This is a genomic window from Methanobrevibacter sp. UBA412, from assembly GCA_002495685.1.
In the GTDB taxonomy this organism is placed as follows: Archaea; Methanobacteriota; Methanobacteria; order Methanobacteriales; family Methanobacteriaceae; genus Methanobrevibacter_A; species Methanobrevibacter_A acididurans.
Map to the genome: position 1 here is coordinate 88,610 of DAGJ01000024.1, position 57,671 is coordinate 146,280.

Below are 57,671 nucleotides of genomic sequence, written 5' to 3' on the forward strand. Positions count from 1 at the left end.
TCTTCTTTTAGACGTGGTTCTAAGGATAAAGAACCTGAAACTAATGAAGATTCTAGAAAAGGGAAGGGTGGATTTTTTTCATTTATTAAAGAAAAAACTTTATCTGAAAATGATGTTGAAGATATTCTCTTCGAACTAGAAATGTCATTACTAGAAGGGGATGTTGCAATGGATGTTGCCAGTACTGTAGTTGATTCTGTAAAAGATGATTTAGTTGGTCAAAAAATTAAAAGAAGCAGTGATATAGAAGAATATACTTATGATGCTCTTAAAAATGCTGTATCAAAAATAATTGATATTAAAGGAAAATCTTTTACAGAAATGATTGAAATGAAGAAGAAAGAAGGTGAACCTTTAGTTGTTATGTTTGTAGGTATAAATGGGACTGGTAAAACAACCACTATAGGAAAATTATCTAGTTATTACCTTAAAAAAGGATATACTCCAGTAATTGCTGCTTCAGATACATTTCGTGCAGGGGCAATAGAACAAGTTACTTATCATGCAAATAATGTAGGAGTTAAAATTATTAAACATGAAAAAGGTTCAGATCCTGCAGCAGTAGCATTTGATGCAGTTGCTCATGCAAAAGCACATAATAAAGAATTAGTGCTAATTGACACTGCAGGTAGAATGCAAACAAACACCAATCTTATGGATGAAATGAAAAAAATTAAAAGAGTTGCAAAACCTGATTTAGTTATATTTGTAGGTGATGCATTAACAGGTAATGATGCTACAGAACAAGCAACTAAATTTAATGATGCAATAGATATTGATGGTGTAATATTAACTAAAGCTGATGCGGATGCTAAAGGTGGGGCTTCACTATCCATTGGATATGTTATTAAGAAACCTATCATGTTTTTAGGTATGGGTCAAGGTTATGATGATATTATTGAATATGATGCAGATTGGATGTTAAATCAATTATTTGCGGAATCATAAAAATTAAATTTAATAAGGGGTTTAAATGAATAAAAAATATTTTTTTGCAACATTAATAATTATCTTAATAATAGTTTCAGGGGTTGCGTTTGTTTTTTCTTATTTGCCAAGTAATGTAATTTTAGGAGAAAATTCTTTACAACCTGGGGGTGATGTTTCTATTACTGTAACTGGAGATGTCCTATTTGGTCGTAAAATGCCAAGTGTTTTAAGTTCAGGTGAAAGTCCTTATCGTTTTGTTTCATCAGTAATTAACTCCTCTAATATTTTATTAGTTAATTTTGAAAATCCCGCCACTAACTCTGGATCAGCTGTTAAGGGTGATGTTCCTTTAAAATGTAGTCCTGAATATGTTCCACTTGTTAAAGGTTCAAATAACACGGTCTGTGCTTTAGCTAATAATCATGCTTTTGATTATGGGATTGCTGGAATGAATGATACTATCAATACTCTAAATCAAGCAAATATTACTCATATAGGTGCAGGAAACAATTTAGCAAATGCTTCAGCTCCTGCAACTATTCATACAAATGGGAGAACAATAACCATTCTTAATTATATGGATTCTGATAATTTTAAGGAATACAGTCAAGAGGTTATGCCAAAAGCTACAAATAATTCTTCAGGTTACTCAGCATATAATGAAACATTAGCTGCCCAAGAAATAAAATCAGCTAAAGAAAATGGTTCAGATTATGTAATTATTTTTATGCACTACGGAAATGAGTATAGCAGAACACCAAATGAAGAACAAGTAAATATTTCTCATCAATGTATTGATAATGGTGCAGATATTGTTTTAGGATCACATACACATGTAACTCAAGGAGTAGAAATTTATAAAGATAAACCTATATTTTATAATTTAGGTAACTTTATATTTGATCAAAGTAACTCAAATACTCATAGAGCATATTTTGTTAATATCCAATTAGTAAATAATACTGCAGAAGTTACAATGTATCCAATAGATATTATTAATTATCTTCCTCACTTTATGAGTCCATCTGATGGTCAAACATTACTTAAAGAGTTACAACCTCAATGTAACGATATAAATATTACTTCTAACGGTACTGGTGTACTGGTTTATAATTTAACTAATGAAAATAATTAAAAATTTTTCATTTTTATTTTATAATTTTATTTTTTCTATTTTTTTAAAATTAATATATTTTATTCTTTTTTCTTAATAATAATTTTAATTTTTAATTAATTTAAATTATTAAATATAGTTTTCTAAAACTAAATATTAGATAAAAATGTATAAATTTTTAAACCTTTTAAATCATATAATTATAATAATTAATTAAAATTTTCATGATATTTTTCATAACTTCCTTGAAATCTATCATGTAATATACATGAATTATTTTAATAATTGAAATTTTTATTAACTATATAATTTAATTTAAAATATATGTGATTATTTATGATGGGAGAAGAAGAACTTATAAAATTATTTCCGGAATTTTCAGATTCAATACAACCTTCAGGTATAGACCTTGCTCTTGATGAAATATTAATTCAAAAATCAGAAGGTTCATTAATTGATAATGAAAAAAATATACCTAAAATACAATCATTAAAAGGTCCAATTTACACACTGAAACCTCACACTGCTTATTTAGCCACAATTGATAAAAAAATTAAAATACCTAAAGGATATTCAATGTTATATTTACCAAGATCTACCTTATTAAGATCATTTGTATCTGTACAGACTGCAGTAGGTGATCCTGGATTTTATGGAACATTAACATTCTTAATAGTTAATCACGGAGATTTTGAATATAAACTAAAAAAGGGAGATAGAATAGCACAAGCTGTAATATTTCCAGTAAAAGGGTCTGGAGAATATAATGGTTTTTACCAAGAAAAATAATTAATTTTGGAGATAAAGATAATGAACACTGCTGAAGCCTTAGTTAAAATTTTAGAAAATAATAATGTAAAATACATATTTGGTCATCCTGGTGAACAAATTATTTCAATGTATGCAGCATTAAAAGATTCTTTAATAGAACATATTTTAACTCGACATGAACAAGGTGCAGCACATGCTGCAGATGGATACGCTAGATCTTCAGGAAAATTTGGAGTTTGTATGTCAACAGCAGGTCCTGGAGCTATGAATTTAGTGATGGGTGTTACTACTGCATTTAAAGATTCTGTCCCTATGTTAGTAATTACAGGTGACAATATTTATTCTAATCAAGGTAAAGATAACTTTCAATCAATGAAAATAAACGAAATCTTTAAAAATATAACTATTAGAAGTTTTTATCCTTCTAATGGAAAAAATGCAATAATTAATTTAAAAGAAGCATTAAACATTCTTAAAAATGAACCTAGAGGACCTGTTCACATTAATTTAGCAAAAAATGTATTAATGGATGAAAATATTGGAAATATTATCGATAGGGAAGTTAATTTAGTACAAAATTATAGATACTCTGCAATGTCTCAAATTGTTGATAAATTAAAAGAGAGTAAAAAACCTTTAATACTTGCAGGAAATGGGATATTCTGGGGAAATGCTACTAATGAATTAAAAGATTTTGTAAATAAAAATAATATACCAATTGTCACTACTTATCATTCAAAAGGAATTATTAGTGAATTTGAAAAATTAAACTTAGGGATAGTTGGAATTAGAGGCACACATTTAGCAAATTATGCATTTGAAAATTCTGATTTGATACTTGTTTTAGGGGCTAAATTATCAGACAGAACTTTAGCTAGAGTTAAAGACTTTAAAGAATTCAAATCTAAAATCATTGATATTAATATTAATAAAACTAAACTTAAAGGTGATATATGTTTATATGGGGATGTTAAAAAAGTTCTCAATGATTTATTAATTGATGATTTTCAAAAAGATTCTAAATGGTTAAGAAAAATTTATAGTAATCAAGTAAAAACTATTGTTGAAGGTACTGAAGATGATTCAACACCTTTAAGAACACCATATGCAATTTATAAAATATTAACTAATCGAAAAGATAGTATTATAGTAAGTGATGCAGGAACACACACAACCTGGACTCTTTTATTAACAAAAGCTTCTAATCCTGGTAAATTTATATTTTCAGGAGGATTTGGCCCAATGGGCTATAGTGTGCCAGCTTCAATTGGAGTTGCTTTAGCTAACCCTTCAGAAAAAGTTTTAGCAATTAACGGTGACGGTGACTTCCAAATGAATATTCAAGAATTAGCCACAATAAAAGAAAATAATTTAAATATAGGAATTTTTATTATGAATAATTCACAATTAGGAATTATTCGGCAATGGGAAGAACTTTATGGAATGGATTCTTACCAAATAAATTTAAAAAATCCAAATTTCACTCAAATAGCTAAAGGTTATGGGATAAATACTTTAAAAGTCCATACAAAAGAAGAATTAAATAATGCTATTAGTAAAGTTATGGATTCTAATGAACCTTTTGTAGTGGAGATCATAGTTCGTGAAGAAAATATTCCTCTTCCAGTGTATGATTAATCAGTTTTTTAATATATCTTTTACAAATTTTTGAATTATTTCATTATAATATTTTTCATATTCTTTTTTAAAAAATTGTAGATAAAATTCTTTTTCTAAACTTTTAGAATTTTTATAAATTAATATTACAGCTATTATTTGTAAATTTCCAGTATTTATTTTATTATTAAAACTTGTAAAATCAATTTCAAAATAAGGATAAATTTCAATATGATTATTTGTTCTTTTTTTACCAAAAAATCGTTCATTTTGATGTTGGATTAAATCATCAAAATTCATGTTTTTGCTCCGTCATTTTCTTTTTTGATTTGATAAATTTTCTTGATAATTTCTCTAATATTTTTATCACTTATTAATTTTAATAAACCTAAAAATGGTTTAAACAATCTAATTTTGAATGAAATTTTACCATTACTTTTTATTATTTCTTCTCCGAATAGTGCTTCTGTGGTAATAGAAACTTTTTTTGATAAATTTGGTAAAATATTTAGCATTGATAAAAAACCTACTATTTTTACAGTGTCTACATAGTCATATAAACCTAAACTAGTATGTGTTTCAAATTTATTTAACTTAATGGATTGTCTAATAATTTTTAAAAAATTTATTAAAATTTTTTTAGAATTTTTAATTAATGGAATTAAAGGTTTTATTTCATTAATTTTATCTTTTAAAGGAGTTTTTGTTTTATTTTTTTCTGGTTCTTCTGATGTAGATAATTCATTTTGGGTTTGTTTATTATTAAATCTTTTATTAAAAATTTTTAATTTAAGAATTTTTATACTTATTATAGCATTAATTTCTGTGTTTTTAACTTTATAATTTATCTGGATATGTAAATTAATAAATAGTAAGGAAAAAATTATTATTAAGATTATGGCTAATATGATTAGAATTATTGTTAGTATTATCAAAATATCAGCCTTTAACTATTTTTATATAAAATTTAAGAATTATTCTAATTCTGATTATCTAAATTAACTTTAATAGATTCTTTTTTTTCTTCATTAAGATTTTTTTCATCTGTGTTTGCATCTTTGATATCAACTACTTTAGTTTTATCTTTATTAGTTAAATCTTTGATTACATCACTTATAACTAATCCTAAATCTGTTATAGCTTTATTAATTGATGTACCTTTACTTAAATCAAGAACTCTTATTCCTTCGATCCCTTCTACGCCTTTAGTAATAACTACCATAGAAACAGGTTCAACTCCTGCAATAGCACCTGAGGCATTCCCTCCGGCTTCTTGCCCAAATTTTTCTCCAGCGCCTACACTGAATCCCATTTTCATAATAGGAATTAATAATTTATCTTCTGTTTCAATATATTTTCCTATAAGATTTTGGGAATCTAAAAGCTTTTTTAATTCTTCTGCGGTTGTTTTAATATTATTTTCATCTGTCATTTTTAATCAACTACTTTTTTTAAAAAATTTACATGTTATTGAATTTTTTAGTATATATTTATTTATTCTATTATTATAATTAAATATTTTACTTTTTTTTAAAAAAATCAATTTAATTACAGTAAAAATTTGAATTAATATAAAAAGAGTTATTAATATTTTTATTTAGTTGTTAATATGATAAAAAAATAGATTTATTAAATTAAAAAAATTTAAAATAGAATAAAATTTATAAAAATTTTATTCTGAGTAAAATTCAGCTATTGCTGAAGCACCTGCACCAGTATCTACATCTAAACCTAAATCTTTTAAGGTCATACCTAATGCAGTGTAAGTTATAGCTAATTCTTTATAAGAAATAGTACCTAAATGTCCAATTCTGAATACATGGTTTTTAAGATGATCTTGACCACCAGCAATTTCAACACGATATTTATCTCTTATGGTGTTTCTTAAATCACTATCTGTAATTCCTTCTGGCATTTTAAGTGCAGTAACAGTATTACTAGCAATTTTTTCACTTTTTGGGAATAATTCAAGTCCTAAAGCTTTTGCAGCTTTTCTTGATGCGGCTGCTGCTTTTATATGTCTTTCTATAGAATTATCTAAACCTTCTTCTTCAATCATTTTTAAAGCTTCTAATAAACCATAAATTGAATTAACACCAGGAGTATATGGGGTTTGTGGAGGTACACTGTTTCCTTTAGCTTTATATTTTGGCATATTTAAATAATAAGTATGTGAATCCACATTTTCAGTTGCTTTCCATGCTTCATCATTTAAAGTGATTGCTGCTAAGCCAGGAGGTGCAGCTAAACATTTTTGGGAACCAGTAAAACAAACATCAATTCCATATTTATCAACATCTACATAATCTCCTCCGAGTGAAGAGACAGTATCTACGATTAATAATGCATCATAGTTTTTCATTACTTTTCCAATTTCTTTAAGTGGATTATGCACACCAGTAGATGTTTCGTTGTGAATAACAGTTACAGCTTTTGTATCTTCATTAGCATCTAATGTTTCTGTAAGAATTTTAGGATCTAATACATCTCCCCATTCAACGGGAATTTCCACGGAATTAATACCATGAATTGTAGTAATATCTTTTAAACGATCTCCAAATTTTCCACCTGTGGCATTTATAATTTTTTCTTTAGGGTTAACTGTATTAGCTATAGCAGCTTCCATAGCAGATGTTCCAGAGCCAGTAAGTAAATATGATTGATTTTCTGTTTTAAACATTTGGGACATCATTTCAGTAGTTTCTGTGTATATTTCACCAAATTTAGCTCCTCTATGGTTAACAACAGTTTGAGACATAGCTCTTAATACTCTAGGAGCTACGTTTGTTGGACCTGGAAGCATCATTAATATATCATCCATTTTTCAAGTTCCTCCATTATTATAAGGATAATTTTTAGCTTGTTATCTTAATTTTTTGGAATATTAAATTAAATGTTATAAATAAAAAAATTCAAGCTTATATTACTTTCTTTTTTTTATCTTTTAAAAAGATTTTGTATTAAATAATTTTTTTGGAACTTTTAATTAGGGATTGTTCAGTTAATATATTTTAGGTATAAATAAATAATAGTTTAAAGAAAAATTTATTCAATTAAATCTATTTGTGGTGATTCATTATGGTGAATATCTTAATAAGTAATGATGATGGGGTTAATGCTCCGGGCATTTTAGCAGCTAAAAAATCACTTGAAGATTTAGGGAATATTACAGTTGTAGCTCCTGATGATGAACATAGTGGTTTAGGTAGAAGTTTAACAGTTATGAAACCTTTAAAAATTAATAAAACCACTTTAAATGATGGTAGTGTTGCATTTGGTGTTTCTGGAACTCCTTCGGATTCGGTAAGTTTAGGTATTCATGAAATCATGGAAATAAAACCAGATATTGTAATTGCGGGAATTAATTTGGGTCGTAATATTTGTAAAAGTGAAATTACTAAATCTGGAACTATTGGGGCTTCATTAGAAGCAGTTAATTCGGGTATTCCATCTTTAGCAGTTTCTTTATCTATAGATCATAGGGATGTTAAATTTGAAGATAATCAATTAAAATTTATAAAAGAGCCGGATTTTAGTTTTGCTTCTAAAATTTTACATAAAGTAGTAAAAAAAATCTTAATTAAGGGATTACCTAAAAATGTAGATTTATTAAATCTTAATATTCCTTCATATCCTTCTTCAGATAAAATAATGATTACTTCTTTAGCTGATAAAATGTTTGACACTGAAATTATTAATAAACGTAATGAAAATAATGAGGATTATTATTTGTTATCTCCTAAAATGGTTAAAAATTATGATAAAGGAACAGATGGTTATGCTTTATTAAATAAAAAATGTGTAAGTTTATCACCATTAAGATTTGACATGACTGGCAGTATTAACAGTTTAAAAAAATGGTGAAAAATATTTAAGGAGGATAATGATATGGATATAAATGAATGGGAAATTTGGTATAATAATATTTTAAATGATTTTGGTTTTTCAAGAGAAGGAGATGAAAAAACAGCTGATGTTTTAAATGATATATTAGATAAAAAAGGTTGTTTTGATATTGATGATTTGTACGATTATGTAACTAAAAAAACTTTAAGTAAAAATTTCATTGTTTTTGGTGCAGGCCCCTCTTTAAAATCTAATATTTCCCAAATTAAAAAAGATTATAATTTAAATGATTATATTTTAATCTCTGCTGATGGTGCAACAACTGCTCTTTTAGAAGAAGATATAATACCTGATATAATAGTAACGGATTTAGATGGGAAAATATCTGATTTATTAATTGCTAATGCTCAAGGTGCAATATTTGCGGTGCATGCCCATGGGGATAATGAAGATAAAATTATAACTTATACAAATACTTTAAAAAATGTTTTTGGAACAACTCAATCAATCCCTGAGAGAAATTTATATAATTTTGGGGGTTTTACTGATGGAGACAGAGCAATTTTTTTAGCAGTTGAGTTAGGTGCGAAAAAAATTTTATTAGCCGGTATGGACTTTGGAAACATTGTTACAAAATATTCAAGACCTAATATTAAAGATGATTTAGAAGTAGCAGATGAAGTTAAACAAAAAAAATTGAAATATGCAGAAAAATTAACTGAATGGATAGAAAAAAATGAGGATGTTGAATTAATTAATTTAATTTCCCCTTAATTGTGGGATAAATTATTTATATATTATGACAAAATAAATTAATAATATGGCAATTCAAGATATTTTAATGTTTGATGAAACTTTATTTAAAAATATTAGTGCATTCAATCCAGAGTATATGCCTGAAAATTATAATTTTAGGGATAATCAGATGGAAGCAATGGCTTATGCTTTAAGACCTGCTTTGAAAGGTGGGATGCCAAGTAATGCAGTAATTTTAGGGCCATGTGCTACGGGTAAAACAACCGCTGTAAAAAAAGTTTTCGACTTAATTGAAAATACATCAGATAAAATTAAATGTTGTTATATTAATTGTCAACTTAATACTACTCGTTTTGGTATTTTTTCTCAAATTCATGAAAAATTATTTGGACATAAACCTCCAGAAACAGGAGTGCCCTTTGCTACAATATATCAAAAGGTAATGAAAAATTTAACAGATAATGATACATCTTTAATCGTCGCTTTTGATGATGCTAATTTTATTTTTCAGAATAAAAATGCAAATAAAGTATTTTATGATATATTAAGAGCTTATGAAGAGTTTCCAACAGTTCATACTGGGATTTTTGTAATTTTATCTGAGCTTGAATTTAGATTTGCCTTAGATAAAAATGTTAAAACAGTTTTCATCCCACAAGATATAACATTTGAACCTTATTCTCATTCTCAAATACTCAGTATATTATCTGATCGAGTTAAAATGGGTTTTTATCCTAATGTTATTTCAGATGATTTGGTAAGGCAAATATCTGATTATACTTTTGAAACTGGTGATTTGAGAGAAGGTATAGATATTCTTAGAGTTTGTGGAAATATTGCTGAGTCTGAAGCATCTAAAAAAATAACACAAAAACATTTAGACAAAGCATTATCCAAGCATGTATCCTACAATTTACTTGAAACTTTAAAATCTTTAAATGATAAAGAATTTGCTTTGTTAAAATTAATTGTAAAAGAAGATGAATCTATTAATAAAGATGAAATTTTAACTGTGACTAAAGTTTCAGAAAAATTTAAAGAGCAAACTAAATCAAGTTATGCTAGTTTTAACAGAATTTTAGAAAAATTAGAATTTTTAAGATTAGTAGACACAAAATTAACTGGAAAAGGAATTAGAGGAAATTCAAGACAAATTTTTCTTCGTTTTGATCCTGATGATTTAAATTGTACAGACATAAATTTTTCTTAAAATTATTTTTATTTTATATATTATTTATTTTAAATTCCAAATATAACGTTTGGATTTGGAGTAGCGGAAACTGCCATTACACAGAATAATAATAAGGTTATTATTAACAATATAGATATGCATGAATTTAAATTATATCCATTGAAGAAAAAATAGTCATGAAAATTGCTTTGTTTTCTTAAATCTTTTCTATAATATTTTGTATTTTTGTTTGTCATTTTTAATCACTCCATATTATAAATGATATAAAATTAGATATATAAAAAAGAGTAAGAGCATTTGAAAACTAATATATTGTTAATTTTATTTTTTAATTTAAAAGTGGAAAATAAGGATTTGATAATTTGAAACCTTCTAAAGATTTACAAAAACAATATGAATTTTTTGATGTTACTGCAGATGTTGGTTTTTGGGCATTTGGTAGGACAATTAATGAAGCATACCAAAATGCATCACTAGCAATGTTTGAAGTAATGACCGACACTAAAAAAGTCAATCAAATAATTAATAAAAAAATTACAATTCAATCTGAAGATAAAGTTTCTCTATTATATGATTACTTAGAGGAATTATTATTTTTAGAAGAAACTGAATTTCTATTTTTTTCTAAATTTGATCTTATGATAAAAAAAAGTTTTAAAGATGATGAAATTAGTTATGAATTGAATGGGACAATATGGGGGGAACATATTGATTGGGATAAACATGAAAGACGTTCTGAAGTTAAAGCGGTTACATTCCATCTAATGGATGTAATCGAAGATGATTTATTTAAAGTAAGAGTAATCTTAGATTTATAATTTTTTTCTAATTATTTTTATTTAAAAAAAATATTTGGGATTTACTAGAAAATATTAAATATCATATTTTTAATAAATAATTAATGTTATTTATTTAAGAGGAAAACTATGAGTTTAACTGATTTTTTAAATTCACTTTTTTATAATGTGGATGAAAATGGGAATAAAAAGTTTAACAAAATGAAAACTGCAGTAGTTATAATACTTATTATCTGTTTATTATCTATTGTGATAACATTGTTAAATCCTTATGAAAATTTACCAATAAAACCTTTTGAAGGTTCTGTTAATGGAACTGGATTATTTAATGTTACAGGTAATGCTACTCCTAATTCTACAGTAATTTTATCATCACCTGAACTTAATATTAGTGGTATAGAAGTTCATACTAATAGTAATGGTACATTTTTTTATACATTAAAAGTACCGGATAATGCTAGAAATTTCACGATTGATGCATGTTATAAAGATGATCCTTCTGTTTCAAATTCAACTAATCAAACAAAATTTCAGAATAGAACATTGATGAATGTTACTTATAAAAATGGGAAGTATGTGGGCTACTAAAATTGTATTTATTTTTTATTAGCTTGCATTCTTAATTTTTACATTATAAAAATATAATATTTGAGTATTTATAATTAAGAAAGTAATGGGGATATTTATTCAGATTTTACTCTCCAATTTGTTTTAGATAATTATTATATTTTATTTTTAAGGATTTTTCATGTTTAAAACTATTATTTAAATTTTTTAGTGTAAAAATTTAACTTTTTTTAATTCTTTTTTTTAAATTAATTTTTTTCATGACTTATAAAACCTCAAATTTATATGTTTTAAAATAGATAAAATTTCATATTATATATTAATTTTATAAATTTTTTGAAAATTAATTTCTTTTAATTTATTTATTCAAAAATTCGCTAATTATGTGGTACAATGAGTATTAAGGAAAATATTAACAAAATTGATGAAAATATTTGGGAAATCCCAAGTAGTTATAAAAAACAAATGAAAGTTCCAGCAAGATTATACTTAAATGAAGAAGGTATTGAAAATCTTGAAGAAGGAGCTATAGAACAAGTAACAAATGTAGCATGTTTACCTGGAATTCAAAAGTTTTCATTAGGCCTTCCAGACATTCATTTTGGATATGGCTTCCCTATAGGTGGTGTTGGGGCTTTCAATATGAATAATGGTGTTGTTAGTCCTGGGGGTGTAGGTTTTGATATAAATTGTGGTGTTAGAATGATAAGATCTAACTTGTCAGAGGATGATTTAAAACCATATATTACAGAACTTACAGAAAAGCTATTTAAAAATATCCCTTCAGGTGTAGGAAGTAAAGGTAAAATTAAATTATTACCTAAAGAAATTGATGAAGTTTTAAATAAAGGTGCTGAATGGGCAGTAAATAATGGTTATGGTTGGAAAGAAGATTTAAAATTCTTAGAAGAGAATGGTCGAATAAAAAATGCAGATTCTGAGGTAGTTAGTGATAAAGCTAAAAAAAGAGGTATACCTCAATTAGGATCTCTTGGTTCAGGAAACCACTTTTTAGAAGTTCAAAAGGTTGATGAAATTTATAATGAAAAAGCTGCTAAAATTTTTAAATTAAAAAAAGGAACAATAACAATCATGGTTCATAGTGGGTCTAGAGGATGTGGACATCAAGTATGTTCTGATTATTTAAGAAAAATGGATAAAGCTTACAAAAAATATAAGTTAAATATTCCTGATAGACAACTTGCATGTGCTCCTTTAGATTCCGAAGAAGCTCAAGATTATTTAAAAGCAATGTATGCAGCGGCTAATTATGCATGGGCAAATCGTCAAATGATAGTTCATTGGGTTAGAGAAACATTTGAGGATGTTTTAGGTAAATCTGCAAAAGATATGGGCATGACAACTGTCTATGATGTTGCACATAATATAGCTAAAGAAGAAACACATATAGTTAATAAAAATGGTATGAAATTAAATTTATTAGTTCATAGAAAAGGAGCTACCCGTGCTTTTGGTCCAGGTAGAAGTGAAGTCCCTGAAGATTATCGTGAAATTGGTCAACCAGTTTTAATACCTGGAACCATGGGTACTTCTTCTTATGTTCTTCATGGAACCGAAATTGCAATGGAAAATACTTTTGGTTCTACTGCACATGGTGCTGGAAGAATCTTATCTAGATCTAAAGCTAAAAAAGAATTCTCTGCAGATGAAATTAAAGAAAATTTATTAAGTAAAGGTATTCAAGTTAAAGCTAATTCTGATCCAGTTTTAGCTGAAGAAGCTCCTGGGGCTTATAAAAATGTTGATCAAGTTGTGAAAACTTCTGATAAATTAGGAATTGCTAAATTAGTTGCTAAAGTAACTCCATTAATAGTTACTAAAGGTTAATTTTCTATTAAGGTGTAATTTATGATAGGTATTATTGGTGGAACTGGTGTATACAATATAGCGGAAAAAGCAGATAATGAAGAGAAAATTAAAGTTAAAACAAATTATAATGTAAATCCTGAAGTTTCTCTTCTAGAAATAGAGGGTAAAGAAGTTGCTTTTTTACCAAGACACTCATCAGGACATGCATATTCTCCACATATGATAAATTTTAAAGCTAATATTTCTGCTTTAAAAAGTTTAGGGGTTAATCAAATAATTGCTACTAATTCTGTAGGTAGTATTAATTTAGATATGGGTCCCGGTTCATTTGTTGTTGTGGATGATTTTCTTGATTTTACAGTTTTAAGAGATAGAACTTTTTATGATAAAAAAGTTGTTCATTTAGATTTTACTGAACCTTATTGTAACCGCTTAAGAAATAAAATTATTTCTAATGGGGATGTCATTTCTCATGGGACTTATGTATGTACTGAAGGTCCTAGATTTGAAACTCCTGCAGAAATTAACATGTTTCAAAAACTTGGTGGGGATGTTGTGGGTATGACAGGTCTCCCCGAAGCAGTTTTAGCTAAAGAAAAAGAGATATGTTATAGTTCTATATGTGTTGTTTCTAATTATGGTTCTGGTATTTCACCTAATAAATTAACTATGGATGAAGTATTAGAAATCATGGAAGAAAAGAATAATGATTTGATTAATTTAATTTATAAAACAATCAAAGATTTAAATGAAGATTTTGATTGTGATTGTTTACATGTTTTAAATGGTGCTGAATTTTAAGTTTTATAAAAAAATTATTTAGGAGATTTTGTTATGACAAAAGTTATTTTATTATGTGGAAGTCCAAGAGAAAATAGTAATACTATGCAAGTTTTAGAGGAATGTGCTAAATCTATAGAATCTAAAGGTGTTGAAACTGAGATAGTTAACTTAAGAGGATTGAATATTCAATCTTGTGTAGGTTGTAATGCATGTAAAACTAAAGGGAATTGTGTCATCAATGATGGCTTAGATGAAATTATCGAAAAAATAAGAAAAGCGGATGGTTTTATTCCAGCTGCACCTGTTTACTTTGGTACTGCACGTGGAGATATTATGGCAGCTTTACAAAGAATTGGTAAAGTTTCTAGAGGTAATGATAAATTTTTATCTTGGATGGTTGGGGGGCCAATTGCAATTGCTAGAAGAGGCGGTACCTCTATCACATTACAAGAAATGTCCATGTTTTTCAATATTAATGAAATGATTATAATTGGTAGTAATTATTGGAATATGGTTTTTGCAGGAGCTGAAGGTACTGCTCTTCAAGATACTGAAGGTATTGAAACAATTAAATTATTTGGAGAAAATGTTGCTAACTTATTAAATAAAATTAAAAATTAAACTTTTAATTTTTTTTAGGTGGTTTGTTTGAGAGTAGCTGTTGCATCATCTAATGGTAAAGATGTTGATTTACATTTTGGTAAAGCTAAAACTTTATTTGTGTATGATTTAATTGATGAGAATAATATTAAGTTTATTGAAAAGAGGAATGTAGATATTTTTGATGAGGTTAAACACCAATCTACTAAAGTTATTGATGCTGTTTCTGATTGTGAAACAGTTATCGTGGTTAAATATGGACCTACAACTAAATTAAAAGCTAAAAAAGCTAATTTAAAAATTATTGAAGATGAAGGACCTATTAAAGAAGTTTTAGAACGTTATATTGATCATGTTAAATTCATGAAAGGACATTTATAATTTTTTTTATTCTATTGAAAACCTTTAAATAAGATAAATTATTAATGTAATAATAACCTTTATGGGCGGGTTTTAATTTTTTAAAACTTTTTTACAGAATAATTTTTAAATAGAATGGATTGACTCCATATTTGTTAGATTGTGGATTATAGGGTTTAATTAGCTTTTAATTGTATTTTACAGCTTATTTTATATTTAATTTTATAATGCTTAATATTAGAGTACTCTATGAAAATTTACTAAAAATCTAATAAACTATATAAAAGATATTTTTGATTATGCTTTAATGCATATGATCTAAATTTTAAATTATTATTTATCATAAAATAACTAGTATAAACTATGTTTTATCAATATAAAGAAAATTTTTATGATAATATTATTAATTAATTACAAAAAATACGGAAAATAAAATAAATAGAGGTTTGATTTAAATGGCAAAAGCAAAAAGACGACACGTACGTGATACTTGGAAAGAAAAAGATTGGTATACTATAAAAACTCCTGTAGCTTTTGGAGATAAGGAAATTGGAGAAACCCCTTCAAGAGATCCTGATTTTCTTGTAGGAAGAACAGTAGAAGTTACTATGAGAGAATTAACTGGTGATTTTTCTAAACAATATATTAAATTACAATTTGAAATTGATAATGTAGCTGGTGATGTTGCAAATACAAAATTCACTGGACATAAAACAACTACTGATTATGTTAGAAGTATGATTAGAAGAGGTACTAGTAGAATAGATACTCCTGTTATAATTGAAACAAAAGATGGACATAAAATGAAGCTTCATGTTTTAGCTGTTACTACTAGAAGAGCAAAATCTTCTCAACAAAAATTCATGAGAGAAACAATTACTGAATTAGTTAATAACATTGCTGTAGAAAAGAACTTTGAAGATGTTATTGAAACTTCTGTTAATGGTAGATTAGCAAGTGAAATTTATCATACTGCTAAAAAAATCTATCCTCTTAAAAGAGTAGAAGTTATTAAAAGTAAAGTATTAGATTAATTACTTTTCAGATTAAAGAATTTATTTATAAAATAAATTCTCTATTTTTCACTTTTTTTTAAAATCGTTTTTTATATTTTAAGTTTTTATTATTTTTTATTCTAAATTTCAATATTTATCCCTTAAATATAAATTAATAGTTATCTTTTTATGATTAAACTTATATAATATAAATAAATTATATTTAGTGGTTATTATGGAAGAAGCTTTAATGATTAATTGGGGTTATGTGATAATACTCTTCTTATTAGGATTTTTTGTGTATTGGAGAAAATCTTTAGATTTATTAGGTTCTCTTACAATGATAATAATGGGTATTGTAATCATATTTTCAGCTGGTGTAAGTTGGTTAATTTTAATTGTAATTTTTTTAATCATGAGTTTATTGGCCACAAAATTTGCAAAACCTTATAAAAATAGTATTGGGGAATATGAAGGTAGAAGAACGGCTAAAAATGTTATTTCGAATGGTTTGGTTGCTTTCCTTATGGCCGCGTTTGGTGGTTATTATTTGCCCTTTGTAGGTGGTTTTTTAGGTTCTATAGCAACAGCTACTGCAGATACTCTTGCAAGTGAAATTGGAGTTTTACAAAATCCAGTACTTATAACAACTTTTAAGAAAGTTAGTCCTGGTACTGATGGAGCTATATCCTTTTTAGGAACTGCAGTTGGAATTGTTGGTGCAGGTATAATAGGTTTTGCAGCTTTTATTTTAGGTATAATGCCTGATCCTTGGATGTCTATAAAAATAGCAATTATTTCAGGTACTGTGGGCTGCTTTATGGATAGCTTTCTTGGGGCAGTATTTGAAAGAAGAGATTATTTAAATAATGAGCATGTTAATTTATTGGCTACTATAACTGGAGCTATAGTGGGTATAATATGTGTATTATAAAAAATAGAAAAAAAAGAAATTTTTTTTATTAAAAAATTTTTTTAGAATTTATTCTTCAACTATAATGAAAGCTTCTTTACCTGCTGCACATTCCGGACAAGCCCAATCATCAGGTAAATCTTCTAATAAAGTTCCTGCTGGTATATTATATGCAGGATCGCCTTTTTCAGAGTCAAATTTATATTCACAGTGCATACATTCGTATATTACCATAAAATCACCTTTTTTTTTATTTTAATTTAAGTAATTCAAATTTTGTAATAACTTATATTTATTAATTTCTAAAATGTTTTTTACTTATCAAATTAATTTTATATTTTACAAAAATTTTTTATCAATATATAAAATTATATAAATCATTTTAAACTAAAACCTAATCATATATATTAATTTAGAAATTAAATTTAGAATTTTATTATATCTCATTAATGAAATTTAAATTTTCTTTAATTTTATTTTAAAAAGGTGATGAAAAAATGAAAGGAATTATATTAGTTATGGATGGAATGGGAGATCGTCCTTTAAAAGAATTAGATAATCAAACACCTCTTCAAGCAGCTAACACTCCAAATATGGATAAAATGGCAGAACGTGGTATTACTGGTATAATGGATTCTATAAGACCTGGAATAATACCTGGAAGTGATACAGCTCATTTATCTATTTTAGGTTATGATCCATATGAAGTTTATACTGGACGTGGACCATTTGAAGCATCTGGTGTTGGATTAGATGTTATTCCTGGAGATATAGCATTTAGATGTAATTTCTCAACAGCTGATGAAAATGGAATTATAACGGATAGACGTGCTGGAAGAATTAGAGAAGGTACTAAAGATATTGTAGATGTTTTAAATACTATGGTTATAAAAGGTTATGAAGATATTCAGATAATTTTTAAAGAATCTACTGGCCATAGAGCAGTTCTTGTATTGCGTGGGGAAGGTTTATCTGATAAGGTAACAGATGCAGACCCTAAAGTTGAAGGTAAAAAACCTAAAATAGTTGAAAGTACTGATGGTAGTGAAGAAGCTAAAAGAACTGCAGATTTACTAAATAAAATTGTTGAAAAATCCTATGAAATGGTAAAAAATCATCCGGTTAATATTGGACGTATGGAGGAAAATAAACCCCCTGCTAATATAATAATACCTCGTGGTGCAGGAGCTGTACCTAAAGTAGAACATATTAATGAAAAATATGAAGTTAATTCTGCATGTATAGCTGAAACTGGTTTAATTATGGGAATTGGACGATTTGCAGGTATGGATATTATTGAAATGGATGATGTTACTGGTGGTGTAGATACTAATTTGGATAATATTATTGATACAATAATTAATCAAGTAAATAATACAGATCACAATTTCTTTTTAATTAATATTGATGGTGCTGATGAAGCAGGTCATGATGGTAATGCAATTCAGAAAAAAGAATTCATTGAAAAAGTTGATAAAATTGTTATGAGTAAATTATTAAACCTTAAAAATGTTGTATTATTTTTAACAGCTGACCATTCAACTCCAATTTCTGTTATGAATCATTCTGGAGATCCTGTTCCTGTTATAATTAATAGTCCTGAAGTAAGGGTTGATGATGTTAAAGAATATAATGAATTTGCTGTTGCAAAAGGTGGATTGTGTAGAATTAGAGGATCTGATGTAATGAATATTGTTATGGATTTAATGAATAATTCTCATAAATTTGGTGCTTGATTAAATGAAAATTTTAATGGTTGTGTTTTTTAATGAGTAATGAGAATAAGAAACTTTTTGGAACTTCTGGGATTAGAGGTAAAATAGGTACAGAAATTAATGCAAATTTAGCTTTAAATGTTGGAAAATCTTTAGCTTCATATTTAAAAAATGAAGGGACTGTTGTTATTGGTTATGATACTCGAACAACCAATAAAATGTTGGAACAAGCTATTGTATCTGGTTTGATGGAAGGTGGAATAAACATAATTAAATTAGGTATGGTTCCAACACCATTAGTAGGTTATGCTACACTTAAATTAGGTGCTAATGCAGGAATAATGATTACAGCATCACATAACCCTCCTCAATATAATGGTATTAAATTATGGAATCCTAATGGTATGGCTTATACTCCTATTCAAGAAGCTGAAATAGAACAATTATACAATTCTAAAGCTTATGGAAATGTAAGTTGGGAATATATAGGTTCAGTAACTCATAATACTGAGATTAAAAAACAATATATGAATGATTTATTAAACACAGTTAATATTAAAAAAGGTTTAAAAGTTGTAATCGATGCAGCTTCTGGTGCAGGATCAGAATTATCTCCTATAATATTCAGAAAAGCTGGTTGTGATGTGATAACTCTTAACTCTCAAGTAGATGGATTTTTCCCTGGACGTAATCCTGAACCTAATAAAACTAATCTTCAAAATCTTATGAAAGTGGTTGTTGCTACAGGTGCAGATCTTGGAATAGCTCATGATGGGGATGCTGATAGAATGATGGCTGTTGATGAAAATGGGAATATATCAGAATTTGATAAGTTATTAGCCCTTATTTCAAAAAATTTTGGAGGGACAGTAGTTACAACAGTTGATGCAGGATTATGTATGGATGAAGTAATGGAAAAAGTTGGGGGAAAAGTAATTAGAACAAAAGTTGGTGATGTTGCAGTTGCTGAGTCCATTATTAAAAATGATGCTACATTTGGAGGGGAACCCTCTGGAACATGGGTGCACCCTGATTTTTGTATGTGCCCTGATGGTTTATTGTCTGGTCTTAGAATTGCAGAAATAGTATCAAAAGAAGGGCCTTTAAGTAAATTATTAAATGAAATATCTTCTTATTTCAGTATTAGAGAAAAAGTGGTTTGTTCTAAAGAGGATAAATTAAAGGTGTTCGAAAATATGGAAGAACAATTAAAAGAAGAATTTGATGATATTAAATATGTTAATTCTATTGATGGGATTCGTTTAACATTTGATGATGGAAGTTGGGTACTATTAAGACCTTCTGGTACTGAAGATTATATTAGAATTACTTTAGAAGCTAAAACTGAAGAAAAAGCAGAATTAATAAGACAAAAATGTGTATTTTTAATTGAAAAAAATCTTTCATGAATAATTCAATTTCACATAATTAAGAATTTTAGTTAATTTAAAATAATTCAATCAACAAATTAAATTAATAATTAAACTTAAAAATTTTATAATTTGCTAAGGAGGAAAAAAGCAAATGAAAGCAATAATATTAAGTGCCGGTGAAGGAACACGTATGCGACCGTTAACATTAACAAAACCTAAAACAATGTTACCTGTTGCAGGTAAACCTATTATGCAATATAACATTGAAATTTTAAGAGATAATGGTATTAAAGACATACTTTTAATTGTTGGGTATAAAGAAGATATTGTTAAAAATTATTTTAAGGATGGTAAAGAGTTTGGTGTTAATATTTCTTATAAAACACAAACTAATTTAGCAGGCACTGCTAATGCTATTGGTTATGGTGAAGATTTTATTAATGATAGTGTTATTGTTTTAAACGGCGATTTAATATTAAATAATGATATTATTGAAGAACTCATTTCAAAATATAATGAAAGTGAAGTAGATACTTTAATGGTTTTAAAAGAAGTGAACAATCCAAGTTCTTTTGGAGTAGTTGAAGTAGAAAATGGTTTAGTAAAAAACATTGTAGAAAAACCTAAAAAAGGAGAAGCTCCAAGTAATTTAATCAACACTGGAATTTATATTTTTAATAAAGATATTTTTGATAAAATTAATAAAACTCAAATCTCTTCAAGAGGAGAATATGAAATAACTGACTCATTATCAATGCAAATTGAAGAAAATAAAATAGTTAAAGCATATGTAACTACTAAAGATTGGATTGATGTGGGGCGTCCTTGGGAGTTAATTGAAATTAATGAAAGATTACTTAAAAAAATCAAAGGAGAAATTAAAGGAAAAGTAGAGTCAGGTGTAACTATTCATGGTGAAGTCTTCCTAGATGAAGGAAGCATCCTTAAATCTGGAGTATATATTGAAGGTTCAGTTTATATAGGTAAAAACTGTGATATTGGTCCTAATTCTTATATTCGTGGAAATACTTACTTCGGCGATAATGTACATGTAGGTAATGCCGTTGAGATTAAAAATTCTATCATCATGGAAAACACAAATGTTGGACATTTAAGTTATGTTGGAGATTCTGTTATAGGATCAAATTGTAATATTGCTGCAGGAACTAATATAGCTAATTTACGTTTTGATAATAAATCAGTTAAAACAATTATTAAGAATAAGAAAGAAGATAGTGGAAGAAGAAAATTAGGAGCTATAATTGGAGATAGTGTAAAAACTGGAATAAATTCAAGTTTTTCTCCAGGAGTTAAAGTTGGTTCAAGTTCAACTATTGGATCTGGTGTTTTATTATACCATGATGTAGGTTCTAATATGAGAATATTAGTTAAACAAGATTATATCATTCAAGATAAAACAACTAATGACCAGTGTTCATTAGATAATTTAAAAGATTAAATTAAATTTTTTTATATAAAACAAATAATTTTTATATTTAGGAGGAATAAAAAATGAATATTCACAAGTCAGCAAAAATTTTCCCAGGAGCTCATGTTGTAGGAGACGTTGATTTAGGGGAAAATGTTTCAGTATGGTATAATGCAGTTATTAGAGGAGATACAAGTCATATTTCATTAGGAAAGGATTCTAATGTTCAGGATAATTGTGTTCTTCATTGTTCTCCAGGTTTATCATTAAATATAGGTGAAAATGTATCTATCGGTCACGCTGCTGTTGTGCATGGATGTACTATAGATGATAATGTAATTGTTGGAATGAATGCAACTGTTTTAAATAATGCGCACATTGGTAAAAATTCTATTGTTGCTGCAGGTGCTGTTGTTACAGAAAATCATGAATTTCCAGACAATAGTTTAATAATGGGTACTCCGGGGAAAGTTGTTAAAGAAATTTCAGAAAAACAATTAAATTTAATTAAATTTAATGCTAAGCATTATGTAAATTTATCCAATGCATATGATGCGAATTTTAATTTTGTTAAAGATGCCCCAAAAATATATGATGTTGAATTTGAATTTTAATTAATAATCTTTTTTTTTAATGTAGGTATAAAAAAATGAATCCGAAAAAAGCAGTATTAGAATTAGATCCGTATGTTCCGGGTAGATCCAAAGAAGAAATTGTTAATGAATTTAATATAAATGAAAAGGATATAATTAAATTAGGTTCAAATGAAAATCCATGGGGTCCTTCTAGTAAAGTTAAGACTGCTATTCTAAATGAAGTTGATAATGTTAATAGATATCCAGAATCTGATTTAACTAAACTTGAATCAGAAATTGCAAATTATGCAGGTGTTAAACCTAATCAGGTTATTATTGGTGGAGATGGTGCTGATGAAGTTTTAGATTCATTAATTAAAACTTTTATCGAACCTGGTGATGAATTTATTGTTCCATTGCCATCTTACACATATTATGAGTTTCTTTTAAAACCTTATGGGGCAATACCAATTTATGGTAATTGGGATTTAAATAGTAATACTTTGGATGTTGATTCAATTTTAAATTCTTTATCTGATAAAACAAAAATGATTTTTTTATGTTCTCCAAATAATCCTACAGGGGCTGTTATTAATGAAGAAGATATTAAAACAATTTTAGATGCTACTAATGCTTTAGTAATTATTGATGAAGCTTATATTGAATATGCTGAATCTAATCATGTTAATTTAATTAAAGATTATTCTAATGTGTTTATTTTAAGAACTTTCTCAAAAGTTATGGGTCTAGCAGGTATGAGAATAGGTTATGGTTTATCTAATAGTGAGAATATAGAATATATGCATAGAATTAAACCTGTTTTTTCTCTCACTCGGCTATCTTATGTGGCGGCTTTAGCAACTTTAAAAGATAAAAAATTCATAGAAGATTCAATTATTAAAGGTAAAGAAAGTAGGGATTTATTATATGAAGGTGTTTCTAAAATCAATAAATTGCATGTTTTAAAATCTCAATCAAATTTTATGGTAATAGATGTAAGGGAAACTGGATTTACTGCAAATGAATTATCTTATGAATTGTTAAAAAAGGGCGTAATTGTTAGAGATTGTACTTCTTTTAAAGGTTTAGATGAATATTGGATTAGAATAAGTATTGCAACTATTGAAGAAGACAAAAAGTTTTTAAACATATTAAAAGAAGTTGTAAATTAAGTAAAAATATATTAAAAGGTAGGTTACACAAATTATGAAAATTGGAACTACATTAATATCTTCTGTTGAATTTCATGGGAATATGTCTTTAGTAATTTTCTTAGCAGGTTGTCCTTTAAGATGTCCTTATTGTCATAATGGTGAAATTTTAGAAGATGGTGATGATATTGATATTGGTGAAGTTTATAAAGTAATTGATGATTCCAAAGATTTTATTGATGCAGTTGATGTATCTGGAGGGGAACCACTATCACAATTAGATGATTTGATAAGTATTCTACGTGTTGCTAAAAAATTAGGATTAAAAACTAAATTAGATACAAGTGGAGTTTATCCAGATAGATTAAAAAAAGTTTTAGATTTAAATTTAGTTGATTATGTTGCAATGGATATTAAATCTCCTTTTGAAAAATATGAAACCATAATTGGTTCAAATATTGGGGAAAATGTTAAAAAAAGTATGGAATTAGTTAATCAATATGATAAAACCTATTTGGAATGTCGGACTACTTATGTTCCGGGTTTACTTAAACCTGAAGATATTATTGATATAAGCTATGAAATTAATTGTAATGTTTATACCTTACAACAGTTTAGAAATAGAAGTGTTCTTGATGAAGATTTAAAAGATATTGAAAGTCCTAATCCTCATGAATTGAAGGATATGGCTAAAAAAATAAAATCAATACTTAAAGACTCAGTTATTAAAGTGAAAAGTGCAGAATTTGGAGAGGAAGTTATTTAAATTTTCTTTTTCATGTTTTTAAAAAAATTTTAGAGGGATTAAATGCCAATATTGTCGTTTGGAAGTCAAAATATTAATATTATTACTCAAAAAAAGAACATGACAATACGTAAATTATGGAAAAATCCTTTAAAAGTAGGGGATCGTTTATACTGTTATTGGAATTTAATTTCTAAAGAAAAAAAGAAAGTTTTTGAAGCTCAAGTTACTAAAGTTGATTTGATTAAATTTAAAAATTTAAAACATAATGACAAATTAGCAAAAGAGGAAGGGTTTCTTAATGCTCAAGAAATGACTAAAGAATTTAAGAAGATGTATGCTGAAGATATTAATGATGATAATATTTTTCAGGTAATCTATTTTGAAAAATTAAATATTGAAGATTGGATTGGAGATAAAATTGATGAAAAAGCCATGATTACCCAAAGAGCAGATATACTTTTTGATAGTGGTAAATATGATAAGTCTGTGTTGTGTTATTCAGCGGCTTTAGGGTTTGATTCTGAAGATATTTATTTATTGAATAAAAAGGGAGATAATCTCTCTCGTTTGGGTAAATTTCATGAAGCTATTGGTTGTTATGATAAAGCTATTGAAGTAAACCCAAATAATGAGTATATACTAAATAATAAAGCAATTGCTCTTTTAAATTGTGAGCGTATTGAAGAGGCTCTTGAAGTTAATGATGAGGCTGTTAAAATAAATCCTGAAAATACTGTAGTTTTATATTGGAGAGGTTTTATTCTTCAAGTTTTAGGCAGATTAAATGAAGCTCTAAATATTTATGATAAAATTTTAAGTATAGATGATTCTGATCCTCAAGTTTGGAATGCTAGAGGAAATCTTTTAAATGATTTAAATAACCCTGAAAAGGCTTTGGAATCTTATGATAAAGCAATGGAGTTATGTTTTGATGATTCGGATATTGATGCTTCTGCTCAAAATAGAAAAGGCAATGCTTTGTTAGATTTAGGGCGTTTTCAAGAAGCTTTAGATTGTTATAATAAAGCTATTAATCTTGAAAATGATAATCCAATTTTTTTATTAAATAAAGGTATTGTTTTAATGGAATTAGAGGAATATCAAGAGGCTTTAAGTTATTTTATTAAAATTTTAGCTAAGCATCCAAATAATGAGGATGCTCAATTTTTGAAAGAGGAATGTTTAGAAAATTTATAATTTTTGGGTTTTTTTATGTGGTATGATTTAATTTTGATTGCTTTGGCTTTTTTGATACCTGGAACAAGTCAAATTATTTTAGGTAAATTAATTCCAGGTTTGATTTTTTTCTTAATATTTTTAATAATGATTGTTGTTGATCATTTTACTCATGATTATCAAGGTAAACATGAAAAATTGATTACTGTAAGAGTTATAATTTATATTGGGTTTTGTTTAATATCTGCATTATATACCTATTTTTTATTGGTATAACTTTTTATTAAAAAAGTGTAAGAACATATACCTTAAGTTTTCTAATTTTTCTAATTTTTTCATGTATTGCTTAAATTATTTAATTACCTTATGTTTTTTATTAAAGTTTTAATATTTATTTCTATTTAATTAGTCAATTCTTTTAAATTTTTAATAGAAAAAATAAAGCAATTTTTAAATTATTATGTTTATTTTAAATATTTTTTAATTAAAGAAATACCCCATTCTGTCATTTCAGTAGATTTTTTTTGAGAATCTGATTCTGCAAAACATCTAAAAATAGGTTCAGTTCCGGAAGGTCTTATAATAATCCAACCATCTTCTTTTAATATCTTCACTCCATCTGTAGTGTCTATTTTATAATTAGTTGTTTCTTTTATTTCCTTAACAATACTTTTCATAATTTCTGATTTTTTATTATCAGGACATTCAATTTTCATTTTTTCAGAATAATATTTTGGTAATTCTTTAACAAGTTCATATAATGATTTTTTTTCCTTAGCAATTATCTCTAATATCTTAGCTACAGTCATTGCAGCGTCACGACCATAAACAAAGTTTGGGAAAATAAGGCCACCGTTTTCTTCTCCACCAAAAAGACCATTTTCTTCTTTTAATTTTCTTGCTACAAGTAAGTCTCCTACAGCGGTTGTTATAACTTTACCATTATACTGTTTAGCTATATCATAAATTGCAGTTGAAGTTGCAACAGTAGTTACTATAATTCCTCCATTGTTTTCCTTTAACATTTGTTTTTCAACTAATGAAAAAGTTTTATCTCCTAAAACAAAGTTTCCTTTATTATCAATACAAATAGTTCTGTCTGCATCACCATCATGAGCTAAACCTAAATCAGCATTTAAAATTTTTACAGTGTTTATTAATTCTGTTAAATTTGGTTCTATTGGTTCAGGGTTACGTCCTGGGAAAAATCCATCAGCTTGACAATTTAATGTAGTTACTTCACATCCAAGCTTTCTTAATATGTAAGGTGCTGTGAAAGAACCAGCTCCAGAACCACAATCGACTACTACTTTTAAATTTGCATTTTTTATTGCATCTACATCTACTCTTTTAAGAGTTTCTTCAATATATTCGTCTATAATAGATTCATTAATACAATATTTTCCCATTTCATTCCATTTAGCTCGTTTAGGTTCTTTATCAAAGTATAATTCTTCTATTTTTAATTCCATATTATCGGGAGTACCAATACCAAATTCATCTACAAATTTTAGTCCATTATACTTTGGAGGATTATGTGATGCAGTAACTATAATTCCACCATCATAATATGTTCTAACAGCATATTGTATTGCTGGAGTAGGTAAAATTCCAAGGTCTATTACATCACAACCTGAAGATAATAATCCTGCGGTTATAGCATGTTTTAACATAGGAGTACTTGTTCTTGTATCTCCTCCAATAGCCACAGTTCCTTGAACTAATGTACCATAACATGCTGCTAATCGGGATGCAAATTCCGGATTTAAAACTTCGTTTGCTATTCTTCTAACTCCAAATGTCCCAAATAATCTTTTATTTGCCATAAATCAAATCACCATTAATATTATTTTTAAAAATATATCCTATATATTGGAATTCATAAATTATTATAGTATTTATTTTATATTTTTTTAATTATAAATTTTTTTTAAAAAAGAATCTATTCTTTATACATAGATTTCAATCTTTCTACAGTATCAATATCTTCTAAGCCTTTATCGTCACGAATTCTTTTCACTACAGGGAATCTTAAAGAATAACCTGCATCATATTCTGGACTTTTAACGATTTCACTATATGCAATTTCTAAAATTATTTTAGGCTTAACAATAATTTTTGTACCTTTTTCGTTAATTTTATATTTTTCCATCATTTTTGTTAATTTTGCTAAGGTTTCATCAGTTAAACCAGTAGCTACATGAGCAACAGTTTCTAATTCTTCATCATCATTTCTAAGAGCTACCATGTAGGATCCAATAAAATTACCTCTTTTACCTATACCATATGTTCCCCCAACAACCACAACATCTAATGTTTCCGGTTCAGCTTTAAATTTTAACATTTTTTTGCCACGAATTCCAGGTATATATGGTTCTTTGGCATCTTTAATCATTATTCCTTCATGCCCTTCGGCAATAGATTTTTCAAATAATCTTTTTGCATCTTTAAGATTATCTTCATTAACCATAGCTTTTTCACTAAGATTTAAATTATCACTTTTTGTATTAACAATTTTTTCAAGAATCTCTCTTCTTATTTTAATTGGTTCATCCAATGTTGGTTTTTTATAATATAAAAGATCGTATAAATAAACTTTAAGAGGAACAGACTCAATAGCTTCTTCAATATTATATTTTCTACGGACTCTGTGTAATATATTTTGGAAAGATAAAGGTTTACCATTACGTGTTGCTATGACTTCACCTTCTGCAATATAATTTTCATCCGGAAATGCCTCACGAATTTCATTTACTATTTCTGGAATAGCTTTTGTAATATTTTCTAATCGTCTAGTAAATATTGTTATATTGTCTCCATTTTTATGAACTTGCATACGTATTCCATCATACTTAGTTTCACAAAGAGCTTCACCCATCTCTAATATACTTTCATCTATATTAGGAGATAATTGTGCAAGCATAGGTTTAACAGGTTTTCCTGGGGTTAAAGACAATTTTTTTAGTCCATTTTCGCCCTGATTTTTTCCTACTTCTGCAACAAGTCCTAAATCATTTGTTAACATATAAGCTCTTTCAGTGACACTTTTATTTATATCAAAAGCATCAGAAATGGCGTCACGAATAATTCCTTCACCTACTCCAATTCTTAATTCTTCAGTTATTGTTCTAGTAATATATTTGGCTTCTGTTCCAGAAGCTGAAGATAATAACTCTAAAATTATTGAAATCTTTTTGTTGGTTGAATTATTACCAGAAATAGTTGCTAATTTTTTTAAGTTACTAAAAACAAATTTGATACTTAGGGGTTGTGAAAAAAAAGTAGTTTGGCTCTTTTTAGAATATAATTTTTCAGCAGCTGCTCCAATATCCCCTTGGTCCCTTATTTGATTTTCAACTTCATTTTCATTTACTCCAATAACTTTACTAATAGCTTTCATTACGAGTTTATCTCCGATTCCCATTTCTTGTTCACTGTAAAATGGAAATACTTTCCCTAAAGCTAATAAAGTTACAATAGGTAATGTTTCATCATCTACCTTCTTAAAAAAATTAGCTAAAATATCTGTTTTTTTTAATCTTTTAGTAGTATTACTCAATGCTTCATAAACATTTACAAGTTCTTGGTACTTCATTTAATTAAATTCCTTTTTATAATAGTTTTTCAAACCTTAAAGATTCTGCTTTACAAATTGGACATATTTCCGGAGGTTTTTCTCTACTACATAAATATCCACAGACTTTACATCTCCAAATAGGATATTTTGTATTTAAAACTTTAGATTCATCTTTTAATTCTATTTTTTTATTAATTTCACTTAATCTTCTATCTGGAATTGATTGTGCTGTTTCTTGACTATTTGCTATTTTTTTATTAACATATAAAGCACAAAAACATGATCCATATTCTTCGAGATCTATATCTCTATAATCACATGGACATATCAAATCTAGATCCTTTGTTTTATCTCCACTTGCTAATCTACAAGGACAAGCTCCATAACCATATCGATCTTTATTAACCTCAATATTTTCAATAAGTGTTTCAACAAATTCTTTATCGGGGTTTATGAAATATCCATTATCCTCTGCAGATTTTTTAAATTTGTCATAAGTTAACATTTTAAGGACACTCTCCTATTAAAATAATTTTTTCATTAATCATTCTTTTATTAAATCATCAATTTCATCAGGTTTGTATCCAATTATAATGTCTTTATCATTGTATACAATTGTAGGGAATGATATATCTTTATTATATTTTTGAAGTGTTTCAACAGCTTCGTTTCTTTCTTCACCTTCAGTTAAATCTACATAAATATAATCATATTCTAAATTTAACTTTTCAAGATGTTCTCTTGTTTTTTTACACCATCCACAGGTACTTAAAGCAAATAATAATATATCTCCTTTATTTTCTCCATTTACATGTTCTAATTCCATTTTATCACATCTTCTTTTTTTTTAATTAATTAAAAATCATCTTTTGCTATTTTAACAGAGCAGTATTCTCCGCACATTGTACACATTTCATTATCATCAAGTTTACATTTGTCACGATATTTTCTAGGTTTAGAACTATCAAATGCTATATCAAATTGTTGATCCCAATCAAAGTTTCTTCTAGCTTTTGACATCATTTTTTCTTTTTCCCATGCGGTATCCAACCCTAAAGCTACATCTCCAGCTTGAGCTGCTATTTTTGATGCAATTATACCTTCTTTAACATCATCTAATTCAGGTAAACCTAAATGTTCTGCTGGAGTTACATAACATAAAAAATCCGCACCGCTGGATGCTGCTATTGCTCCTCCGATTGCAGAAGTTATGTGGTCATATCCGGGTGCTAAATCTGTTACAATTGGACCTAATACATAGAAAGGTGCACCATAACATAATGTTTTTTGTATTTCCATATTTGACTTTATTTGGTTTAAAGGTACATGTCCTGGTCCTTCAACCATACTTTGAACAGAGGCTTCTTGGGCTCTCTTAACTAATGTTCCTAAAGTAACTAATTCTTGAATTTGGGGAACATCGCTAGCATCGGATAAACATCCTGGTCGTAACCCGTCACCTAAACTTAGAGTTATATCATATTCTTTAGCTAATTCAAGTAAGTAATCATAATTTTCATATAATGGATTTTCTTTTTCGTTATGTAAAATCCATGAAGCTAAGAATGTTCCGCCTCTACTAACTATTCCCATTTCTCTTTTAGCATTTTTTAATTTTTTAACTAGATCTTGAGTGATTCCACAATGTAAAGTCATGAAATCAACTCCTTCTTTAGCTTGTTTTTCTATTGTTTTAAAAATATCATCTTCTTCCATATCAATAATTTCGTTTCCTTTGTTAAGAGTAATGACTCCTGCTTCGTAAATAGGAACAGTTCCTATCGGTATATTTACAGTTTCCATTATTTGTTTTCTGAATAATTCTAAATCAGGACCAGTACTTAAGTCCATTAATGCATCAGCACCATATTCCATACATAGTTTTGCTTTATGGGTTTCTAATTTTATATTTTCTATTTTACTACTTGAACCTATGTTTGCATTTATTTTTGTGCTTAATCCTTCACCTATTCCACATGCTTCTGTGTTTCGGTTAATATTTTTAGGTATTACTATTTTACCTTCTGCTACTTTAGTTATTATTTCTTTAGTACTAATTCTTTCTTTTTCACAAATTTTTTCCATTTCTGGAGTGATATTGCCTTTTTTAGCTTCTTCCATTTGAGTCAATTATAATCCCTCGAAATTTAATAGTAATATATTATTGAAAATTTTTTCTCTATTTTATATGAAGTATATACTTAATATTAAATTTTGTTTAAAATTAAAGTTCAATTAACAATTTTTATTATTATTTTTAAAAAAAGTAATACAAATGTTTTAAAAAAATAAGAGATATAGTTAAATAATTAACTATTTTCTCTTTATTTTCTGGTTTTAGTAAACTCTATTAATTAGGATGTTTAATGGCTATAAACTAGTTATAATTCTTTTTTTCTAATCTATTTAATTATATTGAATCATATCATCAGAGTTATTATTACTAGGTTTTACCTTATCCATTGCTTCTTCAAAGTATTTCATTGGAACTTCATTTGAATCCATATTATTTCTTAAAGTTAACATTGCAGCTTCTCGACATACTGCTTCAATATCAGCTCCAACATAACCTTCTGCTTCTTTTGCTAATTTTTCTAATTTAACATCTTTAGATAAAGGCATATTTTTAGTATGTACCTTAAATATGGATAATCTACCTTCTTCATTAGGTGTGCCAACTTCAATATGTCTATCAAATCTTCCAGGTCTCATAAGTCCTGGATCAATCATATCTGGTCGGTTTGTAGCACCAATTACTGCAACATCATGTAATTCTTCCATACCATCAATTTCAGTTAATAATTGATTAACTACTCTTTGAGTTACACCAGAATCTCCTAATGAATTTCCACGTGTGCTGGCTATTGAATCTAATTCATCAAAGAATATTACTGTTGGGGAAGCTTGTTTAGCTTTTTTAAATACTTCTCTAATTCCTTTTTCTGAATCTCCTACCCATTTTGATAATAATTCTGGTCCTTTAACAGATATGAAATTTGCTTCACTTTCGTTTGCTACTGCTTTTGCAAGTAATGTTTTTCCTGTTCCTGGAATTCCATATAATAAAGTTCCTTTAGGTGGCTTAATTCCGAATTTTTCAAAATTTTCCGGATATTTTAAAGGCCATTCAATGGCTTCTTTTAATTCTTGTTTAGCTTCATCTAATCCACCTATATCATCCCATTTTACGTCAGGTACTTGAACTGTTACTTCTCTTAATGCAGATGGTTGAATTTCTTTAAGTGCTTCTTTAAAATCATCTTTGTTTACTATAATCTTTTTGAGAGTTTCTTCAGGAATTGGTTCCCCATCTTTAATTTCAGGAATTATTCTTCTAACAACTCTCATTGCTGCTTCTTTTGCTAATGATCCTAAATCTGCCCCAACAAATCCGTGGGTTGATTCTGCAAATTCATCTAAATTTACATCTTTACCTAATGGCATTGATCTTGTATGGATTTCTAAAATTTCTTTTCTTTCATCAACATCAGGTATTCCAATTTCAATTTCTCTGTCAAATCTTCCAGGTCTTCTTAATGCAGGGTCTAATGAATCTGGACGATTAGTTGCTCCTATTACCACAACTTGTCCACGTGAGTTAAGGCCGTCCATTAATGTTAAAAGTTGTGCTACAGTTCGTCTTTCAGTTTCTCCTTGTGTTTCTTCTCTTTTTGGAGCAATAGCATCTAATTCATCTATAAATATTATTGAAGGCGCATTTTCTTCTGCTTCATCAAAAAATCCTCTTAAATTTTCTTCTGATCCTCCAACATATTTACTCATTATTTCTGGCCCATTTATTGTAATGAAATGCGCATCACTTTCGTTTGCTACTGCTTTTGCAAGTAATGTTTTTCCTGTTCCTGGAGGTCCATACATTAAAATTCCTTTAGGAGGGGTAATTCCTAATTTATCAAATATTTCTGGTCGTTTAAGTGGAATTTCTACCATTTCTCTAACTTTTTTAACTTCTTCTTTTAAACCACCAATATCTTCATAGCTTACATCCACAAAGTTAGATATTCCTTCAATTTTTGATAAGTCTACAGGATTTTCTTGCATTTCTATTTGGGTGTTGGGTCCTACATATACAATTCCTAAAGGATTTGTATTTACTACCGCTAATTTCAATTGACCTAGTGCTGGAACTTCCATCATTTCTCGGAACATATCATCAAATAAACTGTTTCCACCTAAGTTTTGTCTTTGTTGTTTATATCCAGTTACTATTATATCACCTTGTACCATCACTTTATTCCTAAAAGCTGAATTTAAATCTCCACTAACTCTTATGGGATCTTCTAATGGTGCTAATTTTATTTTTTTAGCTTCTTTTGCTTCAGCTTTTTGAACAGTAACTTCTTGTCCTATGGATGCTTTGGAGTTTTTACGGGTTGTACCATCTATTCGTAATGTTTTTGAATTTATTTCATTTTGTGATGAAAATACCATTGCGGCTGTTGTTTTATTACCGGTTATTTGTATTATTTCTCCATCAGTTACTCCAATTTTGACCATTGTTTCAGGATCGATTCTTGCTATTCCTTTACCTACGTCGTGTTGTGATCTTGCTTCTGCAACTTTTAATGTGATTTCTTGATTTTGTTGATTATTATTTTCCATAACTTCCATCTCCTTTTTTAATTTTTTATTTCTTTTTAAATTATTCTATTTTTTAAGTTTTAATTATCACCTTTTGACTTTTAAGTTACTCTTGTTATTTTAATTGTAATTTTGTGCATTATAGTTACGCTATTCATAAAAAATTGTTTTATACTTTCTTTTTTATTTTTTTTACTTTCAATTATCTTTTAGTAAGTTTTTGTAACTATAGTATAATATGTGCATTTTCTAATATATAAACATTTCGGTTTTTACTTTTTTTTAATCGATTTATTAAACCATTTATTATTCTTATTTTTTATATTTAATCACTTATAGTTTATTTTATATTATAAATATATTATTTTAGATTTAAAATTCATTATAATATCTTATAAATCATTTTTGTCATGTTTTATTTGTTTTTAATAAGTAGTTACATTTTGTTATTAAAATATTTTAAGTTCGTTATATATTATTTAAAAAATAAAAAAATTTAAAAAAATATTATCTAATAACCCCTCCAAAACCCTTTAATATATTTTTTGTTGATTCAAATGCAGCATTATTCAATGCTTCAATCTTAAAAGTAAAACTAGTAAAACCTTCTTGAATTTGTGGCCCAGTATAAACATCAATAATTTTAACATTTGTAATATCTTTAATATTATTAATAGTATCTTTAATCACATATTGATCAGCTGTTAATGGGAAAACACAACTAATAGATTGAGAATAATTTTTTTGAAGTTTAATTTTCCATTGGATTAACTCCTTTTCACTTAAAACTTCAACATTAGAAATTTTTAATTTTTTGTGATGTTTATTAGTATTTAATTTTAAGAATTCAGGACCTAAATCTTCTAAAATTCCTATATGAACAATTCCAGAGTATATATGTTTTAAACCTATTTCTTTACCAATAGACATTTTTAAAATATTTGATTCATGATTAAGAGAATTAATAGCTTTATCACTTCTACCTAAAGCAGACTGAATATCGCCCATGTTTTTAGTTGCTATTAATGCTATATCTACAAATTTGTCTTCATCTTTAGTAGAAATTACATCTTTTAATTCACATACTGCATCAGCAAAAGTTTGGCGAACAAGTTCCCCATTTTTATTTTCTAATTGTATAGAATAAGTTAAAAAAGGGTTTTGAGATACTATTCTAGCAATCATATCTATCATAAGATTATAAATAGGACTTTCAAAATCTTGAGTATCTTTCACATTAACATTTAATTTAGCAATAGCATATGCAGTAGAAATATAAGAAAAATGGGTTAATACTTGTACTATAGCCATCATTTTGTCATGTTCTTGTGGTACAGTTTCAATAACTTTCATTTTTTTATTTTTTAAAAATTTTTTTACTTTAGGATACCATTTTCCTTTCTTTTTAGGAGTTAAAACTATTATTTGCCCATTTAAACTTGTTGTTCTCGGACCAAAAACTGGGTGAGTTGGAATAAACTCTACATCTTTTGGAACATATTTTTCCATAATTTTAGAAGGTCCTTCTTTTACACTTGTAACATCTATAAGTAAAGATCCAGGTGTCATTTTAGGTGCTAATTCCTTAATAACATCCTTTGTGCTTGATATGGGGACAGATATAATGATTATGTCGCTAGATTTTACAACCTCTTCATTATTTGAGGAATAATTAACATTTAATTCATAACTAGTAATTTTCCCAACAGTTTCATCTCTACCTGTAATAGTTACATCAAAATTTTCTCTTTTAAAGAACCAAGCTAATGTTTTTCCTAATCCCCGAGTTCCACCAATAATTCCAATTTTCATTTTAATCCTGCTATGACAAATTTTATATTGTATAAAATTAAATCTTTTTTTTATTATTTAATAATTATATTATTTATTATTATAATATATTATATTAAAAACTTTAAAATCTGTAATATAGGAGTATATTTGTAATGAAAATAATTTATCAAGATAAAAAAAATGGGGTTATGAATCTTCTTCCAGAAACATTAGACGATTTATGGCATTTGTCTCATATAATAGAAGTTGGGGATAATATATATTCTAAAACTTCTCGTCGTATTCAAGATACAACAGGGGATAAACTTAGAAGTGATCGAGGTGTTAAAAAAACTTTTACATTAGGAATATCAGTTGAAAATATTAATTTTCATATTTTTACAGGTAAATTAAGACTTACTGGCCCAATTATTCAAGGTCCAGAAGATATTATCCCTTTAGGTTCTCATCACACAATTGAAGCAAAAATCAATACTCCTATTAAAATTAGTAAAGAAGTATGGTCAAATTGGATTTTAAAAAGAATTAATCAGTCTATTAAAGCATCAAAAAAATTATCTGCTATTATTATTAGTTTAGAAGATGATGTTGCGGATATTGGTTTGATTCGTCAATTTGGTGTAGAATATTATGGTCCTATTATGGGAAATATTTCAGGTAAACGAATTTTAGATAAAAGTCGTCAAAAAAAATTAAACCAATTTTATCAAAGTATTATTGAAGTTATTAATCGTTTTGAGGATGTTTCAACTTTTATCATTGCAGGTCCAGGATTTTATAAAAATGATTTTTTTAAATATTTAAAAGATAAATTCCCAAAGATTGCTAAAAAATCCATATTAGAAAACACTGGCTCTGGAGGTCGGTCTGGAATTTATGAAGTTCTTAAAAATGGTACTGTTGAAAAATTAACCTCAGAAAATAGAATAGCTTATGAAATGTCAATATTAGAAAAACTTTTTGAAGAAATGTCAAAGGGAACTTCTAAAGTAGCCTATGGTAGGGAAGAAGTTAATAAAGCTGTTAATTCTGGGGCTGTTGAAAAATTGCTTGTTTTAGATAATTCAATTAAAAGTAAAAATTTAGAAAATTTAATGGATATGGTTGAAAACATGTCTGGGAAAGTAATTGTTATAAGTAGTGAACATGAAGGAGGTAAACAGTTAGAATCCCTTGGAAGTATTGCTGCTTTACTTCGTTATCCTGTAAATTAAGCTTTTTTTTTAATTTTTTTAATTTTGAAAACAATTATATATCAGTTTTAACAATATGTTAATATTTAAAAATAACTAATTTATTCTTTAATTAGTTTTTATAAATAATTTGGGTGTTAAAAAAACATGTTCTCCATGTATCTTCAACTATTAGGCGTATTCTTATTATCTTTTTTTGGAACAATGGTATTAAATATAATTTTCCGTTTCTTAGGTAAAAGAAGATTATTAGGCAATTTATATCAGAATATTAGAGGTGGAACTCCTCGAGCAATCGGTTTGATTCCTTTCATATTATTAAGTTTATATCTACCACAGGGATTCAATGATTTGGTACTTGTTATTGGTATATTTGCATTTGTTGATGATTTATTAGGTAGACGTAAAATATTAAATTTAAATGTAGAGTGGGGCCAATTATTCCGTGGTGTAGGAATGTTATTAGTAATGATTATTGGTTTCCCATTAATGGGATGGTCTTCTATACTTGTTGCATTACTTGTTCAACCAGTTAATATTTCAGATATGCAACCAGGTTCTACTTGTAGTGTTGTATTTATACTTGCAGCTATAGTTTCAATTTTAATGGTTATAATAGGTACAGCACCTATATTAGAGTTACCAGCATTTTATACTCCTTTATTAATTTTAGCCGTATGTTTAGGTTATGCTCCTTTAGATTACTTTGGAAAGATAATGTTAGGTGAAGTTGGTAATCACTCATTTGCTATAGCTTTAGGTATTTCCTTCTATATGCTAGGTGGATTTTGGTGTACATTAATTTTCTTCATTATCACCACAATTTTAATTGCATTTATTAGAAGAAATAATCTTTATAGGTTCTTATCTCGAAAGTTAAAAATTTATAATCCTACTTTTGGGGATTATTTTATGGATGTATTAACAGGTGGGGGATTAGGAGATCTTTTTAGAAAAATAGTATTAGGTCAAAGACAAATTAGAGTTTCTAATCCTTTATTAATAATATTAGGATTTAGAAGATTATTGTATAATCCTTTTGCACCAAATAATAAACAACATTTTTCTAATGATCGACAGGTTAATAAAAATAGTCTTAGAAAATTTCTTTAAATTAGATAACTTTTTTATATTTTTTTAAAAAATATTATATTATATTATATTTATTTATGGGTTTGTAATTATGAAAGCGTTATTAGTTATTACTGGGAGAGGTTTAGGGGGAGATGCTAGAGTAGGTTTAAATGTTGTTAAATCCCTAGAAAAAGAGGGAGTTAAATGTGAAATAGCTTTAGATCATAATGCTCCTGGATTATTATATGAAAAAAATGGTTATTCTTGGCATAAAGTATCTATTCCTCAAGCTGGGGGGCATGCAGCTAGTAAAATATCCACTATTAAAGCAGGGGGTAAAACATTAAAAGCTGCACGAGAAACAAAGAAATTGATTCAACATATTAAACCTGATGTTGTTGTTGGTATTATTGGTGGTGGGGCTGTTATAGGTTGTATTGCAGCTAAATTAGCTAAAGTTCCTGCTGTGGCATTAATTGATACTCCTTTAGATTCTAAAGTTTGTTCAAGATTAAATCATTGTATTGTTTTGCCGGAAAATCAATTATTTAAATCAAAAAATCTTCCACCTAACTTAGAAAAATCATTTTTCCCATTAACTCCGGGTATAACCAAAGGAGATAAATCTAATGGTTTAAAAAATATTACTCAACATATTTTAGAACTTAAAGATAATAATCCTGGAAAGTCTATTGCGGAATTTGATGCAGATAAAACTACTTTACTCTTTTCATCTGGTTCTTCATTATTTGAAATGTCTGTTAAAGCATTAAAAAATTTTACAGATGTTGTTAATGATGAATATAATATTTTGCTTGTTGGTGATCCATTGAAAAAAGAATATTTGGATATGGTTGATGAGTCTAAGGTAATTAATTTAGGGTATATTGATTGGATTAAGGATTGTTATGCCATAACTGATTTGGCGGTTCTTACAGATGATGGGAACATGATTCAAGAATCTATGGCTTGTGAATTGCCTTGTATGGCATTAACAAAAGTAAAATATGGTCGTTATCACAATATGGCTGCAATTTTCCCGGGTGCAGTTGTTGAATCTGATATTATTGATTTAAATGATAAAATTTTTGATACTTTAAATAATTTAAATAGTATACAGGCTAAAACTACTGAATATAGTCAAGAAGTTTTATCTGCCGGTAAAAAAATAGCAGATATTATTATATCTGAATCCAAAAAAAATAAATAAAAATTTATTTTTTTATATTTTTACATAAACTTCATGATTTTATAGTACATATCTGTTGATGGGTGTAATTCTAAAAAATCATTAAAATCTTCTTTTGTAATGCCTAAATTCATTAGGAATGCCATATATGCAGTATCATCTACACTAGAAGGAGATATTGCACTTATATTTTCGATTTTTCCTGTTTTATTATTTAGATCTACACTTGTTAAACCTGTTTCTGAACTCAATGCTTTCCAAAATGCTCCAGGACCAGCACCTCCAGGTATAGTTATGTTTGTAATTTCTTCTTTTAATTTTTCAGTATCTTTCTTATTTTGTATGAAACTAACATCCATATCTAAACTTATTGATTCTGGGGTGTTATTATAATATATTTCATTTGAATATCCTGCCATATTCCTTGCTGCTGTTATTCCTTCTCTTCGTGCAACTGGTGTTAGTTGGATTCCTCCAATTACATCCCCTGCAGCATAAATATTGGGGTGAGAAGTTTTCATCATTTTATCTACTTTAATAGTTTTATCATTATTTAACTTTATAATATCTTTAAATTTGTCTGTATTTGGTGTTCTTCCAGTTGCTATTAATGTTTTTCCACTGTAATTTCCAGATGTTGTAATGATTTCATCTTTTTTAATTTCTTTAATGGTTGTGTTTTCGTGAATGTTAATTTTTTTCAATAATTTTTGTACTGTGTAATTTTGGATTTTAGGTTCTAAATTTTTCAATACAGTGCTTCTTGCGAAAATATTAACTTCACTTCCATAAGAAGAAAATATATTTGCTAATTCGCATGCAATTATTCCTCCACCTATGATGTTTAATTTCTTTGGAATTTCTTTTAATTTAAGCACATCACTACTAGTTAAAGCATATTTTGCTCCAGAAATATTTGGAATAAATGGTCTTGCTCCTGTAGCAATCAAAACATTATCAGGATGATATATATTTCCATTAACTTTAACATTTATTTCATCATTTTCATCGATACTTAATTCTGCTTTTCCATAAATAATTTGATTCCCTACATTTTTATTATCACTTTCATTAATTTTTCGAAGAATTACTTGTGTTTCTTTAATTTTTTCTACCATTTTTTCATAAGAAAAATCTGTATTAGTTTTTATAAATCCTAAATCTTCATATCGTTTGCTTTCGTTTAAAAATTTTGCTACATCATTTAAAGCACATATAACCATGCAACCTTCATTTAAACATGTTCCCGCAATATACTTTTGTTCTATAAGTAATACTTCTTTTCCTAATCTTCCAAGTTCTAATGCAGCTAATCTTCCTGCAGGTCCTGCTCCAATAACTATATTTTCCATTTTTGTCACATTGTTTGTTTTTATAAATGCATTTTTTTTGTTTTTGTTTTAACAAATCATTAATATCTTTAATTTATACTATAGTAATGTTATATATTAATTAAATAGATTATAACTTTTCAATGATTTTTTATTTTAAAAGAATTAATTAAAATTATTATTAAATTTTTTGCATTTGTTATTATCTTAATTAATTTTATAAATATGTATGTTTATAAGATATATGTATAAAACAATTATTATAATTAATTTGTGGGAGATAGATATTTATGTGTATAGCCGCACCAGCTAAGGTTGTAGAATTGAATAAAGATGATAAAATAGCTTTTGTTGAATTTGGTGGAGTTAAACAGAAAGCTCGTATAGATTTAATGCCAGACATACAGTTAGATGATTATGTTTTAGTTCATGCAGGTTATGCTATTGAAAAATTGTCTGAACAAGCTGCAAAAGAATCTTTAGAAGCATGGGATGAACTTTTAGATGTTCTTGATGAAGAAGACAGAGAACGTGCTGAGTCAATGGATTAATTAAATTATAAATTTATATAAAATCTTATTTAAAAAATATAAATATATTTCAATATAAATTTTTTATACCTAATTTTTCATTATTTATTTTTTAATTAAAAAAATAACCACCATTCTTTTTTATTTTATAATCATTTACTTTTAATTAATCTATTTTTTATTTAATTTAAAAAATCATTTTTTCATTTTACCTATTTAATAACCTAGTTAAAAATTTTTTAGTATTTTATGTGATATCTATAAATTTTAAAAAGAAAAAAATATTCAAAAAGGTTATATTAAAGTTATAAAAACATATAATAATTTAAAGAATGAATTTTTTTTAAATGTTAATATTATTTTTATAATGTTATAAAATTTGGAGGAATTATCATAGATTTAAAATTTATAGCAAGTAAAACTTTATTTTTCATTATTTTAATTGGTTTTATGGGATTATTTGTAGCTATTTTTGGTTCAGATAATACTATGGTTGGGGTAATGATTCTAGTTACATTACTTATGATGCTTGGACAAGATTTAAGTCAAAAACCAGTCTCTAGTCTAATTGGAATGATCCTATTAAATATTAGTATTGTTGTAGTTTGTTATTTAACTACTGCCTCATCAGTACTAGGAATTTTTCTTATTTTTGGTTTAATTTTTTTAATAATATATCTAATGATGCATGATTTAAAAAGTCCGTTATACTTTCCATTTATATTAGGATATATGTTAATTATGTCTACACCAGTGCCATTAAGTGCTTTGCCTTTAAGAATTTTATCTGTTGTTGTTGGATCCATAGTTATTATTGGAATAAACATTTTGTTAAATAAAAATAAATTAAAAACACAAACACATAAAGGGATTAATGGACTTTTGGCTGAAATAAAAAATTGCATTGCTGAAAAAATTAAAGGAAAAGAAGTTTCTGAAGATGTATTAATTAGTAATATTAAAATTATCAAATCTGCTATTTATGATAGATTAGAAGAAAATTATTATACTTCTCCTAAAAATAGATCAATAATGAATCTTACAATAGCTATAGAACAAATTGGTTTGGCAGTTTGTAGAAATAATTATGATTATAATAATTTAAAAGATTTAGATAAGTTAATAGATGATTTAATAGAACATGAAACATATCATCAAGAGACAAATGAAAATACTAAATTAAATTCTGTTCTTGAAGAGATAAATAAATTTATTAGTTCTCATCAATCAATTGGTTATGGGATTTTATCTAATCTTAAAATTATTCATTATGAATTAAATTATTTATCTGAAGAACCTAATGAAGAAATAGTTCGTGAATCTAAAATTCCTCGGGAATTTAGAATAAAAACTATTTTTAAAGAAAACTTCAATAAGGATTCTGTTAAATTTACTTTTGCATTTAGATTAGCTGTTATTGTAGCATTTTGGGAATTTATTGGTATTTATTTTAATATACCTGATGCAAGATGGTTAGCATGTACTTCTCTTGCAATAATATTGCCTTATAAAGAGAATGTTATTTCTAAATCTAAATATAGGATTATTGGAACTACAATAGGTTTAATAATATTCTCTATACTAGCTTTAGCATTCCTTGGAAACTTTAATTTATTTAATTATGCATTAGGAACTCATTTAAACACAGCTAATACTACAGTTATTTTAATAATGATTATAAGTTATGTTTATACATTGGTAAAGCCTGAAAGGTATGATATTGACACAATATTTATTACTTTACAAGCAGTATTTTATTCATTTTCAATGTATCCTGCTAACATGTCCATGATTTTAAGGTTCCTTTTTGTAGGGTTAGGAATTGTAGTGGCAGTACCTGCAAATTTTATTATTATGCCTTATACATTGATAAAAGAAGATTTAAATATTTGTAAAAAGCAGATGAAATTAAATATGGAGCAAATTAATAATTTAAAGGAAGCATTATCTGGGGATGTTGATGATGTTAAAAATGCTGTTATTATACTTAAAACTAGTTTAATTTCTGATAAAATTGAAGTTAATAATCAACAAGATGAAAATGAAGATATTGATACTATTTTGAAAAACCAAAATGAAATAACTGCACAATGTACATTACTTAGAAATACATTACGGGTAGATAATCTTTCAAATAATGTTAAAATATTGGCTATAGATTTACTTGATGATTTTAATAAAAATAATTGGGATATTGAAAAAGTAGATCATTTAGTTAAAGATTTTAATAAAAATGAAAGAATCTATTTAGAAATAGTCCAAAACATGTTAAATATTTGTGATGAAACAAGATTAATGTTAACTAATTTATCAAAAGATATTAGTTAACTTTAAATTTTTATTTTTTAAATTTTTTTGGGAATGACAAATTATTTATTTATATTTTTAAAGAGTTTTTAAAGTTAATATATTGAAACTCTAATAACTCCCGGGATTTTTAAAAATTCACTTATAAGATCTCCAGGTACAAAATCTTCAGTAATTATAGTTAGCACTGGATTATCATCAAGTTCAGTGTCACTTGCATAAGCCTGTCTTATGCTTATATTTTTTGATGAAATTAATGCTGATGCTGCAGCTAATATTCCTTCATTATCGTCTCCGACTTCTATTTCTATCACACCTAATCCTAAATTTTTAGCTATGTTTTTTAATAATGTTCCTGCAGGTGTGATATTCTCAAAAATGTTTGATAGTTCCTTATCCTTAATTATAGTTTCAATTGTGGATTTAATTACTCTTCTATCCACTTTTGCTGCTTTTGCTAATGCTGCATCACTTATTTTTAAGTTATCACAATAGATTTTCTTATTTTTGTCTACTTTAAGTCCTAATTCTATCATTTTTTGAGCGACAGCCATTCTTGCAGGATATTTTTTGAATTTAGTATCTATTTCTTCCCACATTTATATCACCAATTCCTATTTTTAATTATTAATGTTTATTTTTATTACATTAATATACTATTTTGGTATATATAAAATTATTTGTAAAATTCTTGAAAAAAAATATTGATATTTTAAAAAAAGTATTTAAAAAAAGTATTTAAAAATAGTAGGCTAGATGGGATTCGAACCCATGACCTCACGGTTATCAGCCGTGCGCGCTAACCAAGCTGTGCCACTAGCCTATGTATAATTTAATATAAAAATTGTATTAATATTACAACTATTATAATGTAAGATTTTTTTAATATATATACTTTTCGTATACATTTAGAAAAAAATAATTTTTTATAGATGAATAAAAAAATTAATTATTCATCTAGAAACAAATGTAATGAAATTTTAAGCACTGAACATTTCAGTTAATTGATCTGCCATCACATGACCAACAACTGTAACATTACATTTATCAATTTCATCTAAAGCTTCAGTAGCTTGTTTAACACCTGATGCAATACGAGTTACACTCATACAACTAGGATTAGTAGGTTGAATAGTTAAAGTAGCAATTTTTCCATCAACCTCAATATTTCTTAAAATACCCATTTCTAAGATACTTACTCCCATATGAGGATCGCTAACAGTTCTACAAGCTTCTTTAATTTTTTCAATAATTTCTTCGGACATATTTTATCTCCTTTACCTTCTATTAGAATATAAATAGTTATAAAAAAATTTTCATCGTATATAACAATACTAATTCACTATTATTATTTTTTGTATTTAAATATATTGTTTATTATTTTTTGCGATGTCTAATTTTAACAGCCATTCCACTATTTGATTTCTCCATTTCAACACCATTTAAAACAGCTTTTCCAACACCAACAACTTCATCATCTTTCACAATTACTACTTCATCATTAGGGATTATTTTAGGGTCTGCTTCTTCTACTCCTGGAGAAAATAATGTATTTGTTTGTAAATCAAAATTAATTTTTATTACATTTATATTGTTATTTAATAATATTTTTCCACCTTCTAAATTTAAGGTGTAAAGACCATAATCCATGTTGAGTCTTGCAATTTGTTTATTCTTAGAAAAAATCTTTTTGTGATATCTACCCTTTGCAATTACATCATCAGGAATAAATTTATCTCCATTTGATCCAAATTGGTATTTACTAATAGAACGTAATTCATTTAATGTTCGGTCATGTTTTTTAATTTTTTTATATTTTTTAAGTTCCATTCTTAAATTATAAATTGAATCATGGGATGTTGGTTTGCCATCTTCACAGGTATAAATACAGTTATCTAAATATTCTTTACAAACTTCTTCGTAACCTCCATGAACATTGGCTATAACATTTTTATCACTTACATATTTTTTTAGTAATTCTCCAGTTACTTTTATTTCTTCATTACTCCAATCTCCAGATACGGCGGCATCATAAGATTGTATAGGAAATGTATTCTCCATTTCTCGAGGACATATTCCAAATGGTGAAGTTACAATTACTTCTTGATATCCTTTAGTTGCTCTTCTAAACATTTGATGTGATTTAGAGTTAGAGTATGGTTTTTTCATACTACAAGGTAAAACTACAACTACATCCCCTAATGGTTTCATCATTTCCATACGATTTCGCCATCTTATTGCTTCAGGCCGATATAATGATTCTTCGTTTGAACATATTACTTTCATTGTTTCAATCTCTTAGATTTAATTAATTCTTCATGATTTTTATAAAGTTTATTTATGCTAGGATGGTTTTTTCCTAATCTCTTTTTCCATTTATCTGCAGTAAATTCTACATCTACTTCAGTTGATCCATTTAATAAATTGTCTGCATGAGCTACTATTTTTTCTTCTAAAGTTTTAGGAATATAATCTTTAGTTGGTATATTCATCTTTTCAGATTCCTTTTTTGAAATTCCAGTACCAATATGCCGTTCTATTATATTTATCACTTCTTGAGAATAACCTAATTCTTTAGCAATTTGACCTCCAATATATGCATGATCTATATTATTACTTTTAGATCTGCCAATATCATGGAGTAAAGCACCTTCTCGTATTAATTTTTTGTCTGCTTCTGGATAAAACTCACTTATTTCTAAAGCTTTTTTATAAACTGCTATTGAATGATTAATAACCCATTCAGGACATCCTACTTTTTTGAGATGTTCAATTTCCATATTAAAACCTTTTTCATATTATATTTATGATTAATATTATATATAAAAAATAGAATTTTATTATTAAAAATAATAATTGATATTTAAATTAATTTATAAAAAAAAGTAATAAAAAATTAGAAGTAATAAAATAGATTAATTTTATAAAATTTTATTTTCCAGAGTTAGATAAAGCGACTTTGTAAGTATCTTTGTACATGTCAATTTTTTCTTTAATTTTTTCTATTTTTGGTCCATTATCTTCGTAGACTATTTCTTCACCACAGTCTGGGCATATAAATCCTTTTTCTGTAGCATTATCAAAGTCAAATCTAGAATGACCATTTGGGCAAACGAAAAACATACTATTTTCTTCGTTTTGTAATTGTCTTTGTAAATTATTTATTAATGAATTTGCTTTATTTTCTATTTGGGCATTTACTTCGTTGCTGTCAAATTTCCATGCATAAGTGAACCATTGGGTTTCAGGGTCTTTGCTTCTTTTATAACTAGCTAATTTTGCATCGTAAAGTTTGTATAAAACTTTTCTAACAATATTTAATCGAATTTGAGTTTTTTCAGCTATTTCTTCGTCAGTTTTTACCCCTTTTATTAAAGCTTGAACAATGGGTAGGTTTTCTTCATCTTCAATAACATCTATAATTAATGATTTGGTTAATGGGTCTTTTAATATTGATTTTTTTGGCATTTAATTCTTTCCTCTTTTTGGCGTGTTTAATTCAATATTTACATTGCACTTTCTAATTCTAAGTGTAAGGAGTCAGTAATAAAAATTTTGACAGTTTTTGAGCTGTTTAGAATTAGAGTGTTTTTTTAAAATTGTTAAGTATGGATTAAGTTTTTATAAAATTTTAATATTATCTATATTTTTACTATAATATAAATTTTCGCATTTTATTACTTTAATTTATTAATAAATGTTTTATTATTTATTTTATTTTTAATAAATTATTTTAGAATAAATTAATAATATTAATTTTTTTTCCTTAATAAAACACCAGGGGTGTGAATTATTGATTCTAATGAATTTACACTTACTTCATCATATTCTGAATTAAGAACATTTTTTGCACTGTAAATTGTTTCCATTGCAGTTTCTAATGATTTTTGATATTCTTCTGCAATATTTGCTAATTTTAAAGCTTCTTTAATCTCTATTTTTTCTGAACAACCTAATGGTGTTGAGCCTTCATTTGATCCTAATTGTCCGAAAAAATAACCAATTATGCCTTGATTTTTTTTGATAGGGTCGATAGCTATAGGTAATCCAGTAAAATATGTGTTATGTATTTTATATGTGGCATCAGTATCAATTATTAAAACAGTCAAATCTTTACCACTTTCATCTTTTATTGTTTTTGCAATTTCTTTTGCTACTTTTTCAGGATTTTCGGGAAGTAAAGATACATAAGTTCCAGGAGCATTACTTAAATCAATTCCTGCTTCTGAAGCGGGTTTTAATGCATGTTTCCATCCATATAAATCTAAAACTAATTCTTTATGTTTTTCTGCTTCTTGAGGTAATTTTCTTAAGTTTTTAATAGTTCTTTTTTTTATTCCTAATAATGGTCCTAAAAAATATCCCCAAATATATTTACTCCAAACATTTGCTAAAAATTTTGATTTTAGTGATGGGTGGTAATTATTTTCATCAACTAATCTTCCTTGAGAAACGCTTATTGGTGTTTCAGCTATTATCAAATAATCTTCATTCTCACAATTTGATAATACTGTATTAATTAGTTTATTTAAACTTTCATTAGGTTCAATATAAGTTGTTTTTATAGGAATTACTTCATAATTTTTTATGAATATTGTATCGTGGTCTATGTTTGTTAAATTTGTATTTATTTTATTATTTGAAGTACTGTTACTCATATTTTTCCTCTATAAAAAATAAGATTTAGTTTAAAATTAAAGTTGTGTTAAATTGTATTAATCTAAATTTTTATATCTTATGTTTTAAAAAATATATTAATATTGTTTTACTCTTTTAGTTTTTATTTATTTTAAAACTTTAAGTAAAAAAATTATTAATAAATAATTAAGGTTGTTAATTATGAAAAAATCTATTACTTATTTTGAAAATTCTGGAGAAGAAAATACTGATGAACTTATTTCATTAGTTAAAGACAGATTAAAAGGTTCTAATATAAAATATGTGGCTATTGCTTCTGCATCTGGAGAATCTGCTATTAAATTAGCTAATGCTTTAGAAGATGTTACAATTATTAATGTTACTCATCATGCCGGATTTCATGGACCTAACCAATTAGATATTAGTGAAGATACAAGATCTAAACTAAAAAATATGGGTGTGGTTACTTTTGTAGGATCTCATGCTTTAAGTGGTGTTGGAAAGGGTATTGCTAAACAATTAGGTGGACTTAACCCTGTGGAAATTGTTGCTCAAACTTATAGAACATTTTCTCAAGGCATTAAAGTTTGTGCTGAAATTACTATCATGCTTGCTGATGCAGGTTTAGTCCCTGTTGGTGAAGAGATTATAGCAATTGGTGGTACTGGTCATGGTGTTGACACTGCTGCGGTAATTACTCCGGTTAATATGACTAAAGTTTTTGACATTAAATTTCATGAAATTATAGCTATGCCAAGAGATTAATTTTTTTATTAACATAATACACTTTTTTTATTATTTAAATAAAAATTTTAATTTTTTTAATAAGAGTTATATACTTGAAAAATTTAAATAAAATACATAAATTAGTTAAATTAAACTAATAATAAAACTAAAATTTAACCATTATTTGGAATAGTTAAAAGCAATATTTTATCTATTCAATACTTAATAAGTTAATTAAACACTATAAATAGTTTTTTTGATTAATTAGTTATTATGGATGGATTGATAATTTTTAATCAGAGTAAATAAAAATTAAGAGTATTAAACTTAATCTAGGGATATAATATGATTTTATTAAATGTTTTTATTTACTTTTCTTAATTTTTATTAGAATGGACATGACTTATTAAGAAAAAAAAAGTTTAATGTGGGGTTAGTAATGAAATTTATAGATGATGCAATAAAAGAATCTGAAAAAAGAATGGAAAAAGATGATGTTAACAATTCCTCATCTGATTTAGATGAAGAATTATTAGAATTAATTAATAAAAGCCGGGCTCGAATTTCTGTTATAGGTACTGGTGGTGCAGGTAATAATACCATTTCAAGATTAAATGAAATGGGTATTGAAGGGGCTAGTACAATTACTGTTAATACTGATGCACAAGATTTATTTTACAGTCAAGCTGATAAAAAATTACTTTTAGGTAGAAATACTTGTGGTGGTCTTGGTGCTGGTGGTGAACCAACAGTTGGTGAAGAATGCGCTGAAGAAAGTGAAGATGATATTAGAGAAGAGTTAAATGGTTCTGATATGGTATTCGTTACTTGTGGTCTTGGGGGAGGAACAGGTACAGGTTCTGCACCTATAATATCTAAATTAGCTAAAAAATCAGGTGCTTTAACTGTTGCTGTTGCTACTATGCCATTTTCTGCTGAAGGTATTAAAAGAAGAGAAAATGCTGAAAGAGGTTTAGAAAAATTACAAAACAATTCAGATACTGTAATTGTTATTCCAAATGATAAACTTTTAGAAGTTGCTCCTAATCTTCCTTTAAATAAAGCTTTCATGGTTTCTGATGAAATATTAGGTCGTGCTGTTAAAGGCATTACAGAATTAATTACTAAAACTGGTCTAGTCAGTCTCGACTTTGCAGATATCAGATCTATTATGCAAGGTTCTGGTATGGCAATGATTGGAATGGGAGAATCTGATTCTGGTGATAGAGCTTTAGAATCTGTACATGAAGCTTTAAGTAGTCCTTTATTAGATTTAGATATTTCTAACGCTAAAGGTGCTTTAATTAATATTTCTGGTAGTTCTGATTTAACATTACATGAATCTGAAAAGATAGTTCAAATTGTTGCAGATAAATTAGATCCTGAAGCTAATATTATTTGGGGTGCTCAAATCGATGAAACTTTACAAAATGCTATTAGAACAACTATAATTGTTTCAGGTGTTAAAGGTCACTATCAATTTAATGAAAAGCCTGATTTTTCAGAATTAGATGAAACTAAATCTGAAAGTATTTCTGAATCTGATGCTGATCCTTTAGATGATTTTATTGATGGTATATTTTAAGTGTACCATTTAAATAGAATTTTTAGTTATTTTTTTATTAAGATTAAGTAATTAATTTAATCTTTTAATATTTTTTAGATTTTTTTTAATGAAAAACTTTATAAATAATCATGTTAATAATACTATTATAATTTAAAAAATGTGATTTTAATTAAATTTTTTATTAATAAATAATATTTTTATTAAGAATTATTTTTATTATCAATATGCAGGGATTTTCAATGAGTTTTAAAGAAAGTACTGATGATTTTATTAAACAATGTAAAAGAGTTATTAGAGTATCAAAAAAACCTGATGCTGAAGAATATGGTAACTTTATTAAAGTTGCAGCTATAGGTATTTTAATTATCGGTGCTGTTGGTTTTGTTGTTGTTATTATTGGTCAATTACTAAATTTATAGTAATTTGATTTAATACTAAGTTATTCTTTTTCATGTTTACTCTTTTAATTAACTATTTACTTTGATTATTAAGTAAAAATTTTAAAAATTAATTTTTCTTCTTTTTTTATCTGAAATTTGAAAGGTTTAAATACTTGTTTATTAAAATATATTATTATTATATAAATCTAATTTTATTATATTTCTTTATTAATGAAAATTAGTTAAATGTGGTTTAATTCAATATTAAGCTTTTATTTTTTAATTATATAATAGAATTGAATTGGATTATATAATGAAATAATTTAATCTATTGTTCTATTAATTAATAGAATGTTAATTATATATAGGTGAATTTTACATGGAAGATATTCAAAATTCCATATTTGCTCTAAAAACCTCAGCAGGTCAAGAAAGAAATGTTGCTAGAATGTTAGCTCGTAAGACTCAAGATTCTGGTATTGGTATTACTTCTATTCTTGTTCCTGAATCATTAAAAGGTTATATTATAGTGGAATCATACACAAAAATTGATATGCGTAATCCTGTAATGAAAATTCCTCATTTGAGAGGAATTGTTGAAGGAAAACACAGTATCACTTTTGAGGAAGTAAAAAGATTCCTTAATCCAGAACCGATTATATCTTCCATACAAAAAGGAAGTATTGTTGAACTTGTTTCTGGTCCTTTTAAAGGTGAAAGAGCTAAAGTGGTTCGTATAGATGAATCTCGTGAAGAGGTAGTTCTCGAGCTAATAGAAGCAGCAGTTCCGATTCCGGTAACTGTCAAAGCTGATCAAATTAGAATTATTCAAAAGGAGGCTGAATAATGGCTAAAGATACCGTTGAAATCCTTATTGAAGGTGGAAGTGCCACTCCGGGACCACCATTAGGTCCTGCTATTGGCCCTTTCGGTATTAATATGATGCAAGTAGTTGAAGAAATCAACGAAAAAAGTGCAGATTTCAAAGGAATGAAAGTTCCTGTTATAGTCACTATTGATAGTGATACAAAAGATTTTGAAATTGCAATTGGTACTCCTCCTACTACTGCTCTTATAATGGATGAGCTCAATATTGAAAAAGGTTCTCATGAACCTGGTACTGAAGTTGCAGCTGATTTATCAGTTGAACAAGCTTTAAAAATTGCTAGAATGAAATATGATTCATTATTAGCTAATAATTATAAGCATGGTGCTAAGGAAGTTATGGGTACTTGTGTAAGTATGGGTCTTACTGTTGATGGTAAAGATCCTAGAGAAGCTCAAAAAGCTGTAGATGCTGGAGAGTATGATGATATATTAGGAGAATAATCTTCTATTATACATACTCATATTAATTAAAAAATTTAGTTAAAAAAAATATATTTTGTATATGATGTTACAATAATAAACTTTTGTAGTGAATTATTGTAATTGATATAGAATTTATTTAAATTATATTCATGTAATCGTTTATATTACAAAAAACTCATAGTATGAATAATTCTTATTATCATAGCTTATGGTTTTCTAATTCTCGATTACTCATGAAACCAAATTAAAAAAATATATCCAATGAACTTATTAAAGTTCATGGAGGATTTGATATGACACAAGAAATATTAGAAGCGGTGAAGGAGGCTAAAGAACAGTCAAAGCCGAGAAACTTCACACAGTCTATTGATATTATTATTAATATCAAAGACTTGGATGTCAAAAAACCTGAAAATCGGTTTGATGAGGAAGTTGCTCTTCCTAATGGCCGAGGCAAAGATATTAATATCGGAGTCATCGGTGATGGGGAATTGGCAGTTCAAGCTAAAAACGCTGGTATAGATCTTGTTTTATCCAAAGAAGACTTAGAAGAGTTAGGTAAAGACAGAAAAGCTGCTAAAAAAATGGCAAATATTACTGATTCTTTTGTAGCTCAAGCTGATATGATGCCTGTGGTTGGTAGATTCTTAGGTCCTATACTTGGGCCTCGTAAGAAAATGCCTAAACCAGTACCGGCAAGTGTCAAACTTGATCCTTTACTTGAAAGATTACAAAGTACTATTAAAGTCGGAGTTAAAGCTCAACCTTCTATTCAAGTTTTAGTTGGAACACAAGATATGGATGACCAAGCAATAGCTGAAAATATTGAAACTGTTCTTGCAGTTCTAGACCGCAACTTAGAGAAAGGAAGAAACCAAATAAAATCCATGTTTATTAAAACAACTATGGGTTCAGTAGTGCGGGTGATTTAAATGGCTCATGTTGCTGAATGGAAGAAACAAGAAGTTAAAGAACTAAAAGATATGATAAGTTCTCATGAAGTTATTGGAATTGTTAATTTATTAAATATTCCTGCAAAACAACTTCAAGAAATGAGAAAATCTTTAGGCAACCATGCTGTTATTAGATTATCTAAAATAAATCTTATGAATTTAGCTTTTGAAGATTGTAACAACGAAAAGGTTAATATTAATGGTCTTTCAGAATATATGGAAGGTCAACCTGCTATTGTAGCAACTGATATGAATCCTTTCAAGTTATATAAAATATTGGAAGATAATAAAACTTCTGCACCTGCAAAAGTGGGAAGTATTGCTTCTGAAGATATTATTGTTCCTGCTGGGGACACTGGTTTTGAACCAGGCCCATTCCTTGGGGAATTGCAACAAGTAGGAGTTCAAGCTAAAATTGATAAGGGAAAAATCGTAGTTTCTAAAGATTGTGTATTGGTCCCTGAAGGGGAAGCGGTTTCTAAACAAGCAGCTTCAACTTTATCTCGATTAGGAATTAATCCTATGGAAGTGGGAATTGATTTACAAGCTGTATATGAAGAAGAATCTGTTTATCCTTCTGATGTATTAGCTATTGATGAAGAAAAAACTCTTGCAGATGTTCAAAATGCTTATAAACAAGCTTTCAATTTATCTGTATTTGCAGCAATACCTACAAAAGAAACTATTTCAGCAATTATAGGATCTGCTTTCACTAAATCAACTAATGTTGCAGTTGAAGCAGGAATTTTAACTTCTGAAACTACTGACATTTTATTAGGATTAGCTCAAGCTAAAATGTTAGCTTTAGCTAGTGAAGTATCTGATGTTGATGGAGCTCTTAGTGATGAATTGGTTGATAAATTAGCTAATCGTCCTGTAGCAGTTGTTGAAACTGTTGTAGAAGAAACTCCTGATGATGAAACTGAAGATGAAGAAGAATCAGAAGAAGAAGCTGAAGAAGAAGCAGCGGCAGGGTTAGGTGCCTTGTTTGGCTGATCATATTTAATTTAAACTTTTATTGTTTTAAAACACATCTAATTTATAAAAAAAACAAAATTATACATAATAAAAATAAATGGTGATAACATGGAATATATATATGCGGCAATGATTTTGCACACCACTGATAAAGAAATTAATGAAGAAAACGTAAAAAACATTATAGAAGCAGCTGGAGCAGAAGCTGATGATGCTAGAATTAAAGCTTTAATTGCAGCTTTAGAAGATGTTGACATAGACGAAGCTATGGAAACTGCAGCTATGGCTGCAGCTCCTGCAGCAGCTCCTGCAGCAGCAGCTCCTGCTGAAGAAGAAGCTGAGGAAGAGGAAGAAGAAGAATCAGAAGAAGAAGCTGAAGAAGAAGCAGCAGCTGGATTAGGTGCTCTCTTCGGATAGATTTTTTCTATTTCTTTTTATTTTTTCTTTTTTTACTTTTTTTAACTCAAATTTATTGGATTTTGTTTATATCTCACTTTTTTTACTTTAAAAATTTTAAATAATTATTTAATACTAATTTTACAAGAAACCTATTTTTTAGAGAAAATCTTTTTAAATTATTAAACTATATATTATAATAGTATTGATTTTTTACCAATCAATTTTAATTTTATTAAAAATTATTAATTTTATAAAAAAATAGCTGATAATTATGTCTAATATATTAAAAGATTTAGGATACACAAAACAGAAATGTAAAACTTGTGGAAAAGTTTTTTGGTCACAAATTAATCGGGATACTTGTGGGGATGCTCCTTGTGATGAATATGAATTTATAGGAAATCCTGCTACAACTAAAGGTTATAATTTATATGAAATTCAAAAAACTTTCAAAGAATTCTTTGAAGAACGTGGTCACACGCCAATATCTCGATATCCCATACTTGCAAAAAGATGGAGAGATGATGTATTTTTAGTTGGAGCTACAATATTTCTTTTCCAACCTTGGGTAACTTCAGGTTTAGTTGACCCTCCAGCAAATCCTTTAACTATTGCACAACCTTCTATACGTTTAAATGATGTGGATAATGTGGGTCGAACAGGTAGACATATGACTTGTTTTACAATGGGAGCACATCATGCATTTAATTCTCCTGGAAATGATATTTATTGGAAAGATCAAACAGTTCAATATTGTCATGATTTTATTAAATCAATTGGAATAAATACAGAAGATATAACTTTCATAGAATCTTGGTGGCAAGGAGGAGGAAACGAGGGTCCATGTTATGAAGTAATGGTTCGAGGGGTAGAATTAGCTACTCTTGTTTTCATACAATATAAAACATTACCAAATGGGGAAAAAGAAGAAATCCCATTAAAAGTAGTTGATACTGGTTATGGATTAGAAAGATTTGCATGGATTTCACAAGGTACACCAACAGCTTATGATGCGTGTTTTGGGCCAGTCATAGATAAACTTAAAGAATTAACCAATGTTAAAGTTAATGAGGAAATTTTAGCTGAAAATGCTCAAATTGCTGGAATGATGGATATAGAAAGTTATGCTGATATTCGTCAACTACGTGAAAAAGTAGCAAAAAAATTAGAAATATCTATGGAAGAATATTTAGAATCTGCTTTACCAATGGAAGCAATTTACATAATAGCAGATCATACAAGATGTTTAGCATTTATGTTAACTGACGGTATAATACCTTCAAATGTTAAAGAAGGATACCTTGCAAGATTAGTTTTACGTAGAACAATACGTTTTATGAAAGAGTTAAACATGAAAGAATCTTTATCTGATATAATGAAAATTCAATTAGATTTCTTAAATGATTTTTATCCTGAAATCAAAGAATCTCAAGAACATATCATGAACATTATAAACCTTGAAGAAGATAGATATGAAAAAACTATTAAAAAAGGACGTAAAGTTGTAAAAAGAACAATCAAAAAACTTAAAAAAGATGGAATATCTAGCATGCCTCTTGAAACTTTAATTGACTTATATGATGCTCATGGAATGCCTCCTGAAACAGTGCAAGAGTTTGCAACAAAAGATTTTGAAGTTAATATTCCTGACAATTTCTTTACTCAAGTTGCAGCAATGCATGAATCTGAAGAAGTTAAAGAAAAAGAAGATTTTAAAATCGATGCTCCTGAAACAGATTTATTATTCTATAAAGATTTCCATCAAAAAGAAGCAACTGCAAAAATATTAAATGTTGTTAATAAAGATGGTAAATTAAATGTAATAGTAGATAGGACTGTTTTCTACCCAGAAGGTGGAGGTCAACCTTCAGATAAAGGTATTATTTCTATTGATGATAAAGAATTTAAGGTTAGTTATGCTTCAAAAATGAATAATATAGTTTTACATCAAATTGATATTAGTGAGGATGAAGAATTTGATGTTATAGAAAACACTCTTAACGATTTAATTGGAAAAGAAATTAAAGAACAAATCGATTGGACTAGACGTATTACTTTAGCTAGACATCATACAGCTACTCATTTAGTTGTTGCAGCTGCAAAAAAAGTATTAGGTGATCATATATGGCAAGCAGGGGCACAAAAAGGTTTAACTCATTCCCGTATAGATTTATCTCATTATAAACGTATTTCACAAGAAGAACTTTACCAAATTGAAAAAATTGCTAATGAATTAGTAATGGAAAATATTGAACTTGATATTAACTGGATGACACGTAATGAAGCAGAAAAAACTTATGGGTTTGTTCTTTATCAAGGGGGTATTGTCCCTGGTGAAAATATACGTGTAGTGAAAATACCTGGAATAGATGTGCAAGCTTGTGCTGGTACTCATGTATTAAGAACTGGTGATGTGGGTCCTATAAAAATTAATAAAACAGAAAGAGTTCAAGATGGGGTTGAAAGAATTGATTTTTCAGCAGGTCTTGCTGCAGTAGATTCTATTCAATCTGATAAAACTTACTTAAAAAATAGTTCAAATATTTTTAAAGTAAATAATGATCAGTTATCTAAAACTTGTGAAAGATTTTTCACAGAGTGGAAAGTTCAAAAAAATGAAATCAAAAAACTTCAAAATGAAATTGCATCTTTAAAAATTAATAATTTAACAGATAATTTAATAGAAGTTAATGATTTATCTGTACTCAAACAAATCATTGATGGGGATATTAAAGAATTACAAAATATTGCAACTGATTTCACTGATAATAATAAAGCAGATATAGTATTTTTAGGTAATAATAATGGTAAAATTGTAGGTGCTGCTTCTACTAAAGCTATTGATAATGGTATTAAAATCAATGATATAATTCGGGAATCAGCAATTATTCTTGGTGGTGGGGGCGGTGGTCGTCCAAACCTTGCACAAGGAGCAGGAAAAAATAATGAAAAGATGAATGAAGCTTTAGATAAAGCTTTAGATTTATTGAGTTAAAGGATAGTAAAGTTTATGAATTATGATTTGATAATAGCACGTTATGGTGAAGTAGGCCTTAAAAGTCATAAAGTTCGAAGTAGATTTGAAAAACGTTTAATAAGAAATATGGAATCAAGTATTGAAGCTGAAATTGATATTGATCAAGCAAGAATTTTCATTTTTCCTCAAAATTTTGATGATGCTATAAATAAATTATCCAAAATTTTTGGGGTAGTTTCATATTCTCCAGCTGTAGCTACTCACACTACATTTGATGAAGTAGAAGATACTTTATTAAAATATGTTAGTGAACTTGAAAAGAATAATCTGATAGATTCAAATACAAAGTTTGCTATTAGATGTCGAAGAGTAGGAACTCATGATTTCACTTCTCAAGAATTTGCTGCATTTGCTGGAAGTGTTGTAGTGAAAAAGCTTGGATGTCCTGTTGATTTATCAAATCCAGATTTAGAAATCTTTATTGAAGTAAGAGATAATGATACTTATATTTATCATGAAAAAATCCCAGGTCCGGGAGGTTTACCTTTAGGGACACAAGGAAAAGTTGTAGTTCTTCTATCTAGTGGGATTGATTCTCCTGTTGCAGCTTATTTAATGATGAAAAGAGGTTGCCAAGTTATAGCATTATACTGTGACAATACACCTTATACAAGTTCTAAAGCTTTAAAGAAGAATGAAGATATTATTAATCAATTACAAACTTATGCTTCTGGAGCACCAATTAAAAGACGTATTGTTAAATATGGTGATTATTTAAGTAAATGTCAAAATGATGCTCCTAGTAGAATGACTTGTATTTTATGTAAATCTGGAATGTATCAACTAGCAGCTATGTTAGCTAAAGATATGCATGCTTTAGCAATTGTTGATGGTAATAGTTTAGGGC

At 27.4% G+C, this 57,671-nt stretch carries 58 protein-coding genes and 1 tRNA gene (1 of these 59 cut by a window edge); 38 read left to right on the plus strand and 21 right to left on the minus strand.

Annotation, left to right across the window (positions count from 1 at the left end):
• The 4 genes from ftsY to BP997_RS07700 all read left to right on the plus strand — a co-directional run.
• On the plus strand, positions 1–948 hold a 948-nt coding region (ftsY, locus tag BP997_RS07685), incomplete at its 5' end, for a signal recognition particle-docking protein FtsY (protein WP_413824495.1).
• Between the two features lie 25 nt (positions 949–973).
• Positions 974–2,065: a CapA family protein gene (locus BP997_RS07690; protein ID WP_409198086.1), complete on the plus strand. Its 1,092-nt coding sequence runs from the start codon at positions 974–976 to the stop codon at positions 2,063–2,065.
• 315 nt (positions 2,066–2,380) lie between these two features.
• Positions 2,381–2,833: a dCTP deaminase gene (locus tag BP997_RS07695; protein ID WP_409198085.1), complete on the plus strand. Its 453-nt coding sequence runs from the start codon at positions 2,381–2,383 to the stop codon at positions 2,831–2,833.
• Between the two features lie 21 nt (positions 2,834–2,854).
• Complete coding sequence (locus tag BP997_RS07700) at positions 2,855–4,453, plus strand: thiamine pyrophosphate-binding protein (protein WP_413824493.1); 1,599 nt, start codon at positions 2,855–2,857, stop codon at positions 4,451–4,453.
• Here BP997_RS07700 and BP997_RS07705 read toward each other — a convergent pair whose 3' ends face one another.
• From BP997_RS07705 to BP997_RS07720, 4 genes are all read right to left on the minus strand, one after another.
• On the minus strand, positions 4,454–4,732 hold the full coding sequence (locus BP997_RS07705) for a hypothetical protein (RefSeq protein ID WP_409198083.1): 279 nt from the start codon (positions 4,730–4,732) through the stop codon (positions 4,454–4,456). It lies immediately after the preceding gene.
• Positions 4,729–5,367 (minus strand): hypothetical protein, encoded by a 639-nt coding sequence (locus BP997_RS07710; RefSeq protein ID WP_409198082.1) that lies wholly within the window; start codon positions 5,365–5,367, stop codon positions 4,729–4,731. Before BP997_RS07710 ends, BP997_RS07705 begins: the two co-directional genes overlap by 4 nt.
• 44 nt (positions 5,368–5,411) lie before the next feature.
• The gene (locus BP997_RS07715) at positions 5,412–5,864 is read right to left on the minus strand and encodes a GerW family sporulation protein (RefSeq protein WP_409198081.1); all 453 of its coding nucleotides are present in this window, start codon (positions 5,862–5,864) and stop codon (positions 5,412–5,414) included.
• A gap of 240 nt (positions 5,865–6,104) precedes the next feature.
• Positions 6,105–7,253, minus strand: a complete 1,149-nt coding sequence (locus BP997_RS07720) for a pyridoxal-phosphate-dependent aminotransferase family protein (RefSeq protein WP_409198080.1) — start codon at positions 7,251–7,253, stop codon at positions 6,105–6,107.
• Between the two features lie 257 nt (positions 7,254–7,510).
• Between BP997_RS07720 and surE the strand changes: the two genes are divergently transcribed.
• From surE to BP997_RS07735, 3 genes are read left to right on the plus strand one after another with little or no spacing between them, the layout of a single operon-like run.
• Entirely contained in the window at positions 7,511–8,296 is a 786-nt protein-coding gene (surE, locus tag BP997_RS07725; RefSeq protein WP_409198079.1) for a 5'/3'-nucleotidase SurE, read from the plus strand.
• 24 nt (positions 8,297–8,320) lie between these two features.
• Positions 8,321–9,052, plus strand: a complete 732-nt coding sequence (locus tag BP997_RS07730) for a 6-hydroxymethylpterin diphosphokinase MptE-like protein (RefSeq protein ID WP_409198078.1) — start codon at positions 8,321–8,323, stop codon at positions 9,050–9,052.
• Between the two features lie 37 nt (positions 9,053–9,089).
• The gene (locus BP997_RS07735) at positions 9,090–10,244 is read left to right on the plus strand and encodes an ORC1-type DNA replication protein (protein ID WP_409199105.1); all 1,155 of its coding nucleotides are present in this window, start codon (positions 9,090–9,092) and stop codon (positions 10,242–10,244) included.
• A gap of 29 nt (positions 10,245–10,273) precedes the next feature.
• Here BP997_RS07735 and BP997_RS07740 read toward each other — a convergent pair whose 3' ends face one another.
• Positions 10,274–10,462 carry a hypothetical protein gene (locus BP997_RS07740; RefSeq protein ID WP_409198077.1) on the minus strand — a complete coding sequence of 63 codons (189 nt, stop codon included), beginning with the start codon at positions 10,460–10,462 and terminating at the stop codon, positions 10,274–10,276.
• A gap of 126 nt (positions 10,463–10,588) precedes the next feature.
• On the opposite strand from BP997_RS07740, the gene BP997_RS07745 reads away from it, so the two are divergent.
• The 8 genes from BP997_RS07745 to BP997_RS07780 all read left to right on the plus strand — a co-directional run bounded on the left by BP997_RS07745 (position 10,589) and on the right by BP997_RS07780 (position 17,092).
• Entirely contained in the window at positions 10,589–11,044 is a 456-nt protein-coding gene (locus BP997_RS07745) for an archease (protein WP_409198076.1), read from the plus strand.
• Between the two features lie 108 nt (positions 11,045–11,152).
• On the plus strand, positions 11,153–11,611 hold the full coding sequence (locus BP997_RS07750; RefSeq protein WP_409198075.1) for a hypothetical protein: 459 nt from the start codon (positions 11,153–11,155) through the stop codon (positions 11,609–11,611).
• A gap of 372 nt (positions 11,612–11,983) precedes the next feature.
• Positions 11,984–13,438: an RtcB family protein gene (locus BP997_RS07755; RefSeq protein WP_409198074.1), complete on the plus strand. Its 1,455-nt coding sequence runs from the start codon at positions 11,984–11,986 to the stop codon at positions 13,436–13,438.
• A 21-nt stretch (positions 13,439–13,459) separates the two neighbouring features.
• The gene (gene mtnP, locus BP997_RS07760) at positions 13,460–14,221 is read left to right on the plus strand and encodes an S-methyl-5'-thioadenosine phosphorylase (protein WP_413824491.1); all 762 of its coding nucleotides are present in this window, start codon (positions 13,460–13,462) and stop codon (positions 14,219–14,221) included.
• Positions 14,222–14,254: 33 nt separating this feature from the next.
• On the plus strand, positions 14,255–14,824 hold the full coding sequence (locus BP997_RS07765; protein WP_409198072.1) for a flavodoxin family protein: 570 nt from the start codon (positions 14,255–14,257) through the stop codon (positions 14,822–14,824).
• Positions 14,825–14,851: 27 nt separating this feature from the next.
• A complete protein-coding gene (locus BP997_RS07770) occupies positions 14,852–15,184 on the plus strand; it encodes a NifB/NifX family molybdenum-iron cluster-binding protein (RefSeq protein WP_413824489.1) in 333 nt (110 codons plus the stop codon).
• A gap of 434 nt (positions 15,185–15,618) precedes the next feature.
• The gene (locus tag BP997_RS07775; RefSeq protein WP_409198070.1) at positions 15,619–16,197 is read left to right on the plus strand and encodes a 30S ribosomal protein S3ae; all 579 of its coding nucleotides are present in this window, start codon (positions 15,619–15,621) and stop codon (positions 16,195–16,197) included.
• A 196-nt stretch (positions 16,198–16,393) separates the two neighbouring features.
• Positions 16,394–17,092 carry a TIGR00297 family protein gene (locus BP997_RS07780; protein WP_409198069.1) on the plus strand — a complete coding sequence of 233 codons (699 nt, stop codon included), beginning with the start codon at positions 16,394–16,396 and terminating at the stop codon, positions 17,090–17,092.
• 48 nt (positions 17,093–17,140) lie between these two features.
• Here the strand turns inward: BP997_RS07780 and BP997_RS07785 are convergent, their stop codons facing one another.
• The gene (locus BP997_RS07785; RefSeq protein ID WP_409198068.1) at positions 17,141–17,305 is read right to left on the minus strand and encodes a rubredoxin; all 165 of its coding nucleotides are present in this window, start codon (positions 17,303–17,305) and stop codon (positions 17,141–17,143) included.
• Positions 17,306–17,568: 263 nt separating this feature from the next.
• On the opposite strand from BP997_RS07785, the gene BP997_RS07790 reads away from it, so the two are divergent.
• From BP997_RS07790 to BP997_RS07825, 8 genes are all read left to right on the plus strand, one after another.
• Positions 17,569–18,807 (plus strand): 2,3-bisphosphoglycerate-independent phosphoglycerate mutase, encoded by a 1,239-nt coding sequence (locus BP997_RS07790; RefSeq protein WP_409198067.1) that lies wholly within the window; start codon positions 17,569–17,571, stop codon positions 18,805–18,807.
• A gap of 32 nt (positions 18,808–18,839) precedes the next feature.
• Positions 18,840–20,195, plus strand: coding sequence for a phosphoglucosamine mutase (gene glmM, locus BP997_RS07795; protein ID WP_409198066.1), 1,356 nt, complete (start codon positions 18,840–18,842; stop codon positions 20,193–20,195).
• Positions 20,196–20,310: 115 nt separating this feature from the next.
• Positions 20,311–21,618, plus strand: a complete 1,308-nt coding sequence (gene glmU, locus BP997_RS07800; protein ID WP_409198065.1) for a bifunctional sugar-1-phosphate nucleotidylyltransferase/acetyltransferase — start codon at positions 20,311–20,313, stop codon at positions 21,616–21,618.
• Between the two features lie 53 nt (positions 21,619–21,671).
• A complete protein-coding gene (locus BP997_RS07805; RefSeq protein WP_409198064.1) occupies positions 21,672–22,202 on the plus strand; it encodes a gamma carbonic anhydrase family protein in 531 nt (176 codons plus the stop codon).
• Between the two features lie 35 nt (positions 22,203–22,237).
• Positions 22,238–23,335: a histidinol-phosphate transaminase gene (gene hisC, locus BP997_RS07810; protein WP_409198063.1), complete on the plus strand. Its 1,098-nt coding sequence runs from the start codon at positions 22,238–22,240 to the stop codon at positions 23,333–23,335.
• A 34-nt stretch (positions 23,336–23,369) separates the two neighbouring features.
• Positions 23,370–24,080, plus strand: a complete 711-nt coding sequence (locus tag BP997_RS07815; RefSeq protein WP_409198062.1) for an anaerobic ribonucleoside-triphosphate reductase activating protein — start codon at positions 23,370–23,372, stop codon at positions 24,078–24,080.
• 42 nt (positions 24,081–24,122) lie between these two features.
• The gene (locus BP997_RS07820) at positions 24,123–25,259 is read left to right on the plus strand and encodes a tetratricopeptide repeat protein (RefSeq protein WP_409198061.1); all 1,137 of its coding nucleotides are present in this window, start codon (positions 24,123–24,125) and stop codon (positions 25,257–25,259) included.
• Between the two features lie 15 nt (positions 25,260–25,274).
• Positions 25,275–25,514 carry a hypothetical protein gene (locus BP997_RS07825; RefSeq protein WP_409198060.1) on the plus strand — a complete coding sequence of 80 codons (240 nt, stop codon included), beginning with the start codon at positions 25,275–25,277 and terminating at the stop codon, positions 25,512–25,514.
• Positions 25,515–25,702: 188 nt separating this feature from the next.
• Here the strand turns inward: BP997_RS07825 and glmM (BP997_RS07830) are convergent, their stop codons facing one another.
• From glmM (BP997_RS07830) to BP997_RS07860, 7 genes are all read right to left on the minus strand, one after another.
• Positions 25,703–27,064, minus strand: a complete 1,362-nt coding sequence (glmM, locus tag BP997_RS07830) for a phosphoglucosamine mutase (protein WP_409198059.1) — start codon at positions 27,062–27,064, stop codon at positions 25,703–25,705.
• A gap of 116 nt (positions 27,065–27,180) precedes the next feature.
• Positions 27,181–28,833, minus strand: coding sequence for an ATP-dependent DNA ligase (locus tag BP997_RS07835; RefSeq protein ID WP_409198058.1), 1,653 nt, complete (start codon positions 28,831–28,833; stop codon positions 27,181–27,183).
• A 16-nt stretch (positions 28,834–28,849) separates the two neighbouring features.
• Entirely contained in the window at positions 28,850–29,320 is a 471-nt protein-coding gene (locus BP997_RS07840; protein ID WP_409198057.1) for a ferredoxin-thioredoxin reductase catalytic domain-containing protein, read from the minus strand.
• Positions 29,321–29,359: 39 nt separating this feature from the next.
• Positions 29,360–29,641: a glutaredoxin family protein gene (locus tag BP997_RS07845; RefSeq protein WP_409198056.1), complete on the minus strand. Its 282-nt coding sequence runs from the start codon at positions 29,639–29,641 to the stop codon at positions 29,360–29,362.
• Positions 29,642–29,670: 29 nt separating this feature from the next.
• Entirely contained in the window at positions 29,671–30,945 is a 1,275-nt protein-coding gene (gene thiC / locus BP997_RS07850) for a phosphomethylpyrimidine synthase (protein WP_409198055.1), read from the minus strand.
• Positions 30,946–31,221: 276 nt separating this feature from the next.
• Positions 31,222–33,438 (minus strand): CDC48 family AAA ATPase, encoded by a 2,217-nt coding sequence (locus BP997_RS07855; protein ID WP_409198054.1) that lies wholly within the window; start codon positions 33,436–33,438, stop codon positions 31,222–31,224.
• A 486-nt stretch (positions 33,439–33,924) separates the two neighbouring features.
• Positions 33,925–35,229 (minus strand): prephenate dehydrogenase, encoded by a 1,305-nt coding sequence (locus tag BP997_RS07860; RefSeq protein WP_409198053.1) that lies wholly within the window; start codon positions 35,227–35,229, stop codon positions 33,925–33,927.
• A 134-nt stretch (positions 35,230–35,363) separates the two neighbouring features.
• On the opposite strand from BP997_RS07860, the gene BP997_RS07865 reads away from it, so the two are divergent.
• From BP997_RS07865 to BP997_RS07875, 3 genes are all read left to right on the plus strand, one after another.
• Positions 35,364–36,425 carry an mRNA surveillance protein pelota gene (locus BP997_RS07865; RefSeq protein ID WP_413824486.1) on the plus strand — a complete coding sequence of 354 codons (1,062 nt, stop codon included), beginning with the start codon at positions 35,364–35,366 and terminating at the stop codon, positions 36,423–36,425.
• 135 nt (positions 36,426–36,560) lie between these two features.
• Positions 36,561–37,517 (plus strand): cell wall biosynthesis protein, encoded by a 957-nt coding sequence (locus BP997_RS07870; RefSeq protein ID WP_413824633.1) that lies wholly within the window; start codon positions 36,561–36,563, stop codon positions 37,515–37,517.
• Positions 37,518–37,587: 70 nt separating this feature from the next.
• A complete protein-coding gene (locus tag BP997_RS07875; RefSeq protein ID WP_409198051.1) occupies positions 37,588–38,688 on the plus strand; it encodes a glycosyltransferase in 1,101 nt (366 codons plus the stop codon).
• 20 nt (positions 38,689–38,708) lie between these two features.
• Here the strand turns inward: BP997_RS07875 and BP997_RS07880 are convergent, their stop codons facing one another.
• Positions 38,709–40,019, minus strand: coding sequence for an FAD-dependent oxidoreductase (locus tag BP997_RS07880; RefSeq protein WP_409198050.1), 1,311 nt, complete (start codon positions 40,017–40,019; stop codon positions 38,709–38,711).
• A 269-nt stretch (positions 40,020–40,288) separates the two neighbouring features.
• On the opposite strand from BP997_RS07880, the gene BP997_RS07885 reads away from it, so the two are divergent.
• Complete coding sequence (locus tag BP997_RS07885; protein WP_409198049.1) at positions 40,289–40,549, plus strand: HypC/HybG/HupF family hydrogenase formation chaperone; 261 nt, start codon at positions 40,289–40,291, stop codon at positions 40,547–40,549.
• 429 nt (positions 40,550–40,978) lie between these two features.
• On the plus strand, positions 40,979–42,856 hold the full coding sequence (locus tag BP997_RS07890) for an FUSC family protein (protein ID WP_413824484.1): 1,878 nt from the start codon (positions 40,979–40,981) through the stop codon (positions 42,854–42,856).
• A gap of 74 nt (positions 42,857–42,930) precedes the next feature.
• Here the strand turns inward: BP997_RS07890 and BP997_RS07895 are convergent, their stop codons facing one another.
• From BP997_RS07895 to BP997_RS07925, 7 genes are all read right to left on the minus strand, one after another.
• Entirely contained in the window at positions 42,931–43,434 is a 504-nt protein-coding gene (locus BP997_RS07895) for an amino acid-binding protein (RefSeq protein WP_409198046.1), read from the minus strand.
• A gap of 149 nt (positions 43,435–43,583) precedes the next feature.
• A tRNA-Ile gene (locus tag BP997_RS07900) sits at positions 43,584–43,658 on the minus strand.
• 157 nt (positions 43,659–43,815) lie between these two features.
• Positions 43,816–44,100, minus strand: coding sequence for a metal-sulfur cluster assembly factor (locus tag BP997_RS07905; protein WP_409198045.1), 285 nt, complete (start codon positions 44,098–44,100; stop codon positions 43,816–43,818).
• Between the two features lie 112 nt (positions 44,101–44,212).
• On the minus strand, positions 44,213–45,121 hold the full coding sequence (locus BP997_RS07910) for a DUF5591 domain-containing protein (protein ID WP_413824482.1): 909 nt from the start codon (positions 45,119–45,121) through the stop codon (positions 44,213–44,215).
• Positions 45,118–45,615: a TIGR00295 family protein gene (locus tag BP997_RS07915; protein WP_409198043.1), complete on the minus strand. Its 498-nt coding sequence runs from the start codon at positions 45,613–45,615 to the stop codon at positions 45,118–45,120. The genes BP997_RS07910 and BP997_RS07915 overlap by 4 nt, the downstream gene beginning before the upstream one ends.
• Positions 45,616–45,766: 151 nt before the next feature.
• Entirely contained in the window at positions 45,767–46,288 is a 522-nt protein-coding gene (tfe, locus tag BP997_RS07920) for a transcription factor E (protein WP_413824630.1), read from the minus strand.
• A 299-nt stretch (positions 46,289–46,587) separates the two neighbouring features.
• Positions 46,588–47,466, minus strand: a complete 879-nt coding sequence (locus tag BP997_RS07925) for a coenzyme F420-0:L-glutamate ligase (protein WP_413824627.1) — start codon at positions 47,464–47,466, stop codon at positions 46,588–46,590.
• Positions 47,467–47,674: 208 nt separating this feature from the next.
• Here BP997_RS07925 and BP997_RS07930 point away from each other — a divergent pair, with 208 nt between their 5' ends.
• The 10 genes from BP997_RS07930 to thiI all read left to right on the plus strand — a co-directional run.
• Complete coding sequence (locus BP997_RS07930; RefSeq protein ID WP_409198042.1) at positions 47,675–48,238, plus strand: pyruvate kinase alpha/beta domain-containing protein; 564 nt, start codon at positions 47,675–47,677, stop codon at positions 48,236–48,238.
• A 400-nt stretch (positions 48,239–48,638) separates the two neighbouring features.
• Positions 48,639–49,784, plus strand: coding sequence for a cell division protein FtsZ (gene ftsZ / locus BP997_RS07935; RefSeq protein WP_413824480.1), 1,146 nt, complete (start codon positions 48,639–48,641; stop codon positions 49,782–49,784).
• 221 nt (positions 49,785–50,005) lie between these two features.
• Positions 50,006–50,185, plus strand: coding sequence for a protein translocase SEC61 complex subunit gamma (locus tag BP997_RS07940; RefSeq protein WP_409198040.1), 180 nt, complete (start codon positions 50,006–50,008; stop codon positions 50,183–50,185).
• A gap of 340 nt (positions 50,186–50,525) precedes the next feature.
• Positions 50,526–50,993 (plus strand): transcription elongation factor Spt5, encoded by a 468-nt coding sequence (locus BP997_RS07945; RefSeq protein ID WP_409198039.1) that lies wholly within the window; start codon positions 50,526–50,528, stop codon positions 50,991–50,993.
• Positions 50,993–51,475: a 50S ribosomal protein L11 gene (locus tag BP997_RS07950; protein WP_409198038.1), complete on the plus strand. Its 483-nt coding sequence runs from the start codon at positions 50,993–50,995 to the stop codon at positions 51,473–51,475. The genes BP997_RS07945 and BP997_RS07950 overlap by 1 nt, the downstream gene beginning before the upstream one ends.
• 275 nt (positions 51,476–51,750) lie before the next feature.
• Positions 51,751–52,389 carry a 50S ribosomal protein L1 gene (locus BP997_RS07955; RefSeq protein ID WP_413824478.1) on the plus strand — a complete coding sequence of 213 codons (639 nt, stop codon included), beginning with the start codon at positions 51,751–51,753 and terminating at the stop codon, positions 52,387–52,389.
• A complete protein-coding gene (locus BP997_RS07960; protein ID WP_409198036.1) occupies positions 52,390–53,406 on the plus strand; it encodes a 50S ribosomal protein L10 in 1,017 nt (338 codons plus the stop codon).
• Between the two features lie 90 nt (positions 53,407–53,496).
• Positions 53,497–53,805, plus strand: coding sequence for a 50S ribosomal protein P1 (rpl12p, locus tag BP997_RS07965; protein WP_409198035.1), 309 nt, complete (start codon positions 53,497–53,499; stop codon positions 53,803–53,805).
• Positions 53,806–54,058: 253 nt separating this feature from the next.
• Positions 54,059–56,782 (plus strand): alanine--tRNA ligase, encoded by a 2,724-nt coding sequence (gene alaS / locus BP997_RS07970; protein WP_409198034.1) that lies wholly within the window; start codon positions 54,059–54,061, stop codon positions 56,780–56,782.
• A 15-nt stretch (positions 56,783–56,797) separates the two neighbouring features.
• Positions 56,798–57,671 carry the 5' portion of a tRNA uracil 4-sulfurtransferase ThiI gene (gene thiI, locus BP997_RS07975; protein WP_413824476.1) on the plus strand. 275 nt of this gene lie beyond the right edge of the window, so 874 of the gene's 1,149 nt are visible here — the first part of the coding sequence; its start codon is at positions 56,798–56,800; its stop codon lies beyond the right edge, outside the window.

Excerpts from the sequence above, each read along its gene's own strand:
- glmM (WP_409198059.1), bottom strand. The coding sequence starts at position 27,064 with ATGGCAAATAAAAGATTATTTGGGACATTTGGAGTTAGAAGAATAGCA.
- BP997_RS07740 (WP_409198077.1), bottom strand. The coding sequence starts at position 10,462 with ATGACAAACAAAAATACAAAATATTATAGAAAAGATTTAAGAAAACAA.
- BP997_RS07805 (WP_409198064.1), top strand. The coding sequence starts at position 21,672 with ATGAATATTCACAAGTCAGCAAAAATTTTCCCAGGAGCTCATGTTGTA.
- BP997_RS07700 (WP_413824493.1), top strand. The coding sequence starts at position 2,855 with ATGAACACTGCTGAAGCCTTAGTTAAAATTTTAGAAAATAATAATGTA.
- BP997_RS07940 (WP_409198040.1), top strand. The coding sequence starts at position 50,006 with ATGAGTTTTAAAGAAAGTACTGATGATTTTATTAAACAATGTAAAAGA.
- BP997_RS07875 (WP_409198051.1), top strand. The coding sequence starts at position 37,588 with ATGAAAGCGTTATTAGTTATTACTGGGAGAGGTTTAGGGGGAGATGCT.
- rpl12p (WP_409198035.1), top strand. The coding sequence starts at position 53,497 with ATGGAATATATATATGCGGCAATGATTTTGCACACCACTGATAAAGAA.
- BP997_RS07910 (WP_413824482.1), bottom strand. The coding sequence starts at position 45,121 with ATGAAAGTAATATGTTCAAACGAAGAATCATTATATCGGCCTGAAGCA.
- BP997_RS07930 (WP_409198042.1), top strand. The coding sequence starts at position 47,675 with ATGAAAAAATCTATTACTTATTTTGAAAATTCTGGAGAAGAAAATACT.
- BP997_RS07885 (WP_409198049.1), top strand. The coding sequence starts at position 40,289 with ATGTGTATAGCCGCACCAGCTAAGGTTGTAGAATTGAATAAAGATGAT.
- BP997_RS07730 (WP_409198078.1), top strand. The coding sequence starts at position 8,321 with ATGGATATAAATGAATGGGAAATTTGGTATAATAATATTTTAAATGAT.
- BP997_RS07695 (WP_409198085.1), top strand. The coding sequence starts at position 2,381 with ATGATGGGAGAAGAAGAACTTATAAAATTATTTCCGGAATTTTCAGAT.
- BP997_RS07905 (WP_409198045.1), bottom strand. The coding sequence starts at position 44,100 with ATGTCCGAAGAAATTATTGAAAAAATTAAAGAAGCTTGTAGAACTGTT.
- alaS (WP_409198034.1), top strand. The coding sequence starts at position 54,059 with ATGTCTAATATATTAAAAGATTTAGGATACACAAAACAGAAATGTAAA.
- BP997_RS07785 (WP_409198068.1), bottom strand. The coding sequence starts at position 17,305 with ATGGTAATATACGAATGTATGCACTGTGAATATAAATTTGACTCTGAA.
- BP997_RS07715 (WP_409198081.1), bottom strand. The coding sequence starts at position 5,864 with ATGACAGATGAAAATAATATTAAAACAACCGCAGAAGAATTAAAAAAG.
- surE (WP_409198079.1), top strand. The coding sequence starts at position 7,511 with ATGGTGAATATCTTAATAAGTAATGATGATGGGGTTAATGCTCCGGGC.
- BP997_RS07840 (WP_409198057.1), bottom strand. The coding sequence starts at position 29,320 with ATGTTAACTTATGACAAATTTAAAAAATCTGCAGAGGATAATGGATAT.
- hisC (WP_409198063.1), top strand. The coding sequence starts at position 22,238 with ATGAATCCGAAAAAAGCAGTATTAGAATTAGATCCGTATGTTCCGGGT.
- BP997_RS07825 (WP_409198060.1), top strand. The coding sequence starts at position 25,275 with ATGTGGTATGATTTAATTTTGATTGCTTTGGCTTTTTTGATACCTGGA.
- BP997_RS07835 (WP_409198058.1), bottom strand. The coding sequence starts at position 28,833 with ATGAAGTACCAAGAACTTGTAAATGTTTATGAAGCATTGAGTAATACT.
- BP997_RS07895 (WP_409198046.1), bottom strand. The coding sequence starts at position 43,434 with ATGTGGGAAGAAATAGATACTAAATTCAAAAAATATCCTGCAAGAATG.
- BP997_RS07775 (WP_409198070.1), top strand. The coding sequence starts at position 15,619 with ATGGCAAAAGCAAAAAGACGACACGTACGTGATACTTGGAAAGAAAAA.
- BP997_RS07890 (WP_413824484.1), top strand. The coding sequence starts at position 40,979 with ATGGGATTATTTGTAGCTATTTTTGGTTCAGATAATACTATGGTTGGG.
- BP997_RS07955 (WP_413824478.1), top strand. The coding sequence starts at position 51,751 with ATGACACAAGAAATATTAGAAGCGGTGAAGGAGGCTAAAGAACAGTCA.
- BP997_RS07780 (WP_409198069.1), top strand. The coding sequence starts at position 16,394 with ATGGAAGAAGCTTTAATGATTAATTGGGGTTATGTGATAATACTCTTC.
- BP997_RS07815 (WP_409198062.1), top strand. The coding sequence starts at position 23,370 with ATGAAAATTGGAACTACATTAATATCTTCTGTTGAATTTCATGGGAAT.
- BP997_RS07750 (WP_409198075.1), top strand. The coding sequence starts at position 11,153 with ATGAGTTTAACTGATTTTTTAAATTCACTTTTTTATAATGTGGATGAA.
- BP997_RS07790 (WP_409198067.1), top strand. The coding sequence starts at position 17,569 with ATGAAAGGAATTATATTAGTTATGGATGGAATGGGAGATCGTCCTTTA.
- mtnP (WP_413824491.1), top strand. The coding sequence starts at position 13,460 with ATGATAGGTATTATTGGTGGAACTGGTGTATACAATATAGCGGAAAAA.
- BP997_RS07950 (WP_409198038.1), top strand. The coding sequence starts at position 50,993 with ATGGCTAAAGATACCGTTGAAATCCTTATTGAAGGTGGAAGTGCCACT.
- ftsZ (WP_413824480.1), top strand. The coding sequence starts at position 48,639 with ATGAAATTTATAGATGATGCAATAAAAGAATCTGAAAAAAGAATGGAA.
- BP997_RS07860 (WP_409198053.1), bottom strand. The coding sequence starts at position 35,229 with ATGAAAATTGGAATTATTGGTGGAACTCGGGGATTAGGAAAAACATTA.
- BP997_RS07845 (WP_409198056.1), bottom strand. The coding sequence starts at position 29,641 with ATGGAATTAGAACATGTAAATGGAGAAAATAAAGGAGATATATTATTA.
- BP997_RS07855 (WP_409198054.1), bottom strand. The coding sequence starts at position 33,438 with ATGGAAAATAATAATCAACAAAATCAAGAAATCACATTAAAAGTTGCA.
- BP997_RS07915 (WP_409198043.1), bottom strand. The coding sequence starts at position 45,615 with ATGGAAATTGAACATCTCAAAAAAGTAGGATGTCCTGAATGGGTTATT.
- BP997_RS07945 (WP_409198039.1), top strand. The coding sequence starts at position 50,526 with ATGGAAGATATTCAAAATTCCATATTTGCTCTAAAAACCTCAGCAGGT.
- BP997_RS07690 (WP_409198086.1), top strand. The coding sequence starts at position 974 with ATGAATAAAAAATATTTTTTTGCAACATTAATAATTATCTTAATAATA.
- BP997_RS07820 (WP_409198061.1), top strand. The coding sequence starts at position 24,123 with ATGCCAATATTGTCGTTTGGAAGTCAAAATATTAATATTATTACTCAA.
- BP997_RS07755 (WP_409198074.1), top strand. The coding sequence starts at position 11,984 with ATGAGTATTAAGGAAAATATTAACAAAATTGATGAAAATATTTGGGAA.
- glmM (WP_409198066.1), top strand. The coding sequence starts at position 18,840 with ATGAGTAATGAGAATAAGAAACTTTTTGGAACTTCTGGGATTAGAGGT.
- BP997_RS07765 (WP_409198072.1), top strand. The coding sequence starts at position 14,255 with ATGACAAAAGTTATTTTATTATGTGGAAGTCCAAGAGAAAATAGTAAT.
- BP997_RS07880 (WP_409198050.1), bottom strand. The coding sequence starts at position 40,019 with ATGGAAAATATAGTTATTGGAGCAGGACCTGCAGGAAGATTAGCTGCA.
- BP997_RS07960 (WP_409198036.1), top strand. The coding sequence starts at position 52,390 with ATGGCTCATGTTGCTGAATGGAAGAAACAAGAAGTTAAAGAACTAAAA.
- BP997_RS07870 (WP_413824633.1), top strand. The coding sequence starts at position 36,561 with ATGTATCTTCAACTATTAGGCGTATTCTTATTATCTTTTTTTGGAACA.
- glmU (WP_409198065.1), top strand. The coding sequence starts at position 20,311 with ATGAAAGCAATAATATTAAGTGCCGGTGAAGGAACACGTATGCGACCG.
- BP997_RS07720 (WP_409198080.1), bottom strand. The coding sequence starts at position 7,253 with ATGGATGATATATTAATGATGCTTCCAGGTCCAACAAACGTAGCTCCT.
- BP997_RS07865 (WP_413824486.1), top strand. The coding sequence starts at position 35,364 with ATGAAAATAATTTATCAAGATAAAAAAAATGGGGTTATGAATCTTCTT.
- BP997_RS07705 (WP_409198083.1), bottom strand. The coding sequence starts at position 4,732 with ATGAATTTTGATGATTTAATCCAACATCAAAATGAACGATTTTTTGGT.